This window comes from Acidobacteriota bacterium (assembly GCA_016196035.1).
In the GTDB taxonomy this organism is placed as follows: Bacteria; Acidobacteriota; Blastocatellia; order RBC074; family RBC074; genus JACPYM01.
Genome location: JACPYM010000051.1, coordinates 1 through 57,012, shown reverse-complemented (window position 1 = coordinate 57,012; position 57,012 = coordinate 1). Strand labels below are relative to the sequence as shown.

The following is a 57,012-nucleotide window of genomic DNA, read 5'->3' as shown; positions in this document are numbered from 1 at the left end:
AGAGTGTTGACGAATTTAGCCACCAACGGGCTATTGTATACTGGGTCAGGCAAAATCTCGCGTTTAGGAACTTCTCTTCTTCTCGGCATAGTTGCTTCAACCTAGTTTCTGCTCTGGGTTATTTCTTCTTCGCTCCGCCTTTGGCTGGCACAGCAACTCCTTCTTTCGGACGTTTCGCGCCATATTTTGAACGTCCCTGCTTGCGATTGGCAACACCGGCAGAATCAAGTGTGCCACGCACAATGTGATATCGTACACCCGGCAAATCTTTCACACGTCCGCCACGCACCAACACAATCGAGTGTTCCTGCAAGTTGTGCCCAATACCAGGGATATACGAAGTCACTTCGATCCCGTTGGTTAAACGCACGCGTGCAATTTTGCGCAAAGCCGAATTCGGCTTTTTTGGCGTTTGCGTTTTCACCTGGACGCAAACCCCACGACGTTGCGGACATGACTGCAACGCGGGGCTGGAAGTTTTATAACGTACTGCCTTACGGCCTTTGCGTACTAACTGGCTAATAGTTGGCATAGTACTCTATCCGAACGCTTAATCCTCTCAGCGTGCCACCACTGTGGCTGAAAATAAGAGGCTCATCCGCGCTCAAACTTGCATTCGTGTCAGTGAAAACAAATACTGGACTTACCCAATAACTTGATCACTGCCCTATTGATGAAACTGTTTAGGAATGTGGGATATTCGTCTAATTAAACATGTGCAGATTTGGCGTCCCAACGTCGCCGAGTTTCTCTGTGGCGTATTCTCCTGACCAGGATAGCCAAAATTGCTGCCCGCAATTTTGGCTATCCTATTTGGAACGATGAATGCGCTAGAAACGCAACGCCACAATACTTTCTCATCTGGTTGTCAAAGTGTAATCCCAAATTCAACCAGCAAGCAGCGCCTCTGCACTTAACGACCTTCAAAACGCTGCTTAATTTGTTTGCCGAGTAGAATGTACCCGACAAAGCCCGTGACTATACGAATCAGTCCCTGGTCTGTCAAGCCGGTTTCGCATTGTTTGCATGATTTTTCGGCAAATAGTTATTGGAGAGGCGCGGCTTTCTCGTGGGGCGTTTCAGTAACGGTTGGCAAGTCAGACACCACCCGCAAAGCGGGTGGCTTGATGAGCGTGAGCGTCGCAAAGACGCTCGACCTATTGAATGGGTAGGGTGACCTTGAGCAAGTCAAAATCTCCAAACCCGTTTAGAAACGTCCGCTGCCGTCCGAACCTTCTTGCTCGCGAATGTATTTGCAGATTTGCTCGACGTTGAAACCGACCGTCGAAACCGCATAGCCGCGCGCCCAAAAGTATTCGCCATTGAAGTCGCGTTCTTTGCCTTGCAAAAGCGCAATCGCAATCGCGCTTTTGTCCTTGATAAACCCGATCACCGAGGCCACTGAGTGCTTGGGCGGGATCTCAATGCACATATGCACATGATCCGCCACGAGGTGGCCTTCTAGCATGCGGCACTCTTTTTGCCGCGCCAGTTCGTGGAAGGTCGCCCCCAACTGCTGCCGCAACTCACGGTACAACACCTTGCGCCGATATTTGGGGACAAACACCACGTGATATTTGCAATCCCACTTGGTGTGGGACAAGCTCTGATAACTTTGTTCCAGAAATAAAGTTCTCCTCTGGTTAAGGCTCATCAAGCCTCCAGAGGAAAAGTTTACTCCTAGAACGCTCAAAGCTGTGCGAGTCGCACTGCTCAAACCAGTGGCTTACCCTTTGTTATTCAGTTAGTTGCTAGAGCCAAAATTTCTTCTTGTTTTCAGCCAAACCTTGCGGCTCTTCCTGGCCTGTGTCTTCGCTAACGCTAAAAACGTTGCGTGAAGGAAGTTCAATTGCTGAGAGAACTCCTGTCAAATAAGCACCCGTATCTATTCCGATCAAATGGTCTCGTAACCAAACCTTTTCCCGCTCTCCGAAAAGCATACCTGTAATCGTGTGACCGAAAACTACGGTCTTGCCTCCGTATTCGGCAAAAAAGTGACGATTACGCGCCCAGATTAGCGCTGGATGGTCAGGGGTTTCCTTGGGATGAAAAAAGCCACCACTCCCATCTTCTACCAATGAGGCATGAACATAAATGGCGTGTTCGTCCTCATCCCAAGTAGGCAAATCGGCAATAAAGTTACAATGTTCTTCCGGAATTGTGAGGTTGCCTTCCTCGTCAAGATAACTTTGCAGCGTCTCAATCCCGCCATTGATGTACCATAGCTCAACTTCTTCGCTGCCAGGTTGCGCCAAGGCTGAAAGCATCATGACTTCGTGATTGCCCCGAATAACCGTGACCGTCTGGGGAGCCTGTTTTTTCAACTCAATTGCACGCTCAACCACGCCACGCGAGTCCTCTCCTCGGTCTACGAGATCACCAATTAATACCAGCCGATCCTTGCCAGGCTGGTATTTCATTTGTTCCAGCAGCCGCTCAAATAATATGCGTTTACCATGGATATCACCTACAACCAGAGTCCTCATAGCCGTGCATTATTGCTCAAGTTGCCTTGAAATGAAAAACTAAAAAGTTATGATACACAGGCATTAGTACCATTCACGCATCAATTAGATTTGAAACAACCCAATGTCATCTGCCCTTACTTTGGCAAACCTGCTGACCATCTTACGCCTGTTGATAGTGCCAATCTTTGTGATTGCCATTTATTACCAGGAGTTCACCTGGGCGCTCGCGCTATTCTTTAGCGCGGCCGTGACTGACGGACTAGATGGTTTTTTCGCCCGCGCTTTTAACCAAAAAACCCAATTGGGATCAATTCTTGATCCGATGGCAGACAAACTGTTATTGGTAACAGCCTTCATCGTCCTTTCAAGCCACGGACTGACGAAAACACTGCCCATTCCATTTTGGGTAACTGTGGCGGCCATCAGTCGTGATGTTTTTATCGTGCTTGGAGCGTTAGCGATCAACATCTCAACTGGCTTTAGTCAGTTTCGTCCTTCGGCTCTGGGTAAGCTTAATACCTTAGTACAAATCGTCACCATTGCCGTCTTCCTCGCAGCAAATGCCTTCGCTCTGGATACTCGTTTAATTACCGTGACTTGCCTTGCTACATTTCTAATGGCGTTGTTATCAGGGATTCACTATATCTTTCATGCGAACCGACTCTTGAACGAGAAGTCGCACGAATCTCCGAAGTAGCCACCTCTATGAGAGAGCCTCCTAAAAGCACTGGCTCGACTTTCGGCAACCCGCTTGAATGGTTGCGCTGGGTGCCTGCTATGGCAGTTGCGCTCTTAGCCCTACTGCTTTTGGCAATCTGCGGCGGCGTTATCTTTCTACCCATGTTATGCGCCATCGCCTTGGCATATCTTTTAGCCCCTTATGTGAAACGGTTTGAACAGCGCGGCTGGTCCCGCGCAAACGCCTCTGTGCTGTGTTTGATCCTAACGGGATTATTATTCGCCCTGGCACTGATCTTCATTTTGCCAAACATCTGGGAGCAGCTAGGCAATGCGTATCAGCGCGCCTTGATGCTTTTTACCAATCGTGAAAAGGCCGCTCCATTACTCAGCAAGTTAAAACAAACGCTCCCTCCGTTATACAGCAGCTACATTGATGCCTTAGGGGAACGTCTCTTGGCTTCGCTCAACCAGTATAAATTTAGCGAACTTGCGTTAGGCTGGTTTCAAAGCGGCATTTTCCAACTCTTCACGTTGACCGCCTCGATTTTCGACCTCTTGCTGATTCCTTTTTTTACCTATTACTTGCTGGCGGATGCGCCTGCTATCAAAAGCCGGTTTGAGTTGCTAATTCCGCCGCGTTTTCGGCCACAAGCGTTGGCCCTGATGAATCGGATTAGTCTGGTTATTTCTTCCTACATACGTGGGCAGTTGGCAATAGCAGCGATTATGGGATCAATGTACATTCTTGGCTTCGCGCTATTGCGCGTTCCTATTGCTATTACGCTTGGAGTGATTTCAGGACTACTCAACTTTATCCCTTACATTGGAACCTTGACAGGTCTCTCATTATCGCTGATTTTCCTCGTTTTGGACGGTGCGGGTCTGCCCCGCCTACTTGGGATACTGCTGCTTTTCGCAATCGTCCAAAGCATCGAAGGTTATTATTTGACGCCCAAGATACTTGGCCATCGCCTTGATCTTTCCCCTTTATGGGTCCTGGTAGGATTGCTGATTGGGGGAAATCTCTTTGGCTTGCTCGGAATTGTGTTGGCATTACCTGTCCTGGCAGTGGCAAAAGTACTGTTGGAATTTTTGGAGGAGATTTATCAGCAGTCCGCTTTTTATTCACGCACGGTGTCCCCATTGCTGACAGGTGATGGCTTACCGGTTGAACCAGGGTCAAAATTCCAAGCGTCCTACCTCCACCCCACGTCCTCAGACCAGGAATCCTCTCCGCGCATAATCATAACGTCTAGCGAACTCGCTTCGCGGCTACGTGATCGGCCTACGGATAGTGAAGAGAAAAATTAGCCTCTCCGCTCAAAAAAGTTGACAGTGATAGACTCAAGCCGTATATTCCGGCTCGCATACGAAACTTGATATATCGTTATGCAACGTCAGTAAATTTGTGGCAACTCGGTTGGCAGGGACTGGAATTCGGGTTGCTATACGTTTGCGACGAATCTGTTCGTGAGTTGATGGAGGCAGAATGAGTAAAGTTATCGGTATTGATTTAGGTACCACTAATTCAGTCGTGGCGATTATGGAAGGCAGTGAGCCGGTCGTGATCACCAATTCTGAAGGTGGACGCACCACCCCGTCGGTGGTCGGTTTCACTAAGGACGGCAACCGCTTGGTCGGACAAGTGGCAAAACGCCAAGCCGTTACGAATCCTGAAAATACGGTTTATTCAATTAAACGCTTTATGGGACGGCGCTACAACGAAGTCTCCAGCGAATTGAAGCAAGTTCCCTATATCGTCACCCAGGCAGGCAATGATGTGCGTGTGAAAGCTGGGGATAAAGACTGGTCGCCGCCCGAAATTTCGGCAATGGTGCTGCAAAAATTGAAGCAGTCCGCTGAAGACTACTTAGGCCAAAAAGTTTCGCAGGCTGTCATCACCGTGCCAGCCTATTTTAATGACGCGCAACGCCAAGCCACTAAGGACGCAGGCAGAATTGCTGGCCTGGAAGTGTTGCGCATCGTCAACGAGCCGACGGCTGCCGCGCTCGCTTATGGTCTGGACAAAAAGAAAGATGAGACGATTGCCGTGTTCGATTTCGGCGGCGGCACCTTCGACATCTCGATCCTGGAGGTGGGCGAAGGCGTAGTCGAAGTGAAATCCACCAATGGCGACACGCATCTGGGCGGCGACGACGTGGATGAACGTTTGATCCAGTGGATCACGGAAGAGTTCAAGAAGGATCAAGGCATTGATCTCTCCAAAGACAAGATGGCTTTGCAGCGCCTGAAGGAAGCCGCAGAGAAAGCCAAGATCGAGTTGTCGTCGGCAATGGAAACTGAGATCAACCTGCCGTTTATCACGGCGGACGCCTCAGGGCCAAAGCACTTGCAGATGAAGCTGACCCGCGCGAAATTTGAAGCGCTGATTGACGACATTCTGCAACGCACGCTCGAACCGTGTCGGAGTGCTTTGAAGGATTCCGGACTGACGGCCAACCAGATTGACGAAGTCGTGTTGGTCGGGGGTTCGACGCGCATCCCGAAGATTCAACAACTGGTCAAAGAGTTCTTTGGCAAGGAACCCAACAAGAGCGTCAACCCGGACGAAGTCGTCGCCATCGGCGCGGCGGTGCAGGCTGGCGTGTTGTCGGGCGATGTGAAAGACCTGCTGCTGCTCGACGTAACGCCGCTGAGCCTCGGCATTGAAACGCTGGGTGGCGTGTTCACCAAACTGATCGAACGCAACACGACGATTCCGACGCGCAAGTCGGAAATCTTTTCGACCGCGACAGACAACCAGACTTCGGTCGAAGTCCACGTGTTGCAGGGCGAACGTTCGATGGCGGGCGACAACCGCACGCTGGGCAAGTTCCATCTGGTTGGCTTGCCGCCCGCGCCGCGCGGTGTGCCGCAAATCGAAGTCACCTTCGACATTGACGCCAATGGCATCGCCAACGTCTCGGCGCGCGATTTGGGCACGGGCCGCGAGCAAAAGATCACGATCACCGCTTCGTCGGGTCTCTCCAAAGAGGAAATTGACAAGATGCAGCGCGATGCCGATTCGCACGCCGAAGATGACAAGCGCTTGCGTGAGGTGATCGAGACCAAGAACCGCCTCGATGCGCTGATCTATTCGAGCGAAAAGACGATTGCCGAAAACCGCGAAAAGATTCCGGTCGGCACGCTTTCCGAGGTCGAAGCCGCGATTGTCGAGGCCAAGGCGGCGGTCGAATCGAATGATCCGGGGCAAATCAGCGTTCAATTGGACAAGCTGACGCGCGCCACGCACAAGATCGCTGAGGCGCTCTATGCGCAACAATCCGCCCCAGGCGCAGACGCGGCGGCAAGTGCGGCTGCGGGCGCGGAGGGCGCGGCAGGTGGCGCACCAGGGAAAGGCCCCGACGACGTCATTGACGCCGAATACATTGACGTAGATGAGAACAAGTAGTCGGTAGTCAGTTGTCGGTTCTTACAAGCAAAGGCTTGAACCGGCGACCGACTACCGACTACTGGCTACCGACTACCGGTTATGCGGCAACATCGGCTTATCAGCGATCTAGCGGCGATTGAGCAGCAGTTAAAGCAACTGGCGCAAGGCCCGAGTCTGTTCACAGCGGAACAGGCGAGCGGCACCTGGGCGCCGGCGGTGGACATTTACGAAACGGCGGAAAGCTTTGTGCTCACGGCGGAAGTGCCGGGCGTTAAAAGCTCGGAAGTAGACGTCAAGGTCGTAGACGGAACGCTGGTCTTGCGTGGTGAACGCCGCTGGGAACACGAAGACAGAGGCGAGCATTTCCACCGTTTGGAAAGCGCCTACGGCAAATTCGAGCGGACATTCAGTCTGTCAGAGCGCATTGATGTTGAGGGCATTACCGCCGAGTTAGCCCGCGGCGTGCTGAAGCTGGTACTGCCCAAGAAGGCCAGTCAAAGCACGGCCAAAGAAATCAAAGTTGAGGCGGAGTGAAAACGAGTGCTGAGTGTCGCGGGCGCTGAGTGCTGAGCAAGCCACGGCTGACTCAGTAGGCAGCGCCCGACGCTCAGCACTAAAGTTTATATGGCTCAAAAGGAAGACTTCTACAAAACATTAGGGGTCAAACGCGCCGCCACGCAGGATGATATTCGCAAGGCGTACCGGCGGCTCGCGCGTAAGTATCACCCCGACGTAAACCCCGGCGACAAGTCGGCGGAGGATAAATTCAAGGGGCTTTCGGAAGCCTACGAAGTCCTCTCTGACCCGAAGAAGCGCGAGGTTTACGATAAGTTCGGGTCGTACAGCGACAACATCCGCGACGCTTCGGCGCGCGGCGCTGGCGGGCCGGGCTTCGATTTTGATTGGAGCGTCTTTTCAGGCGCTCCGGGCGCAGCCGGTGCGGGCGCAGCCGGGCAAGGCCCTGGCGCAGGACCAAGTTTCAAAGACATTTTCAGCGACTTGTTTGGCGGGGCGACGCGCACCGCCACGCAATCCCGCACCCAATCCAAGCGCGGCGCGGACATCGAAGTTCCACTGGCCATCAGTTTCGAAGACGCCATCAACGGCCTGACCACCAGTTTGAGCGTGCGCCGCACCGATCCGTGTGTGCGTTGCGGCGGCAGCGGCGAAGCCAATAACGGACAAGTCACCTGTGCGACCTGCCAGGGCAGCGGGAAGGTTTCAGGCGGCGGCGGCTTTTTGCGTTTCGATCAGACCTGCGGCGATTGCAACGGCACAGGCAAACGGCGTCAGCCCTGCCCGGTTTGCAGCGGCAGAGGCGCTGTCCCGAAGACGGAAACCGTTAAAGTGCGCATCCCGGCGGGCGTGGACACTGGCTCGCGTGTGCGCGTCGCGGGCAAAGGCGAAGCCGGTTTGCGCGGCTTGCCGCCGGGCGATCTTTTCATCGTCACGAATGTTGCCTCTCATGCGATCTTTACACGCAAGGGCGACAACATACATTGCACGATCCCCATCACGCTGCCCGAAGCGGCGTTGGGCGCGAAAATCGAAGTCCCGACCGTGAGCGGTAAAGCCCAACTGCGCATTCCGCCCGGCACACAATCGGGCCAGGTTTTTCGTTTGCGCGAAAAAGGCGCGCCGAGTTTGCGCGGCGCGACGCACGGCGATCAGTACGTGGAAGTGAAGATCGTCCTGCCCAAATTGATTGACGAGGATTCGAAGCACCTGCTGCGCGAGTTTGCCAAACGCAATCCCGAAAACCCGCGCGTGGCTTTAGGGCTGGAATAAGGAGCACTTATGACGCCAAAAGGGATTGGCAGTAAGCGTAAAACCAAAGGCTACACGATCAGCGCCATCGCCGATCATTACGGAGTGCACCAGCAAACGCTGCGGCTTTACGAACGCGAAGGGCTGCTCAAACCCTCGCGCTCGGATGGCAACGTCCGCCTTTATAGCGACGAAGATGTCGAGCGCCTGGAAGTCATTTTGAAGCTGACGCGCGATCTGGGCGTCAATCTGGCTGGGGTCGAGATCATCCTGAACATGCGCGAGAAAATGGATCAGATGCAGCGCGAGTTCAATCGCTTTTTGGAGTCGCTGCGCAATTACGCCGAACAGAGCATGGCCGAGTCACAAGACCCGCATAACTTACAAGCCCTGGTGCCGACGCGCCGCACCATCGTGCTCAAATCAACCAAGCGTGTTGCCACGATCCGCGAAGCAGCCGGCAGAGAAGACTGAGCCTGCTCACAAGACATCGGCAAAGGCTTTCTTCGTCCGTTCAAACCACCAATAGCCAACGCCGAAACAGACCAGCGCAAACGCCATCGTAATAGCCAACCCGCGCCAATCGGGCAATCGCCCTTCCAATAAAATGCGCCGATAGCTGCTGATCAACGCTGCCAGCGGATTCAACTCCACTAGCCAGCGATATTGGGCCGGGATCACCTTTTCGGGATAAAGGATCGGGGTCAAATACATCCAGGCCATCAGCACCAATTGCGTAAATTGCGCGGTGTCGCGGATAAAAACGCCGAAGCTGGCGGCCAGCCAACCCAACCCCACGGTTACCAGTAACTGCGGCACCAACAGCAAGGGCAACAACAGCATGGTGGGCGACAAGGTGTGTTCAAACATTGCCGCCACCACGATCAGCACCAAGGTGCCGAACAGTTGTTGCGCAATCGCTGAAAGCGCCAGATTGACCGGTAGCGCTTCAATGGGAAAGACCACACGTTTGACCAAATTGACATTCTCGGTCAAAGCCGTGGCCGAACGCTGCACACCCTCGCTAAACGCAATCCACGGCAGCATTCCGCAAAACATGTAAATCGCGTAGCCGAACTGGCTGGTCTCATTGCCGAAGCGCGCATTGAAAATCCCCGCAAAGATCACGGTAAAAATCAGGATTTGGATGGCCGGGGTGATGATCGTCCACGCCAGGCCCATCACCGAGCCTTTATAGCGGTTGGTCAGGTCGCGTTTGACCAGCGAACTGATCAAACCACGATGTTCGCGCAATAAGGCGAACGCGGGCGACCAGAGCGGGACATTGGCGCTTGATTGATAACTCATTGGCAGGTCAGTGCAGCGTCGTGGCCGTGCGCCGGGTTTCAGCAGGTTGCTCTTCGGCAAACGGCGCGCGCGGATAGGTGAATTCGTTGCGGCTGGGAGCCGCTGACGGAACTCGTTCCGAAACAAGCTCGATACCCGCCAGTTTTGACAGCAGGGTTTCGTATTCGTCAGTGATCTGCTCCCAGTTGTAAAGCTCCAAAACGCGGGACATGGCGCGGCGGCGATATTCGGTAATCAGCGCGGGGTCGGCCAAGATGCGTTGCAGTTGCCGCGTCAAATCAGCTACCGAATCATAGAGAATGCCCGCCGCGCCGAGCACTTCGACATTCTCCGGCGTGTTCAACGTCAGCGCACAATTCCCTGCCCCCATCGCTTCAATCAGCGCCGGATGCGTGCCGCCCACTTCGGTCGCGTGCACATAACAATAGGCGTTCTGCTGTAGCGCACGATAATCCTCGCCAAACACGAAGCCAAAAAATTTCACGCGCGGATCGCGGGTGCTTTTGAGTTGTGCGATGTATTCCTGTGCGTAAGGCGCGCCGCCGACGATCACCAGCGGCCAGTCGGTCTTGAGGTTTTGATAAGCCTCGATCACCAAGTGCGCGTTATTCTCCGGTTCCAAACGGCTGACATAAAGCACGTAGCGATTCGGCTCCAGGTCATACTTGGTAAGCAAATCAGGCATCGCGCGGCGGGCGACTTCAGCTCCATAGGCAATCATGGCCGACTCTTTGCCGTAGCGCGTGGCGTAATAGTCCTGGATGACTTGCGCATCGGTTACGATGGCGGTCGGCAAAAAGGTCGAGAGCCATTCCGAAACCAGATAATAACCGCGGCCCACCCAATTCCATTTTTTGCGCTTCCGCTCCAGCCCATCCACGTTGACCAGCGTCGGCGTCCCCAGCAACCTGGGGATGAACGAGAAAAGGCTATTCGCCGCGTTGCAAAGCAAAATCACGTCATACTTGCGGAAGGTGGCGTGCAACACGGACAGGAGCGTGTGGATTACCGTGTCGAAATACTTGTGGCGAATTGTCGGCAGGACAACCAGTTTAACGCCGTTGTAACGCGTGGTCGTGCGGCTATTCGAATAGTGCTTCCGGCAATAGACCGTAACGTCATGCCCGCGCGCCGCCATGCGCGTTCCCAATTGTTCGGCAAATGTCTCAAAACCGCCGTAGTTCGCGGGAATGCCGCGCGTCCCCAAAATGGCAATTTTCATAAGAAGAAATGCGCCCTCAACTGAAGTCCATCACCGGGGGTAACTCGAAGAGTCACGTTGTTTGGGCTTAGTAATTCAAGAAGATTGAAACCGGTCTGCGCTAAACGCCATTGCAGTATAGCCTCGCCTAGTTCAATTCGCTATCCCCGGCAACTGTTTCCCGCAGACTTTTCCCACCTCCTCAAATGACCGGGAAATGACCGGGCAACAGTGGACAATTCGGCCAAGCTCCGGCTAGAATGCCCGCACTTTCGAGCGGTCCTCGCAATTTTCGAGCGGTACAAAGATCAGAGAGCACCACCTTGGATCAAACGATCTGCTCATTTGATCAATACAAGGAGAAAATCGAACGTATGCGACAATTTCAAGTGCCCCTTTGCCTTGCCGTGCTTATTTGTGTGCTCATTTGCGCCCCACGCGCTACGCAAGCACAACAAGCAAAAGATAAAGCCGAGGCAAAGCCCCCCACAATCACGGCGCCCCTGGTTGGGGAAATCCCTATTCCACCGGTGCTGACCCATGCCAAAGATCTGACCAAACTCGTCTTGCCCAGCCTCAGCAACAGATTACTCAATCCGCCCATGCCCTTTGGCGGCGACCCGGCGGCGAGCTTACGCTCGGCAATCTTGAATAAGCTGGGCATTCGTTATCGCTTCTATGGCACGAATGATAATGGCTATGATTGTTCAGGCTTCGTCTGGCGCGTTTTCCAGGATGCGGGCGTGGATTTTCAGCGCGTGGCGGCGCGCTCGCTGTGGAGCCAGTTGCCAGAACCGACCCCAGAGGAAATCAAACAGTTCGGCACGCTGGTCTTTTTCAACGACCTAAAACACGTGGGCATCGTGCGCGACGCCACGACGTTCTATCACGCCTCAAGTTCAAAAGGCGTGACCGTTTCTGAATTTGCCGGTTACTGGGAAAAGCGCATCACAGGCTATCGCCGCGCGCCGCTGGCACTCATCCCGCAATTGATGAGGGCCGCCGAGTAAAGCTCCGGCGAACTTAAACCAAACGCGGCTGCCGGCGTTGAAAGCGCCCGGGCAGCCGCGTTTGGTTGTTACAGCGTTTTTGGCAAAAACCCAGCCGATTTGGTTTTCTTTTCCGACTTATCCCAAAAAGCGACGATCCGGGCGATGTCCACATACCCCTGCCGATCTTCTTTTTCCAACACGAGAATGCTGCCCTCCACTCTGATAATTTTGCCGCTGACAGCGCCTCCTTCGCACACCACGTCAACTTCTTTGCCGATGCGGGCCTCCAACAGATTTCTCACGATACATTGCTCCTTTTTTTAGACGAATTGTTTGCCTTGCAAAAACGGCGGCATTCTACTGCATCGGTCATAATTCTGAAAAAGGTTGGTCAGGGGCTGACGAATGAGCCAGTTTCGGCGATAATCACGGCGGACTATTCGGATTATGCAAAACCATACCACACGAGAAATCATGACGGCCCTGCAATACCTGCTGATCGGCTTTGTAGCGCTAGTCATCCTGCAGCAATGGTTCAGCCAACGCCCGCAAATTTGGCAGTTGGGCGGTTGGATCATCCTCGCCGGAGGCCTGAGCATCCTGCGCATCTTCATCCTGGTCTTGATCGAATGGGTGCGTGGCAATCGCTGGCAATCCATTCGCCGCCGCAACTGGGATTGAAGATTCCGCCCAGGCGCTCACACCAGCAGCTTCACACCATCAATTGGCCGCCATTGATTTCGATCAGTTCCCCGTGGATATAACTCGCCGCCTCTGACGCCAGAAACGCAATCACCCGCCCGCACTCTTCCGCCATGCCCGTGCGCCCCAACGGAATGCCCGCCGCAAATTGCCGCATCATCTCTGGCGTAGACATACGTTCGTGAAAGGGCGTTTCGATCACGCCCGGCGCGACCGCATTGACGCGAATGCCGAACGGCGCAAGCTCCTTCGCCATCCCTTTCGTCAAACAATGCACGCCCGCTTTGGCCGTCGCATAAACTGCCGCGCCCGGCCCGCCGCCGTGATGCCCGGCAATCGAACCGACATTGATAATCGTGCCCGCCTGGCGTTCGATCATCTCACCCAGCGCCGCCTGCGAAACCAGCCAGACGCTCTTCAAGTTCAGGTTCATCACCTGATCCCACAACTCTTCAGTGAATTCGCGCAATGCGCAACGCTGCACCAGATCGCCCGCGTTGTTGACCAGAATATCAATGGGGCCAAGTTGCGCCCGCGCCGCCGCCACAACGCTCTCAGCGCCCGACTTGGTCGAAACGTCCGCTTGAATGATGACGCCGCGCCCGCCCGCCGCTTCAATGGCTTGCAAAGTCTCTTCCGCCCCCGCCCGATTTTTGTGGTAGTTGATCGCCACCGCCGCGCCGCACTCGGACATGGCCAGCGCCGCCCAACGACCGATGCCCGTGCTCGCGCCGGTGATTAAGGCCACACGTCCGCTCAAGTCTTGCTTGTTCATACTGATTTTCCTTTGGTGATGAATGTGATTGCTCCGCCAGCGTTTGGATAATGCCCGCCGATGGGGCGTGGCTGGCAGTCTAGCGCAGGCGCGCGGCGTGGCTCAATGCGCGCCATGAATCTTTCCCGCTTGGCCGACTTGGCCGGCTTGGCAGCGTTAAAATTCGTGACTGGCTGGCGTACAAGCTGAAAACAAGCGAGTAGCTGCGACAAAATCCGAATCCCAATCCTCAGCGGCTTCGTCTTAGGCAGTGCGTGTCACCTGATTGACCTTGGCGAATTGCTGAATTATTTGTACTTTCCGGAAAGTCATTGCGGCTTCTGCTAAGGCAAGCTAAACCTGAGGGAGATGAGCAGCATCTCGCGCCTCGCAACCCCTATCCAAGGAGACAAAATGGAACGTAAGCAAGCATCCGATTATCCGCAGGAGTTGTTAGACCTGTTTCACGAGTACCAGCATGGCGACATCACGCGCCGTAGCTTCCTCGACCGCGCGGGCAAGTTCGCCACCGGCGGCCTGACCGCCCTGGCGATTTTCGAGAGCCTGAAGCCGAACTATGCCTGGGCGCAACAAGTGCCGCCCGACGACAAGCGCATCAAAGTCGGCTACGAAGTGGTGCAATCGCCAGCGGGCAACGGCACGATCAAGGGCTATCTGGCCCGTCCGTCTAAAGGCGGGAAACTGCCCGTGGTGCTTGTCATTCACGAGAATCGCGGACTCAGTCCCTATATCGAAGACGTGGCCCGCCGCTTCGCGCTCGCCAACTTCATCGCCTTTGCGCCCGACGGATTGACCTCGGTCGGCGGTTTTCCGGGCACCGATGAAAAAGGCGCCGCCGCCTTTCGCACGGTGGATGGCAAAAAGATGACCGAAGATTTCGTCGCGGCGGCCAAGTGGCTTAAGGCGCGCCCGGATTCAACCAAGAAACTGGGCGCGGTCGGATTCTGCTTTGGCGGCGGCATCGTGAATCAATTGGCCGTGCGGCTGGGCGCTGATCTAAACGCGGGAGCGCCTTTCTATGGCCGCCAGGCGGGCGCTGATGATGTCCCCAAGATCAGCGCGCCGCTGTTGCTGCATTACGCAGGCAATGATCAAGGCATCAACGCGGGCATCGCGGCTTATGAAGCGGCGCTCAAGGCCAACAACAAGGTCTACACCGTGCACATGTACGAGGGCAAACAGCACGGCTTCCACAACGACACGACGCCGCGTTATGACGAAGCGTCGGCGAAACTGGCCTGGACGCGCACGCTCGAATTTTTCAACAAATACCTGCGCTAAATCCAAACAACCGAGCTTGACACATTGATTGAAAAAGTAAGCGTGGCGCGCCAGCGTTTAGAGTTCCGCCTTTAGGCGGTCAGCGCGCCGCAGGCACGTCAATCGCGCGCTGACCGCCTAAAGGCGGAACCCTAAACGCTGGCGCCTGCGGGGTTCGGTAAAACCTGAATGTGTCAATGTCAGTTGCTTCGATTTAACAACCGCAGCAATGGGTAGCAACAAAAAGGCACAATGCATTCGACCTGTTGCATTGTGCCTTTTTGCAGTTTGGCAATCGCCAAATCTCAGTGGCACGCGGCGTCATAGACCAATGCACCACCGCTGATCGTGGCCGCAATGTCCAGTGTCGCGCTTGGCGCATCCCAACGAAACAGGATCAAGTCTGCGCGCCGCCCGGCTTCAAGCATTCCGTATTGCTCGTGCACGCCCAACAACGCCGCCGGATTTGCGCTCGCCATCCGCAAAGCGTCCGTCAACGTCGCCTCGGAATAGCGAACTGTATTCGCCACCGCTTCGTGCATTTCCAATACCGACCCGGCCAGATAGGCCGTGCCCGGCAAGCAGACGCGGCCGGCGGGGGTGACTTCGACTTCGATGTGACCCAGGCGATAGCGGCCCGGCGGACAGCCTGCGGCGGCGATGGCGTCGGTGACGAGGATGCTGCGCGCGACGCCCTTGCAGCGCAGGAAGCATTTGACGACGGCGGGCGGCAGGTGCTGGCCGTCTACGATAAAGCTGGCGCTCAGTTCATCCGCCGCCAGTTGTTCCCAAATGTAATTCGGATGGCGCTCGATCCTGGCGTGCGAACCATTGCCAAGATGCGTGGACAAGCCCGCACCTGCTTTGACCGCATCGGCGATTTGCGCGGGCGTGGCAGCGGTGTGACCGATGGCCACGATCACACCGGCGGCGGCGGCGCGTTCGATAAAGGCATTCGCTTCCGGCCATTCGGGCGACAAAGTCACGAGGCGAATCTGCCCGCGCGCGGCATCCTGCCAGCGCTCGAACTCGTCCCAATCTGGTGGCCGCGCGTGTTCACGCGGATGCGCGCCGCGTGGGCCATCTTCGGTTGAGATGAACGGGCCTTCCAGATGCAAGCCCAGCATACCGCGCGCGACTTCAGGGAATTCATCTGCCGCGCGCAACAGGTTGGCGAAACATTGTGCGATATGCGCGTGCGAACCCGTGATTACCGTCGGCAACAGCGCTGTCGTGCCCGTGCGCCACAGTTGCCGAAAGGCCGCAGCAATTTGTGCAGGGGTGGTGCTGGCGTCGTTGAAATCTACGCCAGCGTAGCCGTTGATTTGCAGGTCAATGAAACCGGGCGCGAGATGATATTCAGCGCCGCCAAGGTCACAGGGCTGCGCCAAATCTGCCAGTTGAACAGAATGGATGCGCCCGGCGGCAATTAACACATCTGTCAGTGTCGCACCTGCGAGGTCATTGAGTTGTCCTCTGACTCGCTTCATGGTGTTGTTTTGGCAATGCATTATGGGAAGCGGCCCGCACTCTAGCACAACTCGTTCAGCCTCGCGCGGCAGCGGTTGCTGCGCAGCATCCGTCATTTTGCGCCCACGCCGGAGCCAGGCGGATGGATGCTGAGTAGTGCAACCCGCCGAGTTGCCCCGTGTCATCAGTCGGGCCGTGGCGTAGCTGTTAGGCCATAGTTGGAGTGGATGACGCCGCGCAACCTCGGCGGGTTGCGCTACGCTCACGCACTTCCCTTGTTGCGGCGTGATGTAGCGCAGGCACATGGCAAATGTGCCTGGTATAATGGCCTACGTAGTTATGCAGAAAGAACCGATGTACAAAATCTGGTTGGCGGCATTGCTCTTGAGCCTGGCGGTCGCTGTCATCGCGCAACAAACCGACGCCCCACGCCCAGCCGCTGGCTTGCCGCAAACATACGCCCAACTCAAGACCGCCACGGAGTCAGACTTGCTGCTCGTGCTGAGCGAACCTACCGTTAATCAGGCCGCACAGAGCCTGACCGGGATGGAATTCACGCTGGCGAATGGCGCGTTGTTACGCATCAAAACCATTACGGCCCGGCTGACGGCGGCGGGCGCGGAAGTGAAATTGGAAGTGCTGGCTTTCTCTTCGGCCACGTCCGCAAAAGCGCTGAACCTGCGGCTGACTGGGATTATGAACAATGCCGAACCGCAGGACGGCGCGTTACGACTGCCCTTCCGCCTGACCGAAGTTGCGTTGGATAACGGCGTGCTCACGCCCTTGTTACGGCTTTGGTTTGGCGAATGGCTATCGCCGGAGCGCTGGAATGCGGCCTTGCCCGCGCTCACCGTGCCGCGCGAGGTGGCCGAAACGCTGGACATCCCGGCGGCGCAATTCGAGGTCGGCGGTTCGTTGCCGATGACGGTGACGACGAAGCCATATCAATTGCCGTTGCCGTTCACCCTTTCAGCGTTATGCATTTTGGAAGGCCGGGCTGTGGTGGGATTGCGTCTGGCTGAACTGACAAATGAAGAGGCGTTGAGTGTGAATTCGCCGGCTGCGGCAGCCTTGCCTGTCGAGCTTGCGCGGTTGAGCGAACAGCTTGGGGTGTCGCGCTCCTTGCGCGCGCGCTTGAGCCGCCGCTTATTGAGCCAGATGCTGCTGCGCCTGGCCGCCGCGCGCACGGATGACATTCAAATGCTGTTGCGGCCCGGGCGCGTGCGCGAAGAAGCCGTGGATGGACTGGTGAAAGTGACCAATTACACCGATCTGGAAAGCGGCAACGCGCAGGCGGATGTGCAACAATTCGTGCTCGACCGGATTGACGCGGGCGGCCTCACCGCGCGCTTACGCCTGCAAGGTGTTTTTGACACGCGGCTACGCGGACGCGAATATGGCATCCCGTATCGCATCGCACCGCATGGCACGTTTGCCATCAATGACCGGCCCGTGCCGTTGCGCGTAACCAGCACGGACGGACGCGCCTTTTTGCAGGCCACGCCCGGCACGCAATTGCTGCTGGATTTGCGCTTTCAGCTTGGTCTGGTGGGGCGCGAGATCGGTTTCAATCGCCAGGCCAATCTGCCAGCCGAGCGGCTGTTAAATCATTTGGAGTTGCCAGCGTTTTATCTGCGTAAGCTGCCGCTGCCTTATAAACTCGCCGTCAATCAACAGGGTAAATTGGACGTGGTCGAACGGCAGGAACGCTGGTTGGAACTGACGGGTCTGCAAATCAGCGCGCAAAGCGAGGCGCTGGAAATCAACGGCGACGTGCTGGTCAAGGCACGTTAATTCTGTACCTGCACACGCACTGCAAACGTCTTCGCATACATCTATGGAATTCTCAGAAACGATCAAACTGGCTTTGGATGCAATTTGGGCCAACAAGCTGCGCTCCACGCTGACGCTGTTGGGCATGATTATCGGCGTCACCGCCGTCGTGCTGGTGGTCTCACTGATTCAGGGTTTCAACCGCTACGTGGACGAAAAGATTGCGGGCATTGGCGCGAAATCGTTCAGCATTCGCCGCTTCGGCTTTGACGATTGGAAGAGCACCGATTCGATTGCCAACGCGCAACGCCGCAACAAAGAAATCACCTTCGACGATTTCGATTACATTCAAACGCGCGCCACGCTGATTGATAAGCTCGGCGCCAAAGCACTCGGCTCGCCCTCGATTCTCAAATATCACAACGAGAGTGCCGAGAACGTCGGCGTAGACGGCGCGACCGCCAATTGCGTGGACATCGAAAACCTGGACATCGCCGACGGACGCTATTTCACCGACACCGAAGACAAAGCCGGGATGCCTGTAATTTTGCTTGGATGGGATGTGGCCGCTAAGCTTTTCCCCAGCGGCAACGCGGTGGGCAATGAAATCTCGGTCAACGGCTTGCCTTACCGCGTGGTTGGCGTGGCGGCAGCCAAGGGCACGATCTTCGGCATGCCGCAAGACGTTTTCGCCACTGTCCCGTTGCGCACTTACATCAAAAACTACGGCCCGGCGGTGCGCCAGCGCAGCTTTTACATGCTCGCCACGGCGAAAGACGACAACCATTTCGCCGACGCGGTCGAAGAGGCGCGCGCGTTGATGCGCGTGCGGCGCGAATTGAAATTCAACGAGAAAGACAATTTCGGCATCAACACACCGGATGCGGTGATGGGCATCCGCGACAGATTGCTGGGGCCCATTTTCATCGCGGCGACCGCCGTGCCCGCCATCGCGCTGGTCGTCGGCGGCATTGTCATCATGAACATCATGCTGGTCAGTGTGACCGAACGCACTCGCGAAATCGGCATCCGCAAAAGCCTGGGCGCGCGCCAAACCGACATCCTCAAACAGTTCCTGATCGAAGCCGTGATGCTCTCGGCTATCGGCGGCACCGTCGGCGTGTTGATCGCCTGGGCCATTGGCCGGATTCTGACCGCCTTTGTTTTCCAGACCTATCTTTCGATTGCCGCCGTGATCGTGGCCGTTGTCGTCTCCGGCGTGATTGGCATCCTGTCCGGCATATTGCCCGCGCGCAAAGCGGCGTTGCTCGATCCGATTGTGGCGTTACGGGCAGAATAGATCATCAACAGTAAAGTCGTAGCCGGGGTGCCAAGCCATTGACGGGTGGGCGTCAAACTTTTGCGGACAGTTTGCGCGACGCGCGCTGCGCGGTTCTTTTTCTTGGCGGGCAAAAGCTTGCCCGCCATTGACAGGTTATTGAGCTTTCGTTAGGGTGCGAATGGAAATTGCGCGGCTTTCATTTCCATCTTGCTAAGCAAGTCAGACTAGCAAGCTTGTTTTTATCATTTCCGTTCTCAATGCACTACAGACTCTGGGCTGCTTAGGCAGCCCATTCGTCCAAAGCGTTTGGCGCGGTTGACGTTGCATTTTTTCTTGATTGCAATGCATCGCCGACTCACCAGCAACATTAACCAGCAACATCACTATAATGGAGATTGCGAAATGGCTAAAAAAGCTTCAGTGAGTACCCCTATCGTTATTACGCCCACAACACCACTCACAAGGATGGGATTTACAGACCAGGAATTGAAAGTGCTCTCGCCACGAGTCAGGAAACTCACCCGACCTGATTTATTGTCACTGATTGAAAAACCCACGACGGCGCCGGCAACCTTGAACTTGACGTTCCAGGATTTGCAGGGCTTGAACGCAGTGGCTGTTGCCGCGCTCAAGAAGCCGGGGACGACAACCGGGGGCGGAGGCAGTGGAGATGGTGGCATTCGCTGCTGCTGCTGTATTGCCTGCTGCTGCTGCTGCTGTGCGGTCTCTGTGGCTCAGCCGAAACCTGCTGATCTAGCTTGATTCAAAACTTTTGCTTCTGGCTTACCCCGGATGCGGGGCTACACAGGATGCGGGGCTGCAAGCCCGCGCCTATCGTTGCCGAGCGGCTTTGCTGGCTGTGCAATTGGTGCAGCCAGCTATTGCTTTGTCTAACAGCTTAAAAAGACCGGGCCTGGATCACATTCTTCGCGGGGCCTTGCTTTCATTGATGCTGCGCGTCGTGTTCCCGGTTTGGAATAATACGCCTATGGTCAATGCTGATCTGCCGACCATTATTTACCTCCCAGTGGCGTGGATGGGGGTTGCGGGGACTTCGCTTTCCTATGCGTTACTGGCTCGGACACGGATTGACCTCACGCGAGTTTTCGCGGCACTGAACATCCAGCGCCAGTTCACGGCTGCACTCTGCCTCTACAATATCTGGACGTTTGTGGCGGCTCTGATCTTTTCCTTCCTCTTCGCACGCCGAGGGGTTGGCGGCGTCACCGTGGGATGGGGAGGAAATCTTTCCTTCGCGGGTGCAACGCTGGCGATAATCGGGGCCGGGATAGGAATCCTGCTCTGGCCGATCTTGGAGTGGGGCATTGGGTATTTTGGCTTCAAAATGTTTTACGCGCAGCGGGTCGAGCACGCGCAATCGGATAGACTCTCCCGCTTGGAACTCAGCTTATTAACCATACTAGGCGCGCTGACAGTGCCGGCGCTTGAGGAGCTGATCTTTCGCGGATATGTTTTCAACGCGCTGCTGGCGTATACCGGGAACACGGCCCGTGCAATCTTTTTCACGGCGCTGATGTTTGCCAGTATCCATGTGGTTTTTGGAATAGGCATGGTGATTTATGCATTGATCTTGTCGTTCATGCTATCGGCGCTGGCCCTGTTTGCGAACAACCTTTATCCGGCAATTCTGATGCATTCGCTGGTCAATTTCTGGGGGATAGTAGCGATGCCAATTCTCTCTCAAAGGAAGCGCGGGAGCCAAAGAGATTGAGCGGAATGCTGTAGACACCGGAATGAGGAGCATTTGCCGGCATTTTATCCGGCTTCTTCATACCGTCTTTTATGGAGCATCTATGAGCAATGATAACCTCCCTCACGGGCTGAATGGACTGACCGCCGGTGACCAGACGGCTGCGGTTGAGGATGCGCGGCGCTTCATCGCGCTGCCCGTTCAACTGATTGAATCCGCCGAGGGGGCGATCCTCAGACGCGGCTCCACACAGGTCATGATTCGCGGCGAGCGCGCGATGCCGGCCATTCAGATACTGCTCGCTGCAATGACGGGGGAAGGGATAACGATCAGGGAAGCCTGTGACCACTTTGCGGCTCCGGATCACCCCGCTGTCAGGCAACTCATTGAGCAACTGCTGGCCCGCCGCTTTGTGATCCCGGCGGGCCAAGACGCTGGCCCAGCCGACCCTGAAGGCCCGCTCGATGTTTTCTATTGGAATTTTGGGACATCAACCGGCGCAGTCATTGAACAACTGAGCCAGGTCCGTGTTGCGATTCTCGGCGTCAACCACATTTCACGCCAACTGACCAACGCGCTAGTCACCTCCGGCGTGACAAATGTCGCGCTGATTGATTATCCGTTTCTCCGCAATCTTTCTTTCTTTGACGGGACGCAGTTCCGGGCGCCGTTGTGGAAGGTGGCCGTTGAACCCCTTGCCTATGAGGACTGGCTGGCAAAGCTTCAAGCGGATTCGTTTGATTGCCTTGTGGCGACTTCCGATTTCGGCGGCTTGCGCTTGATGCGAGAGTGGAACGCTTTCTGCCTGGAACGTGACCGCCACTTCCTTCCCGTGGTGTTGCAGGATATGGTCGGCTATATCGGCCCTTCCGTGATTCCTGGCGAGACAGCCTGCTTCGAATGCTTTATTGCGCGGTTGGAATCCACGCGCACCGGCCACGCGCTGGAGTCTGCGCTGGAGGCGCAGGCCTTCGCCGGCCAGCAGGTGGCGGGCTTCCATCCTTCGATGGCTTCGGTACTCGGCGATATCGCCGCCCTCGAGCTGATGAAATTTTATAGTCGTGCGCTCCCGCTCTGGAAAGTCGGCTCCGTGATGGAGGTGAACCTGTTGGCCGGTCGCATTGATTCAAGAAAAGTCCTGCGCGTGCCGCGCTGCCGCGCCTGTAGCCCGCTTATCCGCCGTTCCTCCACATCCATCATCAACAGCTCGCTCGCGAGCAAGGTGGTTGAAGAATGAGTGCGAAACAGAAATCCTTGCGGCGCCTATTTGATGCGTTGGAATACATCGTAGACGAGCATCTGGGGATTGTTCAGTTTGTGACGGAATCGCCCCGCCAGCCGGGCAGTCCTGATTTTTTTCATTTTTTCGCGCAAGCGTGCAATACCGATTCTTTCAGCGAGCAAGCGAACTTTAACAAGACTGGCGGCGCGTCTGCCCAGCGCGGCATCGCCATGGCGAAGGCGATTGGCGAGTCAGTCGAACGCTATTGCGGAGCGCTTTACCAGTTGGCGGAGTTGCCGCTCCATCCCTATGCGAACGCGCCTTTCCGCTGTGTGCATCCGGCGGAGTTCGCGCTGCTCAGCCCGGCGCAGTATCAGAACCCCAAAGTGATGTTTGTGCCTTTCGATGAGCACACGCCGGTGCGATGGGCGCCGGCGGTTGACCCGCTGCGCGGCGAGAGCTGGCACGTCCCGGCGGCCATGGTCTATGTCCCCTACATCTACCATCGCGGGCAAGGGGACAGCCCCATCGCGCAGTCCATTTCGACTGGACTGGCCTGTCATTGCAGCTATTTTGAAGCGGCGATTTCCGCGCTTTGCGAAGTGATCGAGCGCGACGCATTTACCATCACCTGGCAAGCCAGGCTGGCCCCTCCGCAGATTCGCGCGGAATCGCTGAGCGCGCGCAATCGCGACCTTGTCGCGCGCTTCGAGAACGCCGGTTATGAGGTGACGCTGTTCGATATGACGCTGGATGCCGGTGTCCCCACAGTCCTCTCTGTTTCGCGCAACACCATGCCTGAGGCGCCGCCGCTGGTTCCCGCCGGATCGGCATCCCTTGATCCTGAAGAGGCTGTCCGCAAGAGTTTGGAAGAGTTGGCGCATACGCTGGAATATTGCCAGAAGATTATGATCCATATGCCGCGTCTGGCGAACAACCCCCATTACGACAATGTGGAGGATCAAACCGGCCATCTGAATTTTTGGTGCGATCATGCGAAGGCCCCGCTCGCGAATTTTCTTTTCGCCTCACCGGCACGGATAGATTTCGGCAGTCTCGCGAACCTATCCACAGGTGAGCCTGGGAAAGACTTGCAAACGCTGTTGCAAAAGCTGCGCGCCGTAAACCACATGGCGTTACTTTGCGATCTGACGACGCCGGATGTTCAGGAAGTGGGTCTGTCGGTGGTACGCGCCATCATCCCCGGCTTTCATCCGCTTGCCGTCGGCCATAGTATCCGTGCGCAGGGCGGCAACCGGCTCTGGACGATCCCCCAGCAACTCGGTTACGCAGGCATCACGCGCGAAAAAGGCGACAACTCTGTCCCGCATCCCTATCCATAGGCATTGAATAGACAACCATCCAACACGGAAAAATCATGCTCAACAGTAATCGCTTCACCGATCCGCCAATTTCAGAAGGCGATGGCGATCTCATTTGGGAAACCTTCCACGAGAACTCGAAACTGTCGGCGTTCGATGTGCCGCCTGCTGACCATGAGGTCTTGGCGCGAATGGAGCAGCTTGCCGAATCGTTTTCCTTTCACGGCTATCCGGTTCTGGAACTGCCCGCAACGTTGGCGCCGCTGACCATCCCGCTCGGCGAAGCGCTCCTCAAACGGTCTACGGCAAAGCAGATGCTTCCCCTGCCAGTCAATTTGCAGACCGTGGCGACGCTGCTGCATTGCGCTGCTGGCATCACCCGCGATCAACGTTCGCTGGGGTATCCGCGCGCGTTCCGCGCCGCGCCGTCGGCGGGGGCGCTTTATCCGCTGGAAATCTATTTCCACAGCGCGCATGCCGAGGGCTTTCCAACGGGCCTTTATCATTACAATCCGGTAGAAAATCATCTGCGCCGGCTCCGCGATGGCGACCAATCAGAGACGCTGGCGCGCGCGCTGGCGCAGCAAACCAACGTGCACGATGCGTCATTGCTTATTTTCATTACGGCTGTTTTCGACCGTTCGACGTTCAAGTATGGCGACCGCGGCTATCGTTTCGCCTTACTTGAAGCTGGGCACGTGGCCCAAAATTTCAACCTTGTGGCGCTCGGCCTGGGCCTGGGGAGCATCAACCTGGGCGGCTATTACGATCGTCGGATTGATGACTTCCTTGACTTGGATGGGCTGACGCACTCCACCATCTATCTGATCGCCATCGGACAGGAAGCCGAGGCATCCGAGCTGAATCGCGCCGAGGGCTAGCACGTGGAGAAACGCGCCACAATTGATTTCACCAGAGACCCCGGCACCCTATCCCTGCCGGGGTTTCGCGCCCGAAGCCAGGAAACGCTGAGGCAGCAAATTGAGAACGCCGGTCTGCCAGGAACTTGGGTGGCGGCGGATTTGAGCCTTGGTGCCTGGAGAGGCCAGCAAGTGGCGCGGGAATTCTTTGCGCAACTTGCGCTGGAGCTTCCGAGTTCTGAATTCGCGGTGGCGGACTGGCATCGCGCAGCGCCACCCAGAGAAATTTCCTATGCCGATATTATCGGCGAGTTTATTGACGCTGAAGCGCTCGGCGACCGGGCCACCGTTGAATCACTAAACTTCGCGCAGCGAATCAGAGAAAGAGTACAGGGAGTTGCACCCTATCTCTTCCTGGTGATCGCGCCGCGCGCTGCGCTTCCCTGGGAAAACGAGAATCTCCTTTTTATCCGGTTTTTGGCGCAAGCGTTACGCGCCACGCCGAGTAAGATCGCGCTGGTCGCGGCAGATGCAGACGACCCGGCAGTGCCGGCGGATTGGGAAATAGACTGGCAAGGGAGCCGGGAACCGCCGCCCGTGACCGTGGCAGGAGATATTCTTGGCCTGGTTCCTGGGGTCAGCTCCCCTGAAATGCGGCTTGCGCTGGCGGCGGCTGATTTGCCGCCAGCCGCCGCGCTCATCCCGCTCGCCAATGGTTATTGTCTCGTTCCGCCTGAGCGGCGGCGGCGTCCGCAGGATGTGGCCCGCCTGGAATTTGATCGGTTGGGCGCGCTGGCGCGCCCTTTTGGCTGGCTGGATGCTTATGCGCAGTTCCACGGGAACAATATGTATGTGGAGCCCTGGTTTCTTTACACCGAAGGACAACGGCGCCTGGCGGAAGGTGGGCTGGGGATTACGTTGCGGCTGCTTGAAAGAGCACTCACGAAGCTTCGGATCGGATTGGATTGGGGAATCTTTCAGTCTTATGCCCAGGGCCTGCGCGTGGCTTCCCAACGGTTTGCTGAGGCGGCCAACATCCCTGATCCCCCGGCGGTTCTGCCCCCCGAAATGCGGAGCTTTCTGTTGCAATCCAAAGGCTGGGGATATGTGATGACGGGCAACCTCGCGTGCGCCGAAGCATGTTTTCAGCAGGCGTGTTCATTCGCCGACCCGGCCGGACAGGAGCGCCGCGAATACCTTTACCTGTTAAATATCTTTGCGCTCTGCCGCCTGAAAGCAGGCGACATCACACAGGCTTTAGCGCTGGAAAAGGAGATCGAAGAACGAACCGCGCGCTTGCCTTTCCCAGACCGCCGTCTCCAATATGTAAATTCGATCAACCTGGCCCGGCTGTACCGTCGTCGTCAGGAATTCGAGCAGGCAGAGCAGTATTTCAACGCCGCCTTTTCCACGACGCTGGGGGCGCGTTCAGAAAGCGATGCGTTGTATGCCAACCTAATCCTGGCTAGGCTGGCTGCTGAGCGCGGGAACCATAGAGAGGCATTCAGCGCCTGGATGCGGGCAGGGCTTCACTGGGCCGCCAGCAACGCGCCGGAAGCCGTGGGAGCGCGCGTCGTAAGCTCCCTGCTGGGCAAGAGCGCAAAATTCGAGGGCAGCATGCCAGAGGCAGTTTCCGCCTCAATCGCGGCCTCGCTGCTGGCCGCAGCCGCCCTTTCGGGCAGCGCGGAAATTGCCCGCGCATTGCAAAACGCCAAACCGGCAACGCTGCCCGCACCGGTTTTTGCCCGTACCGAACAGCTTCGCCAGGTATTGCCGGCGGCGGGCTTCCATTGCGCCTTGCTGGGCCCGGGCTTTGCTGTCCTCGGCATGCACAATCCGCTGACGCCGCAAATCGCCGATCGAACTTCCGGCAACTCCGGGCGCTACTCTTCACCGTGCTAGCGACCCTCGCGCCGGCGGGCTTTTTTGCCGCGACGCAAACCATTGGTGTTGAGGATTTGTTTGGCCAGGAGATCCCGGCCACGCCGGAAGAATTGCTGGCAGTTTGTGTGCGCCTCAATGTACCGCACTTCGCAATCAAGGGGGCGGCAGGCACACTCAGCGCCCAAACGCGCGCGCAGTTCGAACAACAGTTGCAAGTCAGCCTCGGGTGCGCCGTAGAAAGCCTTGCCTTTCAGAACGAACAGGCTGTTATTCTCTTCAAGCGCTATCTTGCTCCACTGAGGCTCGCGCCTGAAGAGAGCCGTCTCCTCTTCGCGCTGCTCGAAGAGGATGATCCTACCGTCGGTTACTTATTGCGCCGGTATGCAGGAACCGAGTCAGGCGAAAATGTCTTGCGGCTTCTGCGTAGGCTGGAGCAGAAACGTGTGGTGAATCTCGATTTTCCGCGCACCTTCGAATTCAACCCGATTCCGCTCCGCTAAATTGTCACGGCGGGGGGACACCCAGATCAGCCTTGACAGTGATCGGCGTGGTGATCGGCGTCTGGGTCGTGATGGTGATCGCCTCGTTCATCAGACGCCGCCGCCATTGCTCAATTGCCGGCGATTACGGCAGCGTCGCCCGTGCTGGACATCACGATGGATTTTTACTGACTACTGACTACTGACTACTATGAGAACTGACATAACCGAAAATTTCTGGATGGCGATTGACACGTTGCGCGCGAATAAGCTGCGCTCGTTCCTGACCGTGATTGGCGTCGTGATTGGCGTGATGACGGTGATGGCGATTGCTTCGATCATCAGTGGCATTGATTACGCCGTCACCCAACAGATCGAATCGTTCGGCACCAACTCTCTGTTCATCAACAAATTCGACCGGGGCATACGTTTCGGCCCGCCCACCCGCGAAGAACGTATGCGCAAGCCGCTGACCTATGACGACGCGGTGGCGCTGGCGCAATTGCCTTCGGTCAGCATCTCGGTGCCACTGCTCAACATCACCAACGACTATTTCGGGCGCAAGATCGAGGTCAAAGGCGGCGGCACGCAATCCGCCGCCGTGTTGTTGCAAGGCACCTTGCCCGATTACGAAAAAGCCGGAATTTGGGTAATCTCCGCCGGACGTTTTTTCACCCAAGGCGAGAACGACAACACCGATGAAGTCTGCGTCATTGGTGCTTCGGTCGCCGATCAGTTCTTCCCCTTCGGTTCGCCGCTCGACAAAACCATCACCATCGGCGGGCGCGAATTCCGCGTCATCGGCGTGCTGGAAAAACGCGAACAACTTTTCGGCGGCGGCCAGGGCAACAACGATCAGAACAACATCATTTTCATGCCTTACAGTTTGGCGCTGCGTCTGAAACCGCGCGCCGACGATGTCTTCATCCTCGCCGTCGCCAAACCCGGCATGCTCAAAACCGCGCAGGACCAAGTCGCCGATTTGCTGCGCATTCGCCGCCAAGTATCTTTCGGCCAGCCGAACAACTTCGGCATTCAGACAGCGGATTCGATCATTGACACCTTCCGTTCGATCACTTTCGGCGTCGCGCTGGCGATGATCGCGATCTCTTCGGTCGGTCTGATGGTCGGCGGCATCGGCGTAATGAACATCATGCTGGTCAGCGTCACCGAACGCACCAAAGAGATCGGCATCCGCAAAGCCATCGGCGGCAAACGCCGCGACATCCTCTGGCAATTCCTGATCGAAGCCATGACGCTGACCGGCCTGGGTGGCCTGATCGGTTTGTTTTTTGGCTGGCTGATCACGCTGCTGATCAAACTGATCGTGCCGTCGTATGTGCCGCTCTGGGCGCCCATCGCAGGCTTTGTGTCGAGCGTAGGCATCGGGCTGATTTTCGGTTTGTGGCCGGCGTGGAAGGCGGCGCGGATGGATCCGATTGAGGCATTACGGTATGAGTGAGGCATTGCAATCAAAGAAGGAATGATCCGTGAGGTTTGATTGGGACGAAGCCAAAAACCGCATTAACATCCGCAAGCACGGTTTTGATTTTGCCGATGCTTGGCAAATCTTTGAAGGCCCTGTGTTGACTGTGCCAGAGACAAGGGAAGATTATGGCGAAGACCGTTGGATCGGAATCGGTTTTTTACAAGCGCGTGTGGTCGTAGTTGTGTATGTCGAGCGCGGGTTCGACATGCTACGCATTATCTCGTTGCGAAAGGCTCAAAAACATGAACGCCAACAATTTGAAGACGCCCTCAGAAACGGATTGGGCACGTATTGATGCGTTGACGGATGAGGAGATTGATACGTCCGACATTCCGCCGCTGACCGATCAATTCTTTGCGCAGGCAACTTGGCGGCTACCGCGCAAAAAAGAGGAAGTGACCCTTAAAGTAGACGCCACTGTACTTGAATGGTATCGCGCGCAAGGCGAAGAATTTCAGCAACTCATCGAAGCCGCGCTTCGCATTTATGCCGATGCACACCGAGTGACCAATTAACCCTGTGCGTTTTCAGTCCCGACGATTAACATTTACGGTTTCGGCAACCCGCCATCTTTTGGATACCGCTGCAACATCCCTTCCTCTTTCATCAGCTTTTCAATTGCATCTATCTCCATCGGCACGAAATCGGAAACGATCTCTTTGCCGGTCGCGGTGATGATGATCAGGTCTTCCAGGCGGATATAAATCTGCTCTTCGGGCACGGTCAGCGCGGGTTCAATCGTGAAGACCATCCCGGCGCGCAACGGCCCTTCGTGCGGGCCGTCGTCGTGCGTTGCCATACCGACCCAATGACCCAGCGAAGCATTTGGATTTTTCGCCGAGGCTTGATAGCGCGCGACAAAGGCCTTCGCCGCATTCTCATATGCAGGCTTGGAAAATTTGGACGAAGCCAGCAACTGCTCCATCTCTTTGACGGCTTCCTGAATAACCACTTGCGCGGTGACGTTGGGGTTGATCGCCTTCAGCACTGCCTGATAGCAGCCGAGATAAAAGCCGTATAGCTCGCGCTGCCAGGCGTTGAACACGCCGTTGACCGGCATCATCCGCGTCACATCGCTCATGTAGTAGCCCACGTCCGGCGCGAAATCCATCAGCAGAAAATCGCCGTCGCGCATCTGCCGCTTGCCCGCGTTGTAGTGCGGATACCAGGCGTTGCGCCCGCTGGCGATCAGCGAGTAATAGGCCTCGCCCTGCGCGCCGTTGCGGTAATAAACGTACTTCGCCATCCCATCCAATTCGTGTTCATAAATGCCCGGCTCGGTCGAACGCATCGCCTCCATCAACGCCAAACCGCCGAGCCGCGTAGCCTTTTTGATCAACGCCAACTCGCGCGGACTCTTGATCAGCCGCAAGCGGTCGAGCGCCGGCGTCAGGTCTTTGATCTCGAATTGCGGGAAGCGCCCGCGCAACGTTTGAATCAGTGCGCCTTCGCGCGAAGGCCGCCCGTCAAAGGGATCAGCCGCGTAATCGCCAATCACGCGCACCGCCAGATCGCGGCTCATCGCAAAGCCTTCCGCCGGGCTGAAGGGCGTAAACAGCGCGCGCCCGCTGGTGCGCGTCGCCCGCGCCAGATGCTCATTCAACAAGTCGCTGCCATACACCGTCTCAACGCCGCTCAGCTTGACGACCTCCGCTGCGTCTTCCGCCGACAACATTTTCCCCTCGCCGCGTTCGCGCCCTTCGTTGCGATGCGGCAAGTAGAGCGAGGCCCGCCGCGTCGCGCCATCCAACAGCAAATAGGCGTGCGGGACTTCGATGCCGCAGAGGTAGTAAAACTCGTTCGACTGGCGGAAGCGCGTGTAGCCAGCGGGACTCGGCGCGCCTTGCACTAGGGCAAGGCCGTTCTCGCCGATGGCCTTGTAAACTTCGGTGCGGCGGGCGGCGAATTCTTCGGGCGGGAAATCGGTGGTGAAGGGCGAAAAGCCTTCCTGCGCGGGGACGACAGTGGTCAGGAGCAAAAACGCAATGAATACAGAGCGGGTTGGTTTGAGCATAACGAACTCCTTTTCTGTTGAGCGGGTTCAAGGTCAGTGCTTCAAGTGATCTTTGCCTTTGTGATCAATCCAGAGTTCAACTTCACCGTTTTTGTTGATACGCGCGATAAAAGGCTTTGGTCTGGTTTGAAGAAAACGGGCAATTTTTGGGAGGGATTTGCTCAGGGCATTGGCGTTGTCCAACCCAGAGCTATTCGCGGAAATAAGAATGAAAGATGCAACTCCAGAATTCATCAAGGCAATGCGTTCCAAATCATTCCGACGAATTTCTCTATCTTTGGTCAGCACCACCCAATCGCGTTTCCCACATTCAATTAGCCAGTGCGTATCCGGCGCATCGTCTTGAAAATGGTCGGAGTGTACCTCGACTCTCAGGCCAGCTTGGCGAAGGGTTTCTGGAACAGTATTTTTGCCGAGGCAGCGGTCAACGAAGAAAACAACATTTTCAAGCTGCTTTTCTAGCGGGAGCTTCGTACCTGACCGCTTCTTCGATCTCTTCTCTTTCGACGCCATAGTCCCTACCTAATTCGTCCGTCGAATCCCCGGCGTAAAAACGTTCGGCCACGATCGCAGTCGGCACCCCGGTCTTCGCAAGCACGGGACGGCCAAATGAAACCAATGGATCAATCATTACTCGTTTCGGTTCTTCGGCTTGATGAGGCGAGCGCAGAAATGGGTAGAGGCGCACCGGCAAAAGTTTCGTCGGGTCACGGTCAATGCGGCGCAGATATTCTTCGACGACGTTTCTGATGGCAAGTTGTCCGCCACGCGAGACATTGACCAGTTGCCCCAAATCCTCAATGAATAAATCCACGCCATTGGTCAGAAACAGCTTGTCGGCCAGCGGATGTTTCGAAGGAGATTTGTCTTCAAGGTACTTGATCGCGTTTCGGACCTTGTAAAAAGGGACGTTTTCGACCCGCCGGATTCCATTCAACACGTAAGCTTCGACGAGGTTCATGAAAGACAAGCGCGCAACGTCAGGGTCAGACAATAAAATAACTGGGCCTGAGAACTTCTTGCCTTGCTCATTTCCGCTTGGATAGTCACGGCCTCTTACCCATGAACGCAATGTCCCAAACGGAATTTTCAGGTAGCGCGAAGCTTGCAAGAGGCTATAGAGGGGCACCTCCCGCGGCTCAATGCCGTAGAGATTACTGCCTTCAATCAGTTGTTTGCGCGCTTTGCTCATTTGTAGGGTTGCTGCTGACTGCCGTTACGTTTTGCTTGGAGGGGAAACGGGAGTATAGCCAAACCTGTTCATTAACAACAATCGAATTTCGCCTTACCGATGAGAAGCGCGGGCAGCCAGGACAACCCGGCTGCCCGCACCATCAAATCCGGCTGCCGCTACTTCGCGCCGTTATTGCCCGCGTCGTTCCCCTTCATCTGCCCGCGAAACAGATTCAGCAACAACAACGTCCCCAACCCGCCCGCGCCATCGCCATTCCCGCCCGACGCCAGCACATCAGGAGTGATGCGCACGCCTTTCTCGCCGATGACTTTGAGCGTCTCGACCAGCGCGACGCCTTGCGCGCCGAGCGCGTTGACCTGTTCACGGTAGGCCACGCCTTGCGCTTCGCCCATCAGGCGCATCTTTTCGGCTTCGGCCTTGCCGGTTTGCGAAATGTAGTGCGCCTCGCCTTCGCCTTCCGCCTTGCGCTGTTCGGCGCGGCGGCTGGCGATTTCGACGCCGACGGTGGCCTCCATCAACGACTTCTGGTTGTCGGCGCGGGATTTGGTCTTTTCTAGTTCAATGCGATTGACCTCGGCTTCCTGTTGCGCACGGAACATCGTCTGGCGCTGTTCGGCCAGAATCTTTTCGGTCTGCGTCTTCATCAGTTCTTCGGGCAGGCGGATGTGGCAGATCAGCACGTTGACGACGTCCGCGTGGTACTTGAGCAAGTGGCCGCGCACGCGGGCTTCGGCGCGCTCCTGCTCTTCGTGGCGGTTTTGCAGGTAGGCCATCGCCGGCGATTCGCTGGCCTGGTTGCGGAAGATCGAATCAATCAGCGGATGCATCACGTTTTGAATCAAGCGTTCCAGCCCGCCGATCTTGGCGACCATAAAGGGCGCGTCTTCGGGTTTGACGCGGAAGACGACGCGCACTTCGAGTTGCATCGTGAAGCCGTCTTTCGAGATCACTTCGAAGGGATCGAAGGAAGCTTTCAAATCTTCCGCCGTCCATTCGACCGTCTGGTTGGTCGTCGGGATGATGACCGGTGTGACGGCCAGCGTGTTGACGTAATAGCGGCCCGGCCCGACGACCGTTTCCTGAATGCCGCGAAAGCCTTCGGGCACGACGTAAGCTTCGTGCGCGCCTTGATCGAGGCGGCCATCGGCGGGGTCGCTGATTTTCAACTCCTGCTCCAGCGCTTGCAGATCGTCGCCCGTTTTGCCATCCAGCTTGTCCAAATGCGCGGCAGCCAGCGCGAGTTGCTCTTTCTCTTCGCGTTCGAGTTTCTCGCGCACCTTGGCTGCCATCGCTTTGCGAATCTCTTCGGTCGGGTCTTTGCCAACGTTGGAGACGATCACGGCGACTTCACCGGGGCGCACTTCGCCGGCCTTTTCGGGGATGACTTTGAAGAGCAGCGGGTTGATGTAATAGGTGCCGGGCAACAGCAAATCCTTCTGCGGGCCGCGCTGGCCGCCGCGTTTGATAAAGGCGTCGCCGGTTTGGAAATTGCTGTGGCCTTCGACCTGGGTGGCGACGTAATCGCGCGGATCGAGTTGCGCGCCGTCCAGCGCTTCGACCAGGCCGACCTGGTTTTCATTGACCAGCGTCGCGTCGAAAAGCTGCACCCAGAAGAGACCGGCCTTGATCTCATTCTGCTCTTCGAGCGAGACCGAGTTGGTCAGGATGCGATAGGTGCCGGGCGTCAGGATTTCGACCTGCGGCCCTTTTTGTCCGGCGGCGTGGATGAATTGTTCGGCGTCCTGAAAGTTGCGATGCCCCGGCACCGCCATCGCCAGCAAGCGGCCCGCATCCAGCGGCGCGCCGTCGGCGGCGGTGACGATGCCGACCTTGCCCTGCGGCACGATGGTGGCTTTGGCAATCGAGACGCGAAACAGATAGGGATGAATCGGCCACAAACCCGGCGGCAACGTGCGCATCTGAATGCCCTTGACGCCGCCCTGTTTGATGAAGGCGATGGGGTCTTGAAAGTTGTTGTGCGCGTTTTGCGCGCGGTCGGGCGCGAAGATGCGGCCCGGCGGCAACGGCTCGCCATCCACGGCTTCGATCACGCCGAGTTCATCCGCGCCGATTTCGATCAACGGGACTTTTTTGAAGACGCGCTCAAACGGCCATTTGACGATGTGCAAGCCGGGTTTCAACACATCGGCCTGAATGCCGACTTCGCCTTCGGTGGCGACGACGCGGCCTGGCGGCATCTTGGCCCCGAAATAGCGCCGCTCCTTGATGGCGATCTCGGTCGCGCTGACGTTGACCAAAATCTTGCGCAAGATCATGAGCACGCCAACGCACACGACGAGCGCCGCGAATAACACGAATGGAGTAAAACCTTGCATAGTTTCCTTTGCTGCTAGCGACGAGACTGAGTCAGAACAGCGTTACTGAAGCGAGCCAAAAGGAAAAATCGGCCACAGAGTCACAGAGTCACAGAGGGGGAAAAGAGTTGTTGAAAGCTCCTGTTTTTCTCTGTGTCTCTGTGCCTCTGTGGCAAATGGCTTTCCGTTTGATTGCTCGAATCACGTAAACACGCTACGAGGACGATGCTGGTGGCGTTGCCGCCGCTAGCTCACGGCGCACAGTCACCAGCATCCGCTTCAAAACAAAGCCTTCACCCGACTGCCGCGCAGCCGGGGCCAAAATCCAGTACTCGCTCTCGATCAGCGCGTGCAGGTTGTGCGCTGACGCCCAACCGAGACAACCTGCACGCCAAGCCGCCAACGCCGCTTCCGCCGTTTGCTGAAATACCGCCGCATCGTCGCTGAGCGCCGCAATATGCAGCAGTTCGCCCAACGCGAACCGCTCCGGCGCACTTTGCCAACGCGCCAGCACCGCTGCGGCCAACGCCGCATTCGCGCGCCAATGGTCGTCTTGCGTGATGTGGTTGACCAGCCTTTGCAAGGCTTCGTCATCGCGCCTCACGCAGCGCACCAATTCGCCCAATGCCTGTTGGTACAGTTCATCGCCACCTTGTGCGCAAGCTTCGGCCAGCACGCTCAAGTCGCCTGTTGCGGCACACTTCAATAAAGCGGCACGCGCTTCGGCGGCAGTGCGTTCGGCTTCGGCCAGCGCCAACGCAGCATGTTGTTCGGGGTTATCGAACAATCCGCGCGGGCCAGGCCAGTCGGCAGGTAGTGCGACAAAAACTGCGGTTGGCGCGCTAGAAAGTTTGGCCAGTTTGGCTTGCTTGCGGTTGCGCAGAGAGTAGGCTGCGGTCAGCAGCACGAGTAAGAAAATTGAGATGATTAGAAATGCTTCCATCGTCGAAACGCTCCGCGCGGCTCTGCGGGTGTGAACCGGGGCCGCTTTGACTGCGGGCGTCTTCCGTAGCGAACTTACGAAAGGCGTTTGAGGAAGTTCAGAAATTCAGAAATGCAGGCGGAATATTAAGCGGATTTGAGGTGACGCGGCAATGTTTTCCTGGGTACGCACTGAAGGATGACCTTACTGGCGAATGCGCCAAGTGGTCCGACAAGCTGCCAGCTTGTCGGACGCTTGATAGTAAAACCCATTGTTCGCCAGCCGAGACCCCGACAAGCTGGCAGCTTGTCGAACAACCGGATGCGTGCTTAGCCAAGCTAACGCGCAACACGCGCAGGCTGACGCTGTGTCCAAGCAGGCAAGTATTTATTCAACACGCGATAGCCCAACAGCACCGCCAGCACCGCGCCAAACGCCAGCGGCTTGGTGATGTCGGCCTTGACCAGCAGATAGTAATGCAACACGCCCGCCGCCGCCGCGACGTAGGCCAGTTTGTGCAACCGGTTCCAACGCTTGCCGCCCAAGCGTTTGAGCATCGCATTTGTCGAAGTCACCGCCAGCGGCAGCATCACCAGCCAGCCCAGCATGCCAATGGCGATGAAGGGGCGCTGCACCACGTCTTTCAAAATCACAGCGAAGGCAAAGAACTTGTCGAACCAGGTATACGCCAGCAAATGCAGCGAGCCGTAGAAAAACGCATACAAGCCCAGCGTGCGCCGCAACAGCCCCAGCCACGGCAAGCCCAACGCCTTGCGCAACGGCGTGACCGCCAGCGACAGGCACAGAAAGGTCAGCGTCAGCGTGCCCGTCGTGTGCGTGATGTATTCCAGCGGATTCGCGCCCAATTGCGCGTGCCACCAATCCCACAGCAGCAACGCGAGCGGCACGGCACTGTTGATAAAGATGGCCTGCTTGATGAATTGCGAGTCCTGCTTGGTCATAATAGCCTTAGAGCGGTTTTCAGTTGCGTGTATGGCTGCGGCTGGTAGGACAGGTTGGTAACCTGTCCTACCAGCCGCGCCCAACGGCTTCAGCAAACCGTACACTCAATAATCTAAAAATTCTTCTGCAAATCCAGCCCCGCATACATCTGCGCGACCTGTTCGCCGTAGCCGTTAAACAGCGTCGTCTGGCGGCGATTCCATTCGCCGATGCGGCGTTCGGTGGCCTGACTCCAGCGTGGATGATCCACCTGTGGATTGACGTTGGAATAGAAGCCGTATTCATCCGGCGCAGCGATGTTCCAGGCGGTGCGCGGCTGGTCGGCCATCAGGATGATTTGCACGATGGATTTGATGCCCTTGAAACCGTACTTCCACGGCACGACCAGGCGCAGCGGCGCGCCGTTTTGCGGCGGCAGCGCTTTGCCATACAGGCCCGTCGCCAGCAACGTCAGCGGATGCATGGCCTCGTCCAGCCGCAAGCCTTCCTGATACGGCCATTGCAACACGTCGTCGCGCTGGCCCGGCATGCGTTTGGGATCGTAAAGCGTGATGAACTTGACGTACTTGGCATTACCTTGCGGCTCGACGGCTTCGAGCAATTTGGCGAGCGGGAAGCCGAGCCAAGGGATGACCATTGACCAGGCTTCGACGCAACGATGGCGGTAGACACGGTCTTCCGCCGACGCGAGTTTGGCGAGCTCGTCCAGATCAAAGGTCTTCGGCTTATTGACCAGGCCATCCACCGTCACCGTCCACGGGCGCGTGACGAAGTTTTTGGCGCGCGGCGCGACGCCGCCTTTGCTGGTGTCGAATTCGTAGAAGTTGTTGTAGGTCGTGATGTCTTCGAATTTATTGGCGGCTTCGCCTTCGGGCGTTTTGTAACCGGCAAGCGGGGTGTTAGCAGTCGAACCAGCAGTTTGATTGGCCACGCCCTCAGCAGGCGCGACCGCCCCGGTCTGCCCCGACGGATTGAGCGCCCGATAGAGCAACCCTGTCGCTGCGACCGAACCGGCAAGGCCTGCCGCCTGCAAAAATTTGCGACGGTTCAGATAGAGGCTCTCGCCGGTAATCTCGCTGCTTTTGATGTCGTCAGGTTTCTTAATTAGCATTCAGATAACTCCGCGCCAAAGCGCACTGCGGTCAATCCATTTGCATCCGCTCAAATCTCTGGTTGAATCGTTCATTGCCGCGATTTTATTCCCAATGGATGTTCGTTCAAACTCAGCCCGCAGACTATAATCCCTCAGCTTCAGTTTACGGCTACAAAAGCCAAATAGATTTTCCGCATTGGGTTTGTTGATGAATTCATTGGACGAATGGCTGGCCCTGCCGCTGGCCGTGTTACAAGCACGGGTACGCGCCGCTGCCGCGCCCAGCGGCTTGCTCGAAGCATTGGAACAAGACACGCGCAACGGCGCGCGCGCCCTGGCGCAACGCTTGCGCGCGCAAGCCAGCGCTCAGCAATCCGCCAATCGCGTCGAAGGACAACGGTTGCGCCGCTTGCTGAAATACGAAAGCGAGTTGTGGGCGCAAGGTTTCGCGCAAATTGCCGGCGTGGATGAGGCTGGCGTCGGGCCATTGGCTGGCCCTGTGGTGGCGGGCGCAGTGATTCTGCCGCGCGATTACAAGCTGCGCGCACTGAACGATTCAAAGAAGCTGGACGAAACCACGCGCGAACAACTGGCTGCGCAAATCAAAACCGATGCCGTCGCCTGGGCGCTGGGCAGCGCCGAAGTCGCCGAGATTGATCGGTTGAACATTTATCACGCCAGCCTGCTCGCGATGCGGCGTGCGGTCGAAGGGCTGGCGCTGCAACCGGATTATGTGCTGGTGGACGCCCGCACGATCCCCGCCATCTCGATGCGGCAGCGCGGCATCATCAAAGGCGACAGCCTCTCGGCCAGCATCGCAGCGGCTTCGATTCTGGCGAAAACGGCGCGCGATGCGTTGTTGCATGAATACGAACGGCAGTACCCCGGCTATGGGTTTGCCACGCACAAAGGCTATCCGACACCGGAGCATTTCAAGGCCTTGCGCGAACGCGGCGCGCTGCCGATTCATCGGCGCAGCTTCCGCCCGGTGCGTGAGGCGTTGAGCTTGGAGCCGCAGCAGGTTTCTTTATTCGAGTTCGGATCAAATGATTGAACCGGGCGCACTGGCAAACAGGCGTTCAGAGTTCAAGCTTTAGCTTGTCCGGCGTGCGTAACGCGCGAAAACAAGCTAAAGCTTGAACTCTGAACGCTCGCGCCCACGGTGCACAGTTGTCCGTGCGCGTTTCAGTCCCGGAAGCAAGTTGTCCGTGCGCGTTTCAGTCCCGGAAGCAAAGTGAAACAGTCCGCTATGAACCAACTCACCGCAAGACTCGAATTGCACGATGAAGTCAGCTTCGTCTTGCGGCTGGCGCGCGCCCTCCACAGCTACGGCGTGCCCGCCCACCGTTTGGAAGACGTGTTGGAAAGCGCCGCGCGGAAGCTTGGCTTGGAAGGGCAATTCTTTTCGACGCCGACTTCGATCTTTGCGGCGTTTGGCAAACAGGATGAACAACACACCTTTCTGATGCGCGTCACGCCGGGCGAAGTGAATTTGGGCAAGCTGGCCGATCTGGACGCCGTGGCTGTGCGCGTGCTGCGCGCAGGCTTGGCCCCGCTTGAAGGCTCGGCGCAGATCGATGAAATCATCGCCGCCAGGCCGCCCTATGGCAGCGTGTTGCGGACACTGGCCTTTGGCTTAGCCTCGGCGGCGGCTTCGCGTTTTTTGGGCGGCGGCAGCCAAGAGATTGCGCTTTCGGCTACGTTGGGGCTGATGATCGGGCTGTTGCAATTGCTGGCGGGCCGCTGGCAAGGGTTAAGCCGCGTCTTCGAACCGCTGGCGGCGTTCACTGTGACAGTGCTGGCGGTAGTTTTCAGCCTGGTGTTTGGCGCGTATGCCGTGTCGAACGCCACGCTGGCCGGACTGATCGTGTTGATGCCGGGACTGACGTTGACCGTTGCGATGATCGAACTGTCAACGCAACATCTGGCGTCGGGCACGGCGCGTTTGAGCGCGGCCTTTGTCGTCTTTCTGGGCATGGGTTTTGGCGTCGCCATTGGCAATACGATCACCGATAAATTGCTGGGCGCGGCACGCATCGCCCGCGCCGTCGCCTTGCCCGAATGGACGATATGGGCCGCGTTGGTGGCGATGTCGCTGGCGCTCACGGTGCTCTTGCGCGCGAAACCGCGCGATGCCATTTGGATCGTGCTTGCCGGAGCCATTGCCTTTACCGGCGCACGCGCAGGCGCGCAATGGTTCGGCGGCGATCTGGGTGTCTTTGTCGGCGCGTTGCTCGTCAGCGTCGCCAGCCGCCTTTATGCGCGCTGGCTGGATCGGCCCGCCACGATCACGCAAGTGCCGGGCATCCTGCTGTTGGTGCCCGGCAGTGTGGGCTTTCGCGGGCTGGCGGCGCTGTTGGACAAACAAGTCATTTCCGGCGTAGACACGACCTTCAAAATGATCCTAACCGCCGCCGCGCTCGTCGCCGGCGTGCTGATCGCCAACATCCTCGCGCCATTACGGCGTGAGATTTAGCGTGCTGCGCAAGGTACAGCAGGCTGCCAGCCTGCTGCCGGGCGGCTGGTCGAACGACTGGCGGCCAGTGCGCGCGTAAGTAAAGACCGCAGCAAGCTGGCAGCTTGCTGTACAGTTTTGAGGAACAGCAATGTCTCAACGAATCAATCACCAATGGCGGCTGATTTCGCGCCCGGTCGGCAATTTGACCGAGGCCAATTTTCAATGGACGGAAGAAACTGTACCTGAGCTGCAAGACGGCCAGGTGCTGGTGCGCGCGCTGTATCTGTCGCTCGATCCGGCCAATCGCGGCTGGGTGCGCGAAGGCGGTTCGTACCGCGACGAAATCCCGTTGGGCGCGGTGATGGAAGGCGGCGGAGTCGGCGTCATCGAGGAATCGAAGAATCCCAATTTCAACGTTGGCGAAACCGTGCAAGGCATGTTCGGCTGGCAGGAATACGTGGTCAGCGATGGCCGGGGGGTGAGCAAACTGCCGGACAGGCCGGGCCTGCCGTTGACGGCCTATCTGGGCCTGTTCGGCCACATCGGGCTGACGGCCTATTTCGGCTTGCTGGATATTTGCAATCCGCAGCCGGGCGAAACGCTGGTCGTGTCGGCAGCAGCAGGCGCGGTCGGTTCGCTGGTCGGGCAGATCGGCAAAATCAAAGGCTGCCGCGTCGTCGGCATCGCGGGCAGCGACGACAAATGCAAATGGATCGTGGAGGAACTCGGCTTTGACGCGGCGATCAATTACAAGACGGAGAAAGTGTCCGCAGCCTTGCGCCGCGCCTGTCCGAACGGGATTGATATTGATTTCGAGAACGTCGGCGGCGAAATCTTCGATGCCATCCTGGGCCAGATCAATCTGGGCGCGCGCATTTCAGTTTGTGGCTTGATCTCGCAATACAACGCGACCGCGCCCGTGCCCGGCCCCTACAACCTCGTCAACATCCTCGCCAAACGCGCCAAGGTGCAAGGCTTCATCGTGACCGATTACATGCCGCGCGCGCAGGAGGCGATGAAGGATTTGGGCGAATGGTTCATGCAAGGCAAGCTCAAATACCGCGTCGAAGTCGTCGAAGGGTTGCAGAGCGCGCCGACGGCGTTGAACAAGCTGTTTGAAGGTTCGAACCAAGGTAAGCTGATTATCAAGCTGTGAACAACCGGCGTGACATAGCACAGCCGCTTTTGCTGGGCGGCTGTGCTACGATGCGTGACATAAGGAGGTCTTGCGATGGAAAAAATGATCACGCTGGAAATCCCGCAAAGCGAGTGGGAGAAATTCAAGGAAGAGTTGATCCGCATGACTGCGATTTTGCAAGAGCGCCAACGTGAGAGCGATGAGCGTTGGGAACGCATCGCCTTACTTGATGCTGAAAATGACCGGCTGATGGCTGAATTGAAAAGGAGGCGGGCAGATGTGGAAATTCTTTTGGGACCTTCTGAAGCCGCTCTTCACCTTTGAGGAGCGCCTGGCCCGGCTGGAAAAGCAGAGTGAAAAGCAGGAACAGCGGCATAAAGAAATCATGGCTGAATTGACCACTGTCCTTATCGAACTGGGGCGGCGGGCGGAGCGCGACAAATGGCTGGCTGAAGTCGAACGCGCGAAGCGTGAAACTGACCATTGGAAGAGCGAGGCTGAGCACCGCGCACAGGCGCTTGAACGCTCAGAACACGAGCGAAACCGCTTAAGCTCCGAACTCGCACGCCGTCAATTACCCCCAGCGCCATCAACCGACGACAACCAAGCCTGACTCTACCCTCTCAATCTACTGGAGGCCCCACTTGTTAAAACTTGTCTGCATCATGCTTTTGACCGCCACCACCGTGAACGCACAAAAATACGGCCCCTTCCACCAAACGCTCACCAGCACCGCGCGCAACATCCGCCTCGAAACCTGGCAAGTGACTGACCGCGACATGCCGTTCCCCTCAAGCGGGCCGTGGTCAATCCAGAAATACACCTTGCACGGCGGCAAGCAGGAAGGCGTCGAAGTCATCGCTGTTGATAACGGCAAGCTGCGGTTCATCGTCATCCCCACGCGCGGCATGAACGTCTTGCGCGTCGAGTCGGGCGACCTGCGATTGGGTTGGGATTCGCCCGTGAAAGAGGTCGTGCATCCGTCGTTGATCAATCTGCAAAGCCGGGGCGGCCTGGGCTGGCTCGAAGGCTTCAACGAATGGCTGGTGCGATGCGGCCTGGAATGGGCGGGCCATCCCGGCAAAGACAAATTCATCAACAACACCGGCGACGAAGCCGAGATGGATTTGACGCTGCACGGCAAGCTCGGCAATACGCCTGCTTCGGAAGTCGAGATCATCGTTGATCCGCAACCGCCCAACGCGCTGCACATCCGTGGCCGCGTGGACGAGCGGATGTTTTACGGCCCGAAGCTCGAAATCTGGACGGAGATTTCGACTGCGCCCGGTGCAACCAGCTTCCGCCTTCAGGATAGCCTGACGAACTACAGTGCGTATGAGCAGGAGTTCGAATTGATCTATCACGCCAACTACGGCCCGCCGCTGCTGGAAAAAGGCGCGCGCTTTGTCGGCGCGGTCAAACGCATTACGCCCTTCAACGCGCACGCGGCCAAAAGCACCGCCAGCTTTGCCGAATATGTCGCGCCAACCAAAGGCTTCGTCGAACAGGTTTATCTGATCGAGCCGTTCGCCGATGCCACCAACCTGACGAGCGTGCTGTTGCACAACGCGGCGGGCGACCGGGCTGTGACGATGCGTTATGACATTTCGCAACTGCCTTACTTCACGCTCTGGAAAAATACGACAGCGCTGGAGGAAGGCTACGTCACCGGGCTGGAACCGGGCACGAGTTCGCCTGCCAATCGCAGTATCGAACGCAAAGCCGGGCGCGTGCCCAAGCTGAAACCGAACGAGACGCGAATGTTTGCCATCCAGGTCGGGTTGCACGCGGGCAAAGACGAAGTGGCGCACAACGTGGCAGCCATTCAGTCGCTGCAGGCTGGGCGGCAAATGCAAATCGTCACCCAACCGATCAAGGTTGAATAACAGGCAGCGGCGCGCATGGGAAGATTCGACCTGAAAGGAGCCAACGATGTTTCTCGCCCAGACAGAAATTGAGCCTGTCTTAAACCAAGTGAAAGCGGCCTTCCCAAACCTATCTGAATGGGAATATAGCAACGAAAAGGATGGCGACCATTACGGCTTCACGGTCTGGGGGTGTCTGATTGTTCAAACCGGCGCTGAGAGTTGGGAGCAGCGGCGTTTTTACGTCACCTTTGACATCTTTGTAGAGCCAGGGGCTAAACCAGCGCAATGGCACGGGACGCTGACGGTTGGGCAGCATTCTTACATGTGGACGAGCGCGGATTTTGGCGATGCGCATTTGGTCAACACCGCGCCTTGTGCGACGCTGGCCGAGGCGATCAGCGCTTTGAAAACGGGCATCGCGGATTTAGCCAGCGCTTTTTCCGCGCTCTAGCCTGAAGTTGAAACGACTATGGCGCATTGACCATAAATCCGTCCGCGCAGGTTGCCCGTATCTTCGCGTGCAACCTGTTTTCATGATTCGGAGGAACTATGCAAAGCAAAATCACAACCTTGATGCATCTGGTATTGTCGCTATTTGTGCTGTTGCTGGCTACCCCACCGGCCAACGCGCAAACCAACCGCGCCGGCAAAGAAGTTTACCGGGGCAACATCACCTACATCGGCGGCCCGCGCGGCGCCGTCACCGATTTCTTCACACTGACGATCAACAACATCACGCCGGAAGCCGAAGTCACCCGTCTGCTGGATTTGTTGAAACGCGACGGGCAGGACAAATTCTGGGACGCCGTGTCGAAAGAAAAGCACGGCACCATCCAAATCGGCAGCGGACTGAGCCGTGACCTCAACGCTGTTTGGGTGACGCAAACCGAAGACGGGCGCAAGATTTCCGCCGTCGCCGAACGCTGGCTGGGCTTTGGCGAATTGCGGCGCGGCGCGCGTTCGGTGGATTACCCGTTCACGTACATTGAGCTTTTCGTGCAGGAAGACGGCGATGTCGAAGGCACGCTGTTCCCCGCCGCCCGCGTGCGTGCTAAGAGCGGGAACACCATCGAGGTCGAAAATTTCGGCATCTATCCGGCGCGACTGGTCAATATCAAGCGGAAGAAGAAATAGCCAGACCTGGGTACGCAGCGCTGCCAGCGTGCCGACTTGGCGATTGCTATAGTCGGAGCCACAGTGTCTATGAATCACTCCTGCACGCTGGCAGCGGTGCGTACCCAGGTTCAGATTCATTCATCCAGCAGGCTGACTTGAAACACCTTCTGCCCACCCAGCGAGGTGTAAAACGCAACCGAAGCCAGCGCCAGCAGAGCAATCAATGGAATCAGGCCTGCTGCTGCATACCATCGTGAAAAGTCGAGTGTGTAGGGGAAGTTGTTAAGCGCATAGCTGGTGAGTAGGAAGCTGGCAAATGCCACCAACCCATAACGCCACATCAAAAGGGCCCCAATCAACCAAAGCAACATCCCAGTGGCCAAATCTACCCAACTGCCATCATACCCCGCCAGGCCAGCGATGAGTGCGAAGAGCGCTATAGCCAGCCAATCACGGCGCACCAGGATACGCAGCAGAAAAAAGAAGAAGAGGAACCACAATGCAATGAACATTGCCCAGTGGGGAAGGATCACCAGACTGCTGATGGTTAGGCGCAAGCTACTCAGGATTTTCAGTGGTGTCACCGCAGCCCCAGGGAAGGGTGCTAAATCAAAAAGATGTATCCTCAGCAGAAAAATCAATCTAAAGAGAAGACTGAGCAGGATTATGGCCAAAATGCCGAACAACATATCTCTGCCCACTAAAGGATCGCGCACCTTCCCCGCCAAGACCCGGTTCCAGGAAATTAGCATGTCGGGCCAACGCCGCCTGACATAAGGTTCAAGCGACATGTATAAAATCCAAGTGAAGCATGCGAGATAAAAGCACATGAGCTCGTTCACTGCTGTCATCTGTGAACCAAGGTATATGGCGACTTGATGGCTTAGGAATATATAGGCCATTAACCTAAATGCACCCTTACGGTCACTCCGCCCCTGACGTAGGTTACGCAACGCCAGCCACCCGCCAAACAGCAAGATAGCCCAGTAGGTAACGGTCAAAAACCAAACGAGCATTTTACTGGGAAGTTGAACCGCCACTCCTCGATTAGGCGTCGTCCACGGACCAATCACTTCAAAGTAAACTGGCTTGCCGTGCCAGGCGGCGGCTTCCACGCGCAGCGGCAAATCAGGCTGTTCCGGGAATGCCCCGCTCCACGCCGCGCGCGTGTCAAAGGCCGAGGGTGGCGTCCATTTCGGTTCAGTTGCGGTCAGACGTGCGACATCAATCTCGGCGGCTGAAAAGAGTCTAGCCCAATTATCCTGCGTAGGTTGTGACGAATGGCTTGGCCCTTCATCAAGCGCCGGTGGTTCGGCGGAAAAGCGCAGCAGCCGTCCTTGCATATCCAACCTGATGCACACCATGCCTGGCGTCTGTGGCGGATCGTTTTCCCGCACCCGCGACATATCAGGAGGCTGGCCCCATAGCGTAGGATCAGGGTCATCTTTTGGCAGAAGTTGTTGAGGACTTTTCCGATACCAAAAGAAGATAGGAGCAGGCCGACTTCGGCTGAAACGCTGCCACCATTCGCGGGCGGGAATTTGTCGCCGGACGTAGTTTAGATAAGCGCCATCATACTCAAAGCCATGCGCGCTGTCGGTCGGACGTTCCGGGTAACCGAGTTGCGCGCTGATTTCGCGCGCCTTTTGCGACAGGATTTCAGGCGAATGTTCAAACGGGGTTACGTCAAACATCCTCCTGCGGCTTTGGTCATACACCAGCGCGAGCAGGCCGACGATGATGGCAATCAAGCACACGACCGCAACCGGCGGACGCAGCCCGGTCTTTTGCCCTGAAGCCGCGACCATCTCCGGCGAAGGCATCTCGCCCATCGCCAACGCCGCTGCCAGCGGATCACCGCCCGGCAACGCCAGCGCCACTTGTACTGCCGAGGCCGGTCTGGCCTTTGGGTCTTTTGCCAAACAGCGCAGAATCACGCGCTCGGCCAGCGGGTCAATGTCTTTCACGTGACTCGAGGGCGTCGGCGGTGTGGACTTCTCGTGCAAAGAGATCAGTTCTTGAATACTTTTTGCTTCGAAGACTCGCTTGCCGGTAAACAGTTCGTAGAGCACCAAACCCAAGGCATAGATGTCGCTGCGCTGAGTGGCTTCCTTACCCGTCAACTGCTCAGGAGCCATGTACGCCGGCGTGCCTGCCATGACTTCTTCGCCGCGCAACTCTTCACTCACCACCGCCAAGCCAAAGTCGGTGATGCGCGCTTTGCCGCGCCCGTCAATCATCACGTTGGCCGGTTTCAAGTCACGATGCAGCACGCCCGCTTCGTGCGCCGCCGCCAGCCCCGCGCACATCTGCCGCGCCAACTCCACTGCCTTATCGCCCGGCAATCGTCCGATGCGCCGCAGCAGGCTGCTCAAGTCCTCACCATCAATAAACTCCATCGAGAGAAAATGCAGTCCCTCGACTTCGCCAATGTCGTAGACGCGGCAAACATTCGGATGGGCGACCTGTCGCGCGATGCGCACTTCGTTGTGAAAGCGGGCCAGCATCCCACCGTCGAGCGCAATGCTTTCGGGCAGAAACTTGAGCGCGACGGTCTGGTTGAGTTTCAAATCCTCGGCTTTGTAGACCTCGCCCATCCCGCCTTTGCCCAGCAAGCCGACGAGGCGGTAACGCTCGGCTAGCATTGCGCCCGTGACGAAGCGGCCTTCGCGCACGCTGTCGCCTGATGAATATAAAACGGGCTTATGGGCGGGCTGTGGTGCTGGCGGCAAATTCCTAGTCGGCGCGGAGGTGCTGTCGAACTCGGCCCCAGCGTGGCGCTGATCGAGCAGGCTCCAGGATTGATCGTGTGCTGCCAGTAAAGCCTCGACCGCCTCCAGCAAGCGCTGATCCCCCGCGCAGGCATGTGAGAGAAAGGCGGCGCGCGCTGCCGGTTGCTGTTCCAGCGTTCCATGAAAGAGGGCTTCGACTCGGGCTTGGTTGGGAAGCGGTTTCATTTGGTAATTGTCTCCGAATGTTTAGGCAGCGATTGGCCATCCAGCTAAGCCGGTCGCTTGGATGTCCGACAAGCTGCCAGCTTGTCGAAGTCCGGCTGCTAGCCCATTAGATCAGTTTGCAGATCAATGTACGGGTTTGTAGTCCCAGCTTATGGCTTTTGAAAAATTGATTTAACAGAAGTCGGTAAGGCAGGTTAATAACCTGCCTTACCCTTGGCAGCGAACACTCAGCGCGGCCAGAATAGCGTTCAGGAGTAAGGCAGGTTATTAACCTGCCTTACCCTTGGCAGTACGTTTTGTTAAACCTATTTTTCAAAGACCATTAGCCGGAAAGCTTGCCAATCTTCCGGCTAAAGCCGGGACGACAAACCGTACACGCAATTGCAAACCGATCTATAGGGGAAACACACCAAGATGTCGGGTAGGAAAGCCAGCGGTACGGAACCGGGAGCGATAGCGACCGGGTACTCCGCAGAGGTTTCACGCCGCGTTACCCAGTCGCTATCGCTCCCGGTTCTGTACCGGCGCATTCCGGGCATCTTGGTGTAGCGCTTCTATAGTTCAACGGCCACGCCGCGACAAGCTGGCAGCTTGTCGAACAATTAGGTCGCAACCGCTCTCCGTACCGTACCTGAAATCATCTGCTCAATTCATTGCGCAGCCAGGCGCGGGCAAAAGTCCAATTGCGTTCGACCGTGGCGTGTGAAAGGCCCATGACTTCTGCCGTTTCGGGAATCGTCAGTCCGCCGAAGAAACGCAATTCCACCAACCGGCTGTGTTGTGGGCTGTACGCGGCCAAACGTTCCAACGCGGCATCCAGCGCTAGCAATTCCACTTCCGGCTCTTGCGCAACGCGGCCCAGTTGATCAACGGCGCTGAGCGAAACCTGCAACGCCCCGCCGCCGCGTTTGTCAGCCTGCCGTGCGCGGACATGATCCACCAGAATGTTGCGCATGAGCTTGGCGGCCAGCCCAAAGAACTGCGCGCGATTTTCCCAACTGACTTGCGGTTGATCGGCCAACCGCAGGTAGGCTTCGTGCACGAGCATGGTCGGTTGCAGGCTGTGCTGGTGCAATTCGTGCCGTAAATGGCGGCGGGCCAAACGGCGCAATTCGTCATAGACCAGTGGCATTAACTGATCCAACGCGCGCTGATCACCCGCGCCCCAATCCCGTAGCAATTGCGTGATATTGTCTGCCATGCGCACCTCCTAGTCGTTTGCTGTCGGTGCCGGTATTTCTGGAAGCCTCGGCCTTGAAAGGTACTGCTGGTTGGGCCAAACGCGGCGCAGTCTAGCACTCGCGCCCAAGCACAACAATTTTTTTCACGAATCGTGAGGGGATGCGCACGGCTTTTCCGCTCTCTCAATTGCCGACAGAAAAACGCAGGCGCAACGTGGCGGATGCCGGGACTTGCCGCCTGCTCGCGAAATCAGCAACGACCTTTCCCAGAGGAGGTTCACCATGCCAGTTGAAATGATTGAGAGCTTACAAGCCACGCAGATGTGGCTGATGGGTGCGCTGGAATTCCTCTCCTTACTGCTCAGTGGTCTGGCCTGCGCCGGGCTGCTCATTTGGTTCGGTGGGGTGCTCTGGCTCTGTTACTGCGAGCTACGCCGCCCGCAAAACAAGCCGCCAGTAATGCAACAGCAAAGGGGCGTTTTTGCGACCGGCACAAACCACCGGGACCTCTTCATCACCAATCACGTTTCAGAAAGGAGCAACTCACTATGACATTAAATAGACTTCGCCACCCTTGGATCAGTCCGGTCAGCGCGGTTGCACTGGCCTTGTTCGCAGGGCTGGGCTGGATCGCGCAGAGCGCCGCCAGCACCAAACCGCCCGTTACGCCTGTGACGTTTAACAAAGACATCGCCCCGATCCTTTTCAAAAGCTGCACCGAGTGCCATCGCCCCGGTGAGGCCGCGCCCTTCTCGCTGATGAGTTACAAAGACGCGCGCCCCTGGGCCAAGTCCATCCGCGAGCAGGTCGTCAGCCGCCAGATGCCGCCCTGGCACGCCGACCCGCACGTGGGCGCGTGGGCCAACGACCGGCGTTTGAGCCAGACCGAGATTGAGAAGATTGCGGCTTGGGCGGACAGCGGCGCGCCCGAAGGCAAGGCCAAAGATTTGCCGCCCGCACCGCAATTTGTCGAGGGCTGGCGTATCGGCAAGCCTGATCTGGTGCTGACCATGCCAAATGAATTCACGCTCGATGCCAGCGGTCCTGACGAATATCAAAACTTCGAGATTCCGCTGAATTTCACCGAAGACCGGTATGTGCTCAAGGCCGAGGCGCGGCCCGGCAATCGCAAGATCGTGCATCACATCATTGCTTACATCGTGCCACCGCCGCCCAAGAGCGACCGTCCCAAACCGAGCCCGGAAGAACTCGCCAAGTTGCGGGCTGAGGCCGAAAAGGAGGCGATCTTTTATCAGGAAGGGTTTTTGCAACGGGTTAAGACGGACGCGCCCATTTACGACGATGGCTGCGTGACCAAGAGTGGCGGCATCGGCTTTAAGCGCGATGGCAGCGGCCAGGAAGCAGTGTTGACGGCGTTGGCTGGCTTCGCGCCGGGTTCGAGTGGCGACCTGTTTGAAACCGGCATCGGCATCAAGGTTCCCGCCGGTTCAAAAATTCGGCTTGAAGTCCATTACTCAAAGGTTGCGGGCGCCGTGGAAAAAGACCGTTCGAGCGTGGGCGTCATCTTCGCTAAAGAATTGCCCAAGCAACTCGCTGTCACGCGCGGCATCGGCAACACCTACTTCCAGATTCCGCCCGGCGCAGCGCATCACCGCGTGACTGGCTGCTGGACGGCGCAGGAAGATATTCACCTGCATTCACTGACGCCGCATATGCACTATCGCGGGGCGGCGATGGAATACAAAGTCTTTTACCCGGATGGCCGCACAGAAGTTTTGCTGAACGTGCCCAACTATAGCTTCGCCTGGCAAACGACCTACGTCCCGCAACGGCCGCTGGCGATTCCGAAGGGCACGAAGTTTCTGGTGACGGGTGATTTCGACAACTCGGCGAAGAATAGGTTCAACCCTGACCCGACCAAAGCAGTGCGCTTCGGCCAGCCGACCTATGACGAGATGATGATCGGCTTTATCAACTACACGGTGGATGGGCAGCCGGTGAAACCCGTCACCACTGCTGTTTCCTCAATTGGTCACTAAGCATTGGTACCCACGCAAATTTTTCCGCTAGCCCAGCCGGAATGGCTGGGCTAGCGGAAAAGCGCGCGTTTACTGACGTGGTTTATCTTTGCGAATTAGGGTGGTTGGCAAAACGGTATCGTTGGTTGGGATTAGGGGTGGCTCAAGTACAAGCATAGCGCCCATTGTTGCCTCACCTACCCTCATCGTTGCGTCTAAAGTGATCGTTTCATCATCCGTCAGTTTCAATTCCGTCATAGAGAGTTTGATAAATCCTTGCGACTCGACAGTAATTTCATACTCACCGGCAGGTAAATCAACGAAGCGGAAGCGGCCAGCTTCGTTTGTGTTTGTGTGAGTCACCTTTTTGGTCTGTTGCTGGGTTGCCATCACTCTTGCACCCGCAATCACCGCACGCGACTGATCATAGACTGTCCCTTGAATTGATGGCTGATCATAGCGCCGCAGACTGCGTTGAATATCAGCTTTCGTCTCGCTCTGAATTTGCTGCGCGAATCCCGCGCCAGTAAATAACCCAACGACAGCAGAAAATGCAGTGGCTGCCAAACGCGAGACACGCTGCCTGACAGCCCGCAACCCAACCGGGCAATCCTGCGTCAGCATCGTACCGTCAGCACGCCGATAAAACCGGCCACAGACGCGGCCCTCTGCTTTCAACAGAAAGCTTTCCGCCTCGGCCTTTGTCATTGCCGAAAAGTTGTAAACGTTAAGCTGACAGTGCGAACAGAAACGCACACGCTCATCGCCCGCCATTTCTTCCCATTTCTTTGGGCACGGACTGGCAACGCGCACATTGCCGAGATTGATTTTGGTTTGGCTCATTGGAAACTCCCATCACTGAAATTCTATAGCCGAAGAACGCCAGAAGATTCTCGGCTTGCCGCAAAAGCTCTCTTGGGTTCTTTTCAATCCAGCGCCTGCATCAAATCCGCCAGCAAATCATCCGCATGTTCCAAACCAATCGAAAGCCGCAACAAATTGTCGGGCGTCGTCGAGTCCGGCCCTTCGACGGTGGCACGATGTTCGAGCAGGCTTTCGACACCGCCGAGGCTGGTGGCGCGTTTGAAAATTTGTACGCGGCCCGCAACCGCCAATGCCGCCTCGCGTCCACCCGCTACCTCAATCGAAAGCATCCCGCCAAAATTTTTCATCTGCCGCGCCGCAATCGCGTGGCCAGGATGCGTGGGCAAGCCAGGGTAATGCACAGTCGTCAGCCGCGCATTGCGGTTCAAGGCTTCGGCCAACTTCGCCGCATTTTGGGATTGAATCTGGACGCGGGCGGGCATCGTCGGCAGGCTGCGCAACAGTAGCCAGCAATCAAAGGGCGAGGCGACCGCGCCACCTTGAATCTGAAAGGTACGGATGCGTTCAAAGTATTCGTTCTGTTCGCGCGCGACGATGCAACCGCTAAGCACATCGCTGTGCCCGCCGAAATACTTGGTCGTCGAATGCATCACGAGATCGGCGCCGAACTCGAACGGCCGCGTCAGCAGCGGCGTCGCCCAGGTGTTGTCACAGGCGAGCACCGCGCCGTGGTGATGCGCGATGTCAGCGACGGCGGCAATGTCGGTGATGTGCAAACGCGGATTCGAAGGCGTTTCGATCCAGATGAGTTTGGTGTTGGGGCGCAAGGCGGCTTTGATTTGATCGAGGTCAGTCGTGTCTACAAAAGTGGCTTGCAAGCCCCAGCGCGCATAGAGCAAATCAGCCTGAGCGCGCGTGCCATAATAAATATCGGTCGGCGCAATGACGTGATCGCCGGTTGAAAGCGCGTGCATCACGCTCATCGTGGCGGCTTGGCCTGAAGCGAAAGCCGCCGAAGCCGCGCCGCCTTCCATTGCAGTAAAAGCTTCTTCTAGCGCGAGGCGATTGGGATTTTCGCTGCGCGAATAGACGTAAGCGCCGAGCGGGTTGTTTTGCGCATCGCGCTCGAATGTGGTCGAGAGGACGAGCGGTGGGGCGACGGCTCCGGTTGTCGGATCGGTGGTGTGGCCAGCCTGGACGGCGAGAGTCTCGATTTTCATAAGAATTTTGCCCACGAAGCCACACAAAGGAAACACGAAGAAGACATTTCATCTGTCCGTTCCTTCGTGAACCTTCGTGTGGCTGCGTGGGCAGGAAAAGTTACTTGGTTGCGAGCAGCGCCTTGTTCTGCGCATCCAGCCAGGTTTTGAGCGGCGCGAAATAATCAATGATCGCGGTCGCGTCCATCTTGTCTTCGCCGGTCATGGCTTTGAGCGCTTCGGGCCAGGGTTTGCTCTTGCCCAGCGCGAGCATGGATTTCAGCTTCGCGCCCGCAGCCTTGTTGCCATAGATCGAACAGCGATTGAGTGGCCCGGTGTTGCCCGCTTCTTTGCAAAGTGCGCGGTGAAATTGGAATTGCAACAAGGCGGCCAGGAAGTAACGTGCATACGGCGTATTGCTGGCGACGTGATATTTTGCGCCCGCGTCAAAATCCTGTTCGCTGCGCGGGGCGGGCGCGCCAACGTTCTGATAGCGCTCACGCAAATCCCACCAGAGTTTGTTGTAATCGCCCGCGCCCGTCTCGCCCGCAAAGACTTTCCAGCGCCATTGATCCACCAAATAACCGAACGGCAGGAACGCGACTTTGTCCAGCGCCAGCTTTAACAACAGCGGAATGTCGGCGCTGGTGTCGGGCGCTTTATCAATCAGGCCAAGCTGTTTCAGATACTCCGGCGTAACCGACAGAGCAATCGTGTCGCCAATGGCTTCGTGAAAACCGTCGTTTGCGCTGTCCTGGTAAAGCGGCGCTTGCGGCGCATAAGCCATTTGATAAAAGTTGTGACCGAGTTCGTGGTGAATCGTGGTGAAGTCTTCTTCGTTGATGTTGATGCACATCTTGATGCGCACGTCGTGCTGGTTATCAATATCCCAGGCGCTGGCGTGGCAAACGACATCGCGGTCTTGCGGCTTGGTAAACAGCGAGCGTTCCCAGAACGTTGACGGCAAAGTTTCAAAGCCCAGCGAGGTGAAAAAGCCTTCGCCGTATTTGACCATCTGTTTGGCGTCTGTCTTGCGCGCTTGCAAGATTTTGCTCAGGTCGTAGGTCTGACCTCCTGCCCCAGCAGATGCGGTAGCGGGTTTCACCACGTCGTAAATGTTGCCCCATTGTTGTGCCCACATATTGCCGAGCAGGTGCGCTGGGATAGGGCCGTTGGCAGGCACCACCGCGTCGCCGTATTTCTGCCGCAGCTTGGCGCGCACATAGGTGTGCAGCGATTCATAAAGCGGTTTGACCTGCGTCCACAACCGTTCCATCTCGGCGGCAAAGGCGTCCGGCTCCATGTCGTAATTCGTCCGCCACATCGCGCCGACATCTTTGAAGCCCATCTCCTTCGCGCCCTTATTCGCCAATTCGACAAAGCGCACATAACGCGGGCGATACTTGGGCGAGATGGCGTGCCAACCAAGCCAGGCTTTCTTTAACTCTTCGGGGTTGCGGCTTTCGGCCAGGATTTTTTCGAGATCGCCGAGGCTCAGGCATTTCTTATCCGGGCCGTCCGGGCAGTACTTGCCTTTGCCGTAATCGCCTTCCATCGAGGCCGCGACTTCGGTCAGTTCCTTGCGCTCTTTGGCGTCTTTTGGCGCAGGCAGCGTGAGCGCCAGCTTCATCAATTTCAATTTGCGGGCGGCATCGGGCGAAAGGTTCACGCCGTCGAACTTGCGCGCGGTTTCGGCCAAGTCCGTCCCCAGCGCGATGAATGCCTCATTCTGGTTGGCTTCGATGGCTTCGGTGTCATCGGTGATGAAATTGCTTTTGACCCAACTGGCGCGGCTCAATTTGATCGTCGCGTCGGAAAAGCGTTTCTCAGCGTCAGCGATGAATTTTTCAGCGCCCTCGGCAGTCACGGCAACGTCGTTGCCAGTATTACCGTTCGGCGCAGTGCCCGGTTGCGTAGCGCACGCGGCGAGCATCAGCAGCGCCGTCAAAATCAAACTCAGAACGAAACGACCGCATTTCATAAAGCGACCTCCGGCTTGGAAAAAGATGGATTGAAATTACAGTTTGTGTGCGATTCAAACAAGCAACGTTAGCCTAGGGGAAGGCTGCGGGGGTGTCAATCAAGCCTTGGAACCTGCTTTGACAGCGGAGATTGTCCATTCTCAAAAGAGTTCGCCACATAGGCACGGAGGCACAGAAAAAAACGGAGAGATTGCTCAACCCAAATAGGTCGCGACTGCAACATCTCCCTGTCAGACCTGGCTCTACGCTCTGTGCCTCCGTGCCTCTGTGGCAAAGATTTGGGCAGCCCCGACTTTGGCGGTTCAACGGTTCCGCAATTCCCCGCCCCGCGTGTATACTGCGCGCTTCGTTCACATCACCTTTTCAAAGCGGAGCAAGCAATGACGCAAACTTTCAAGAAAGTCGGGCTGGCCTATTCGGGCGGCCTCGATACTTCGATCATCATCCCGTGGCTCAAAGAAAATTACGGTTGCGAAGTCGTCGCCATCGCCGGTGACGTGGGCCAGGCCGAAGAGCTAACCGGCCTCAACGAGAAAGCCCTCAAGACCGGCGCGTGCGAAAGCTATGTCGAAGACCTGCGCCACGAATTCATCACCGAATACATTTGGCCGACGCTGAAGGCCGGGGCCGTTTACGAACACAAATACCTGCTGGGCACTTCGTTCGCGCGTCCGGTCATCGCCAAAAAGCAGGTCGAAATCGCCAAGCAAACCGGCTGCGATGCACTCTCGCACGGCTGCACAGGCAAGGGCAACGATCAGGTGCGTTTTGAATTGACCTTCAAGGCGCTCGCGCCAGAATTGCCGGTCATCGCCCCCTGGCGCGAATGGGACATCGTCTCGCGCGAAGATGCGATTGATTACGCCAACGAACGCCAGATTCCGATCACGGCCAGCCGTGAGAAAATCTATTCGCACGACCGTAACATCTGGCACCTCTCGCACGAGGGCGGCATTCTCGAAGACCCCGCCAACGAACCCGACGAAGCGATGTTTGAATTGAGCGTCTCGCCCGAAAACGCGCCCGACACGCCCGAATACGTCGAAATCGGCTTCGAGCAAGGCACGCCCGTTTCGGTCAACGGCGAACACCTCGATCCGATTCCGCTGCTCGAAAAGCTCAACGAAATCGGTGGCCGTCACGGCGTAGGCCGCATTGATCTGGTCGAAAACCGTTTGGTCGGCATGAAATCGCGCGGCGTGTATGAGACGCCCGGCGGCACGCAATTGCTGGTCGCCTTGCGCGAACTGGAATCGCTCTGTCTCGACCGCGAGTCGGCGCATTACAAAGAGATCGTCGCGCACAAATACGCCGAGATGGTCTACTTCGGTCAATGGTTCACGCCGCTGCGCGAGGCGCTGGATGCCTTCGTGAATACGCTGATGAAACCGGTCAGCGGTTCGTGCAAGCTGAAGCTGTACAAAGGCAACATCATCGTCGCCGGACGCACCTCGCCGAACACGCTCTATCGCCCCGATCTGGCCTCGTTCACGATGGGCGCGAGTTACGATCAGAAGGACGCGGCGGGCTTCATCAATATCTTTGGGTTGCCGATGCGGGTGCAGGCTTTGGCGCAGAAGAAGTAGCCATTCATCAGAATGAGGTAAAGCGATGGCTTGGTATGCCGCACACGCGATTATGTACTTTAAGCTGAAGAGCGGTACGCAAGATGGCTTTACCGTGTGGGAGAATGTCTATTTGATCGAAGCTTCAGACGGTCAAGAAGCGTGGGAGAAAGCTGAGGCTTGGGCCAACGAAGAAGCCGGCTACAAAGATGAGAGCCTAACTATGAACGGCCAGCCTGCTGAAATGCTTTTCGCTGGCATTCGCAAGGTCATTTCAGTTTCGCATTGGGATCAAACCAATCAATTACGCAATAAAGATGAGCTTACCTATTCAGAGTTTCAGGTTGCCGATGAAGAAAGTGTGTTGAAACTAGCCAGAGGTGAGGAAGTGACGATTGATTACATCGAATAGGTGCTTTGCAAAAGCTTGTATTCGGAGACACGGTTGACATGGCAAGGAAGTGGAACTTAGTCGCGGCGCAGCCTATTGGTTGTGCTGCGACATTATGGCAAACTTCTCTCGGTAAAAGCCTATGCAAACAATCGAAGTCACAATCGAAGATGCAATGCTGGCGCAGATTGATCGCTTAACTCGCGAACTCGCGCTAACACGATCAGACTTTATCCAGCAGTCACTCAAGGCCGCCTTGCAACAGCAAGAAGAACTCGCGCAAGAGCGCCGCCATGCCGCAGGATATGCTCGTTACCCGGTGGAACCTGGCGAGTTTGATGGCATAGACGCCATACGTGCGTGGGGAGAGCCGTATGAACCAAGGTGAGGTGTATTGGTGTTCTCTGCCGCCACCAGATAAGCGACGCCCCATGCTGATTCTGACGCGCAATGCAGCCAGCTCGTTTTTAACTAACCTCACGGTTGCACCACTCACGACGCGCATTCGCCAGATTCCTACCGAAGTGATGCTAACGCCTTACGAAGATGGCGTGCTTACTGAGTGCGCCATCAACTTGGATAACATCAACCATCCACAAAGACTCGCTTGATGAATTTGTAACCGCGCTCTCGACCACGCGCATGCGCGAGGTTATGGCAGCCATCGAATTCGCGCTTGGGTTTAAGGCGCTTAGACAACGATGAGCAGCTTACTTGCGCAATTCACAACCATTCCTCAATTCGACACACAATGAACTTCGCCTTCACCCTTCCCACCGACCGCCCTTTTGATGTCGCCGGCTTCGGCCTCAACGCCGTAGACCATCTGGTCGGCATTCCGCGTTTCCCGCACTTCAACACCAAAGTCCGGCTGACCGGCCATCAACAAATGGCGGGCGGCCAGGTTTCGTCGGCGATGGTCGGCACGCAGCGGCTGGGCTTGCGCGCCAGCTACATCGGCAAAGTCGGCTATGACAACGAAGGCCGGATGCTGATCGAATCGCTGCAAAAAGAGGGCGTGGATTGTTCCAACGTGCTGATCGCCGTCGGCGCCAAGACCCAGGGCGCGGTCATCATCATCGAACAGTTTTCGGGCGAACGCACGATCCTCTGGTATCACGACGACCGCACGCGCATCGCGCCCGAAGAGGTGCGCCGCGAATGGATCACCAATGCGCGCGTGCTGCACCTGGACGGCTTCGACACCGGGGCGGCGTTGCAAGCCGCGCAATGGGCGCATGAAGCCGGGATGATCGTCACCATTGATCTCGACACCGCCTACCCCGGCATTGACGAATTGCTGCCGCAGGTAGATTGCCTGATCACTTCGCAAGGGCTGGCGAATGAACTAGGCGGCACGATGGATGAGCAAGCGGCGCTGCGCAAATTGCACGAACGCTACGGCTGTTATCTGGTGGCGATGACGCAAGGCTCGCGCGGCGCACTGGCCTTCGTCGAAAACCAGTTCATCGCCTCATCGGCCTTTCGTCCGCCGGTGATCAAAGACACGACGGGCGCGGGCGACGCCTTCCGCGCCGGCTTCATTTACGGCTTGTGCAAAGGCATGAACATCGAAGAGACGATGCGCGCGGCGAATGCGGTGGCGGCGTTGCAATGCCGCGAATTCGGCGCGCGCGACGGCTTGCCGACAGCGGCGGAGTTGCAGGCTTTTTTGACTTAGCTCAGTTTTCACTACGATGTACGGGAAAACCGCGCAGCGGGACAGTACCGCGCGCGTGAGCAAGCGGCGCTTTGGCAGTTCAGCTAAGGGGGCAAGCTTGACGCGCCGCTTGCTCACGCGCGCGGTACTG

At 57.0% G+C, this 57,012-nt stretch carries 57 protein-coding genes (1 of these 57 only partly in view); 36 read left to right on the top strand and 21 right to left on the bottom strand.

Going from position 1 to position 57,012, the window contains the following annotated elements:
- The 4 genes from rpsG to HY011_15425 all read right to left on the bottom strand — a co-directional run.
- Positions 1–89, bottom strand: partial view of a 30S ribosomal protein S7 gene (rpsG, locus tag HY011_15440; protein ID MBI3424325.1) — the 5' end (the start) only. It extends 382 nt beyond the left edge of the window; the window shows 89 of its 471 coding nt (coding positions 1–89); the start codon lies at positions 87–89; its stop codon lies beyond the left edge, outside the window.
- A gap of 29 nt (positions 90–118) precedes the next feature.
- Entirely contained in the window at positions 119–532 is a 414-nt protein-coding gene (locus HY011_15435; GenBank protein ID MBI3424324.1) for a 30S ribosomal protein S12, read from the bottom strand.
- 675 nt (positions 533–1,207) lie between these two features.
- Positions 1,208–1,654, bottom strand: coding sequence for an IS200/IS605 family transposase (gene tnpA, locus HY011_15430; protein MBI3424323.1), 447 nt, complete (start codon positions 1,652–1,654; stop codon positions 1,208–1,210).
- Positions 1,655–1,751: 97 nt separating this feature from the next.
- Positions 1,752–2,486, bottom strand: a complete 735-nt coding sequence (locus tag HY011_15425) for a serine/threonine protein phosphatase (GenBank protein ID MBI3424322.1) — start codon at positions 2,484–2,486, stop codon at positions 1,752–1,754.
- A gap of 103 nt (positions 2,487–2,589) precedes the next feature.
- Here HY011_15425 and HY011_15420 point away from each other — a divergent pair, with 103 nt between their 5' ends.
- The 6 genes from HY011_15420 to HY011_15395 all read left to right on the top strand — a co-directional run bounded on the left by HY011_15420 (position 2,590) and on the right by HY011_15395 (position 8,784).
- Positions 2,590–3,165, top strand: coding sequence for a CDP-alcohol phosphatidyltransferase family protein (locus HY011_15420; protein ID MBI3424321.1), 576 nt, complete (start codon positions 2,590–2,592; stop codon positions 3,163–3,165).
- An 8-nt stretch (positions 3,166–3,173) separates the two neighbouring features.
- Positions 3,174–4,460 carry an AI-2E family transporter gene (locus HY011_15415; GenBank protein ID MBI3424320.1) on the top strand — a complete coding sequence of 429 codons (1,287 nt, stop codon included), beginning with the start codon at positions 3,174–3,176 and terminating at the stop codon, positions 4,458–4,460.
- 178 nt (positions 4,461–4,638) lie between these two features.
- Complete coding sequence (dnaK, locus tag HY011_15410) at positions 4,639–6,561, top strand: molecular chaperone DnaK (protein ID MBI3424319.1); 1,923 nt, start codon at positions 4,639–4,641, stop codon at positions 6,559–6,561.
- An 81-nt stretch (positions 6,562–6,642) separates the two neighbouring features.
- Positions 6,643–7,077 (top strand): Hsp20/alpha crystallin family protein, encoded by a 435-nt coding sequence (locus tag HY011_15405; protein MBI3424318.1) that lies wholly within the window; start codon positions 6,643–6,645, stop codon positions 7,075–7,077.
- Positions 7,078–7,167: 90 nt separating this feature from the next.
- Entirely contained in the window at positions 7,168–8,331 is a 1,164-nt protein-coding gene (dnaJ, locus tag HY011_15400) for a molecular chaperone DnaJ (protein ID MBI3424317.1), read from the top strand.
- 9 nt (positions 8,332–8,340) lie between these two features.
- Complete coding sequence (locus HY011_15395) at positions 8,341–8,784, top strand: helix-turn-helix transcriptional regulator (GenBank protein MBI3424316.1); 444 nt, start codon at positions 8,341–8,343, stop codon at positions 8,782–8,784.
- A 6-nt stretch (positions 8,785–8,790) separates the two neighbouring features.
- Here the strand turns inward: HY011_15395 and HY011_15390 are convergent, their stop codons facing one another.
- Entirely contained in the window at positions 8,791–9,618 is an 828-nt protein-coding gene (locus HY011_15390; protein ID MBI3424315.1) for an ABC transporter permease, read from the bottom strand.
- Positions 9,619–9,625: 7 nt separating this feature from the next.
- The gene (locus tag HY011_15385; GenBank protein MBI3424314.1) at positions 9,626–10,840 is read right to left on the bottom strand and encodes a DUF1972 domain-containing protein; all 1,215 of its coding nucleotides are present in this window, start codon (positions 10,838–10,840) and stop codon (positions 9,626–9,628) included.
- 239 nt (positions 10,841–11,079) lie between these two features.
- Between HY011_15385 and HY011_15380 the strand changes: the two genes are divergently transcribed.
- On the top strand, positions 11,080–11,829 hold the full coding sequence (locus HY011_15380) for a C40 family peptidase (protein MBI3424313.1): 750 nt from the start codon (positions 11,080–11,082) through the stop codon (positions 11,827–11,829).
- A 68-nt stretch (positions 11,830–11,897) separates the two neighbouring features.
- Here HY011_15380 and HY011_15375 read toward each other — a convergent pair whose 3' ends face one another.
- Positions 11,898–12,113, bottom strand: coding sequence for a hypothetical protein (locus tag HY011_15375; GenBank protein ID MBI3424312.1), 216 nt, complete (start codon positions 12,111–12,113; stop codon positions 11,898–11,900).
- Between the two features lie 145 nt (positions 12,114–12,258).
- On the opposite strand from HY011_15375, the gene HY011_15370 reads away from it, so the two are divergent.
- Complete coding sequence (locus HY011_15370; protein MBI3424311.1) at positions 12,259–12,492, top strand: hypothetical protein; 234 nt, start codon at positions 12,259–12,261, stop codon at positions 12,490–12,492.
- 31 nt (positions 12,493–12,523) lie between these two features.
- Here the strand turns inward: HY011_15370 and HY011_15365 are convergent, their stop codons facing one another.
- A complete protein-coding gene (locus HY011_15365) occupies positions 12,524–13,288 on the bottom strand; it encodes a glucose 1-dehydrogenase (GenBank protein MBI3424310.1) in 765 nt (254 codons plus the stop codon).
- 393 nt (positions 13,289–13,681) lie between these two features.
- Here HY011_15365 and HY011_15360 point away from each other — a divergent pair, with 393 nt between their 5' ends.
- Positions 13,682–14,569, top strand: a complete 888-nt coding sequence (locus HY011_15360) for a dienelactone hydrolase family protein (protein MBI3424309.1) — start codon at positions 13,682–13,684, stop codon at positions 14,567–14,569.
- 284 nt (positions 14,570–14,853) lie between these two features.
- On the opposite strand, the gene nagA is transcribed toward HY011_15360, so the two are convergent.
- Positions 14,854–16,038 (bottom strand): N-acetylglucosamine-6-phosphate deacetylase, encoded by a 1,185-nt coding sequence (gene nagA / locus HY011_15355; GenBank protein MBI3424308.1) that lies wholly within the window; start codon positions 16,036–16,038, stop codon positions 14,854–14,856.
- A 304-nt stretch (positions 16,039–16,342) separates the two neighbouring features.
- Between nagA and HY011_15350 the strand changes: the two genes are divergently transcribed.
- From HY011_15350 to HY011_15295, 12 genes are all read left to right on the top strand, one after another.
- The gene (locus HY011_15350) at positions 16,343–17,812 is read left to right on the top strand and encodes a hypothetical protein (GenBank protein MBI3424307.1); all 1,470 of its coding nucleotides are present in this window, start codon (positions 16,343–16,345) and stop codon (positions 17,810–17,812) included.
- 43 nt (positions 17,813–17,855) lie between these two features.
- Complete coding sequence (locus tag HY011_15345; GenBank protein MBI3424306.1) at positions 17,856–19,091, top strand: ABC transporter permease; 1,236 nt, start codon at positions 17,856–17,858, stop codon at positions 19,089–19,091.
- An 832-nt stretch (positions 19,092–19,923) separates the two neighbouring features.
- The gene (locus HY011_15340) at positions 19,924–20,805 is read left to right on the top strand and encodes a CPBP family intramembrane metalloprotease (protein MBI3424305.1); all 882 of its coding nucleotides are present in this window, start codon (positions 19,924–19,926) and stop codon (positions 20,803–20,805) included.
- A gap of 82 nt (positions 20,806–20,887) precedes the next feature.
- Complete coding sequence (locus HY011_15335) at positions 20,888–22,021, top strand: TOMM precursor leader peptide-binding protein (protein ID MBI3424304.1); 1,134 nt, start codon at positions 20,888–20,890, stop codon at positions 22,019–22,021.
- Positions 22,018–23,349 (top strand): YcaO-like family protein, encoded by a 1,332-nt coding sequence (locus HY011_15330; GenBank protein MBI3424303.1) that lies wholly within the window; start codon positions 22,018–22,020, stop codon positions 23,347–23,349. The genes HY011_15335 and HY011_15330 overlap by 4 nt, the downstream gene beginning before the upstream one ends.
- Positions 23,350–23,384: 35 nt before the next feature.
- The gene (locus HY011_15325; GenBank protein ID MBI3424302.1) at positions 23,385–24,209 is read left to right on the top strand and encodes a SagB family peptide dehydrogenase; all 825 of its coding nucleotides are present in this window, start codon (positions 23,385–23,387) and stop codon (positions 24,207–24,209) included.
- Positions 24,210–24,212: 3 nt separating this feature from the next.
- Positions 24,213–26,090, top strand: a complete 1,878-nt coding sequence (locus tag HY011_15320) for a tetratricopeptide repeat protein (protein MBI3424301.1) — start codon at positions 24,213–24,215, stop codon at positions 26,088–26,090.
- Positions 26,084–26,572 carry a hypothetical protein gene (locus tag HY011_15315; protein MBI3424300.1) on the top strand — a complete coding sequence of 163 codons (489 nt, stop codon included), beginning with the start codon at positions 26,084–26,086 and terminating at the stop codon, positions 26,570–26,572. Before HY011_15320 ends, HY011_15315 begins: the two co-directional genes overlap by 7 nt.
- 32 nt (positions 26,573–26,604) lie before the next feature.
- Positions 26,605–26,757: a hypothetical protein gene (locus HY011_15310; protein MBI3424299.1), complete on the top strand. Its 153-nt coding sequence runs from the start codon at positions 26,605–26,607 to the stop codon at positions 26,755–26,757.
- A 5-nt stretch (positions 26,758–26,762) separates the two neighbouring features.
- Positions 26,763–28,013, top strand: a complete 1,251-nt coding sequence (locus tag HY011_15305) for an ABC transporter permease (protein ID MBI3424298.1) — start codon at positions 26,763–26,765, stop codon at positions 28,011–28,013.
- Between the two features lie 28 nt (positions 28,014–28,041).
- Entirely contained in the window at positions 28,042–28,335 is a 294-nt protein-coding gene (locus HY011_15300) for a BrnT family toxin (protein ID MBI3424297.1), read from the top strand.
- Complete coding sequence (locus tag HY011_15295) at positions 28,283–28,555, top strand: BrnA antitoxin family protein (GenBank protein MBI3424296.1); 273 nt, start codon at positions 28,283–28,285, stop codon at positions 28,553–28,555. Before HY011_15300 ends, HY011_15295 begins: the two co-directional genes overlap by 53 nt.
- A 32-nt stretch (positions 28,556–28,587) precedes the next feature.
- Here HY011_15295 and HY011_15290 read toward each other — a convergent pair whose 3' ends face one another.
- The 7 genes from HY011_15290 to msrP all read right to left on the bottom strand — a co-directional run bounded on the left by HY011_15290 (position 28,588) and on the right by msrP (position 36,560).
- The gene (locus tag HY011_15290; protein MBI3424295.1) at positions 28,588–30,054 is read right to left on the bottom strand and encodes an aminopeptidase P family protein; all 1,467 of its coding nucleotides are present in this window, start codon (positions 30,052–30,054) and stop codon (positions 28,588–28,590) included.
- 33 nt (positions 30,055–30,087) lie between these two features.
- Positions 30,088–30,567, bottom strand: a complete 480-nt coding sequence (locus HY011_15285) for a hypothetical protein (protein MBI3424294.1) — start codon at positions 30,565–30,567, stop codon at positions 30,088–30,090.
- Positions 30,500–31,246: a DUF433 domain-containing protein gene (locus tag HY011_15280; protein ID MBI3424293.1), complete on the bottom strand. Its 747-nt coding sequence runs from the start codon at positions 31,244–31,246 to the stop codon at positions 30,500–30,502. Before HY011_15280 ends, HY011_15285 begins: the two co-directional genes overlap by 68 nt.
- Positions 31,247–31,404: 158 nt before the next feature.
- Positions 31,405–33,585, bottom strand: coding sequence for a hypothetical protein (locus HY011_15275; GenBank protein ID MBI3424292.1), 2,181 nt, complete (start codon positions 33,583–33,585; stop codon positions 31,405–31,407).
- A gap of 193 nt (positions 33,586–33,778) precedes the next feature.
- A complete protein-coding gene (locus HY011_15270; protein MBI3424291.1) occupies positions 33,779–34,507 on the bottom strand; it encodes a hypothetical protein in 729 nt (242 codons plus the stop codon).
- Between the two features lie 317 nt (positions 34,508–34,824).
- Positions 34,825–35,448: a sulfoxide reductase heme-binding subunit YedZ gene (locus HY011_15265; protein MBI3424290.1), complete on the bottom strand. Its 624-nt coding sequence runs from the start codon at positions 35,446–35,448 to the stop codon at positions 34,825–34,827.
- A gap of 113 nt (positions 35,449–35,561) precedes the next feature.
- Positions 35,562–36,560, bottom strand: coding sequence for a protein-methionine-sulfoxide reductase catalytic subunit MsrP (gene msrP, locus HY011_15260; GenBank protein ID MBI3424289.1), 999 nt, complete (start codon positions 36,558–36,560; stop codon positions 35,562–35,564).
- A gap of 184 nt (positions 36,561–36,744) precedes the next feature.
- On the opposite strand from msrP, the gene HY011_15255 reads away from it, so the two are divergent.
- The 8 genes from HY011_15255 to HY011_15220 all read left to right on the top strand — a co-directional run bounded on the left by HY011_15255 (position 36,745) and on the right by HY011_15220 (position 43,140).
- A complete protein-coding gene (locus HY011_15255; protein ID MBI3424288.1) occupies positions 36,745–37,596 on the top strand; it encodes a ribonuclease HII in 852 nt (283 codons plus the stop codon).
- A gap of 195 nt (positions 37,597–37,791) precedes the next feature.
- Entirely contained in the window at positions 37,792–39,018 is a 1,227-nt protein-coding gene (locus tag HY011_15250; GenBank protein ID MBI3424287.1) for a threonine/serine exporter family protein, read from the top strand.
- 130 nt (positions 39,019–39,148) lie between these two features.
- A complete protein-coding gene (locus tag HY011_15245) occupies positions 39,149–40,156 on the top strand; it encodes an NADP-dependent oxidoreductase (GenBank protein ID MBI3424286.1) in 1,008 nt (335 codons plus the stop codon).
- A gap of 75 nt (positions 40,157–40,231) precedes the next feature.
- Positions 40,232–40,462 (top strand): hypothetical protein, encoded by a 231-nt coding sequence (locus HY011_15240; protein ID MBI3424285.1) that lies wholly within the window; start codon positions 40,232–40,234, stop codon positions 40,460–40,462.
- Entirely contained in the window at positions 40,416–40,751 is a 336-nt protein-coding gene (locus HY011_15235; GenBank protein ID MBI3424284.1) for a hypothetical protein, read from the top strand. The genes HY011_15240 and HY011_15235 overlap by 47 nt, the downstream gene beginning before the upstream one ends.
- A gap of 52 nt (positions 40,752–40,803) precedes the next feature.
- On the top strand, positions 40,804–42,024 hold the full coding sequence (locus tag HY011_15230; protein MBI3424283.1) for an aldose 1-epimerase family protein: 1,221 nt from the start codon (positions 40,804–40,806) through the stop codon (positions 42,022–42,024).
- Between the two features lie 46 nt (positions 42,025–42,070).
- Positions 42,071–42,457, top strand: a complete 387-nt coding sequence (locus HY011_15225; GenBank protein MBI3424282.1) for a hypothetical protein — start codon at positions 42,071–42,073, stop codon at positions 42,455–42,457.
- 98 nt (positions 42,458–42,555) lie between these two features.
- Positions 42,556–43,140, top strand: a complete 585-nt coding sequence (locus HY011_15220; GenBank protein ID MBI3424281.1) for a hypothetical protein — start codon at positions 42,556–42,558, stop codon at positions 43,138–43,140.
- 116 nt (positions 43,141–43,256) lie between these two features.
- Here the strand turns inward: HY011_15220 and HY011_15215 are convergent, their stop codons facing one another.
- Complete coding sequence (locus HY011_15215; protein MBI3424280.1) at positions 43,257–45,719, bottom strand: serine/threonine protein kinase; 2,463 nt, start codon at positions 45,717–45,719, stop codon at positions 43,257–43,259.
- Between the two features lie 997 nt (positions 45,720–46,716).
- A complete protein-coding gene (locus HY011_15210) occupies positions 46,717–47,280 on the bottom strand; it encodes a sigma-70 family RNA polymerase sigma factor (GenBank protein ID MBI3424279.1) in 564 nt (187 codons plus the stop codon).
- 262 nt (positions 47,281–47,542) lie between these two features.
- Between HY011_15210 and HY011_15205 the strand changes: the two genes are divergently transcribed.
- A complete protein-coding gene (locus tag HY011_15205) occupies positions 47,543–47,812 on the top strand; it encodes a hypothetical protein (protein MBI3424278.1) in 270 nt (89 codons plus the stop codon).
- Positions 47,809–49,260 carry a cytochrome c gene (locus tag HY011_15200; protein MBI3424277.1) on the top strand — a complete coding sequence of 484 codons (1,452 nt, stop codon included), beginning with the start codon at positions 47,809–47,811 and terminating at the stop codon, positions 49,258–49,260. The genes HY011_15205 and HY011_15200 overlap by 4 nt, the downstream gene beginning before the upstream one ends.
- 69 nt (positions 49,261–49,329) lie before the next feature.
- Here the strand turns inward: HY011_15200 and HY011_15195 are convergent, their stop codons facing one another.
- The 3 genes from HY011_15195 to HY011_15185 form a co-directional block, all read right to left on the bottom strand.
- Positions 49,330–50,082, bottom strand: a complete 753-nt coding sequence (locus HY011_15195) for a carboxypeptidase regulatory-like domain-containing protein (GenBank protein MBI3424276.1) — start codon at positions 50,080–50,082, stop codon at positions 49,330–49,332.
- 83 nt (positions 50,083–50,165) lie between these two features.
- Positions 50,166–51,284: an aminotransferase class V-fold PLP-dependent enzyme gene (locus HY011_15190; GenBank protein ID MBI3424275.1), complete on the bottom strand. Its 1,119-nt coding sequence runs from the start codon at positions 51,282–51,284 to the stop codon at positions 50,166–50,168.
- Positions 51,285–51,384: 100 nt separating this feature from the next.
- Positions 51,385–53,244 (bottom strand): M2 family metallopeptidase, encoded by a 1,860-nt coding sequence (locus HY011_15185; protein MBI3424274.1) that lies wholly within the window; start codon positions 53,242–53,244, stop codon positions 51,385–51,387.
- Between the two features lie 381 nt (positions 53,245–53,625).
- Here HY011_15185 and HY011_15180 point away from each other — a divergent pair, with 381 nt between their 5' ends.
- The 5 genes from HY011_15180 to HY011_15160 all read left to right on the top strand — a co-directional run bounded on the left by HY011_15180 (position 53,626) and on the right by HY011_15160 (position 56,882).
- Complete coding sequence (locus tag HY011_15180) at positions 53,626–54,831, top strand: argininosuccinate synthase (protein ID MBI3424273.1); 1,206 nt, start codon at positions 53,626–53,628, stop codon at positions 54,829–54,831.
- Between the two features lie 25 nt (positions 54,832–54,856).
- The gene (locus tag HY011_15175; protein MBI3424272.1) at positions 54,857–55,222 is read left to right on the top strand and encodes a DUF4288 domain-containing protein; all 366 of its coding nucleotides are present in this window, start codon (positions 54,857–54,859) and stop codon (positions 55,220–55,222) included.
- Between the two features lie 121 nt (positions 55,223–55,343).
- On the top strand, positions 55,344–55,589 hold the full coding sequence (locus HY011_15170; protein ID MBI3424271.1) for a ribbon-helix-helix protein, CopG family: 246 nt from the start codon (positions 55,344–55,346) through the stop codon (positions 55,587–55,589).
- A complete protein-coding gene (locus HY011_15165; protein MBI3424270.1) occupies positions 55,576–55,812 on the top strand; it encodes a type II toxin-antitoxin system PemK/MazF family toxin in 237 nt (78 codons plus the stop codon). Before HY011_15170 ends, HY011_15165 begins: the two co-directional genes overlap by 14 nt.
- Before the next feature lie 140 nt (positions 55,813–55,952).
- On the top strand, positions 55,953–56,882 hold the full coding sequence (locus HY011_15160) for a carbohydrate kinase family protein (protein MBI3424269.1): 930 nt from the start codon (positions 55,953–55,955) through the stop codon (positions 56,880–56,882).
- Positions 56,883–57,012: the final 130 nt, after the last annotated feature.

Coding starts and splice junctions, on each gene's coding strand:
- HY011_15280 (MBI3424293.1), bottom strand. CDS start 31,246: ATGAGCAAAGCGCGCAAACAACTGATTGAAGGCAGTAATCTCTACGGC.
- HY011_15170 (MBI3424271.1), top strand. CDS start 55,344: ATGCAAACAATCGAAGTCACAATCGAAGATGCAATGCTGGCGCAGATT.
- HY011_15325 (MBI3424302.1), top strand. CDS start 23,385: ATGCTCAACAGTAATCGCTTCACCGATCCGCCAATTTCAGAAGGCGAT.
- HY011_15215 (MBI3424280.1), bottom strand. CDS start 45,719: ATGGGCGAGGTCTACAAAGCCGAGGATTTGAAACTCAACCAGACCGTC.
- HY011_15185 (MBI3424274.1), bottom strand. CDS start 53,244: ATGAAATGCGGTCGTTTCGTTCTGAGTTTGATTTTGACGGCGCTGCTG.
- HY011_15205 (MBI3424278.1), top strand. CDS start 47,543: ATGCCAGTTGAAATGATTGAGAGCTTACAAGCCACGCAGATGTGGCTG.
- dnaK (MBI3424319.1), top strand. CDS start 4,639: ATGAGTAAAGTTATCGGTATTGATTTAGGTACCACTAATTCAGTCGTG.
- HY011_15180 (MBI3424273.1), top strand. CDS start 53,626: ATGACGCAAACTTTCAAGAAAGTCGGGCTGGCCTATTCGGGCGGCCTC.
- HY011_15365 (MBI3424310.1), bottom strand. CDS start 13,288: ATGAACAAGCAAGACTTGAGCGGACGTGTGGCCTTAATCACCGGCGCG.
- HY011_15265 (MBI3424290.1), bottom strand. CDS start 35,448: ATGACCAAGCAGGACTCGCAATTCATCAAGCAGGCCATCTTTATCAAC.
- tnpA (MBI3424323.1), bottom strand. CDS start 1,654: ATGAGCCTTAACCAGAGGAGAACTTTATTTCTGGAACAAAGTTATCAG.
- HY011_15240 (MBI3424285.1), top strand. CDS start 40,232: ATGGAAAAAATGATCACGCTGGAAATCCCGCAAAGCGAGTGGGAGAAA.
- nagA (MBI3424308.1), bottom strand. CDS start 16,038: ATGAAGCGAGTCAGAGGACAACTCAATGACCTCGCAGGTGCGACACTG.
- HY011_15285 (MBI3424294.1), bottom strand. CDS start 30,567: ATGGCGTCGAAAGAGAAGAGATCGAAGAAGCGGTCAGGTACGAAGCTC.
- HY011_15235 (MBI3424284.1), top strand. CDS start 40,416: ATGTGGAAATTCTTTTGGGACCTTCTGAAGCCGCTCTTCACCTTTGAG.
- HY011_15225 (MBI3424282.1), top strand. CDS start 42,071: ATGTTTCTCGCCCAGACAGAAATTGAGCCTGTCTTAAACCAAGTGAAA.
- HY011_15380 (MBI3424313.1), top strand. CDS start 11,080: ATGCCCGCACTTTCGAGCGGTCCTCGCAATTTTCGAGCGGTACAAAGA.
- HY011_15330 (MBI3424303.1), top strand. CDS start 22,018: ATGAGTGCGAAACAGAAATCCTTGCGGCGCCTATTTGATGCGTTGGAA.
- HY011_15360 (MBI3424309.1), top strand. CDS start 13,682: ATGGAACGTAAGCAAGCATCCGATTATCCGCAGGAGTTGTTAGACCTG.
- HY011_15290 (MBI3424295.1), bottom strand. CDS start 30,054: ATGCTCAAACCAACCCGCTCTGTATTCATTGCGTTTTTGCTCCTGACC.
- HY011_15420 (MBI3424321.1), top strand. CDS start 2,590: ATGTCATCTGCCCTTACTTTGGCAAACCTGCTGACCATCTTACGCCTG.
- msrP (MBI3424289.1), bottom strand. CDS start 36,560: ATGCTAATTAAGAAACCTGACGACATCAAAAGCAGCGAGATTACCGGC.
- HY011_15195 (MBI3424276.1), bottom strand. CDS start 50,082: ATGAGCCAAACCAAAATCAATCTCGGCAATGTGCGCGTTGCCAGTCCG.
- HY011_15210 (MBI3424279.1), bottom strand. CDS start 47,280: ATGGCAGACAATATCACGCAATTGCTACGGGATTGGGGCGCGGGTGAT.
- HY011_15395 (MBI3424316.1), top strand. CDS start 8,341: ATGACGCCAAAAGGGATTGGCAGTAAGCGTAAAACCAAAGGCTACACG.
- HY011_15270 (MBI3424291.1), bottom strand. CDS start 34,507: ATGGAAGCATTTCTAATCATCTCAATTTTCTTACTCGTGCTGCTGACC.
- HY011_15220 (MBI3424281.1), top strand. CDS start 42,556: ATGCAAAGCAAAATCACAACCTTGATGCATCTGGTATTGTCGCTATTT.
- HY011_15370 (MBI3424311.1), top strand. CDS start 12,259: ATGCAAAACCATACCACACGAGAAATCATGACGGCCCTGCAATACCTG.
- HY011_15275 (MBI3424292.1), bottom strand. CDS start 33,585: ATGCAAGGTTTTACTCCATTCGTGTTATTCGCGGCGCTCGTCGTGTGC.
- HY011_15335 (MBI3424304.1), top strand. CDS start 20,888: ATGAGCAATGATAACCTCCCTCACGGGCTGAATGGACTGACCGCCGGT.
- HY011_15190 (MBI3424275.1), bottom strand. CDS start 51,284: ATGAAAATCGAGACTCTCGCCGTCCAGGCTGGCCACACCACCGATCCG.
- HY011_15385 (MBI3424314.1), bottom strand. CDS start 10,840: ATGAAAATTGCCATTTTGGGGACGCGCGGCATTCCCGCGAACTACGGC.
- HY011_15435 (MBI3424324.1), bottom strand. CDS start 532: ATGCCAACTATTAGCCAGTTAGTACGCAAAGGCCGTAAGGCAGTACGT.
- HY011_15390 (MBI3424315.1), bottom strand. CDS start 9,618: ATGAGTTATCAATCAAGCGCCAATGTCCCGCTCTGGTCGCCCGCGTTC.
- HY011_15175 (MBI3424272.1), top strand. CDS start 54,857: ATGGCTTGGTATGCCGCACACGCGATTATGTACTTTAAGCTGAAGAGC.
- HY011_15250 (MBI3424287.1), top strand. CDS start 37,792: ATGAACCAACTCACCGCAAGACTCGAATTGCACGATGAAGTCAGCTTC.
- dnaJ (MBI3424317.1), top strand. CDS start 7,168: ATGGCTCAAAAGGAAGACTTCTACAAAACATTAGGGGTCAAACGCGCC.
- HY011_15295 (MBI3424296.1), top strand. CDS start 28,283: ATGAACGCCAACAATTTGAAGACGCCCTCAGAAACGGATTGGGCACGT.
- HY011_15245 (MBI3424286.1), top strand. CDS start 39,149: ATGTCTCAACGAATCAATCACCAATGGCGGCTGATTTCGCGCCCGGTC.
- HY011_15200 (MBI3424277.1), top strand. CDS start 47,809: ATGACATTAAATAGACTTCGCCACCCTTGGATCAGTCCGGTCAGCGCG.
- HY011_15415 (MBI3424320.1), top strand. CDS start 3,174: ATGAGAGAGCCTCCTAAAAGCACTGGCTCGACTTTCGGCAACCCGCTT.
- HY011_15350 (MBI3424307.1), top strand. CDS start 16,343: ATGGCCTACGTAGTTATGCAGAAAGAACCGATGTACAAAATCTGGTTG.
- HY011_15160 (MBI3424269.1), top strand. CDS start 55,953: ATGAACTTCGCCTTCACCCTTCCCACCGACCGCCCTTTTGATGTCGCC.
- HY011_15230 (MBI3424283.1), top strand. CDS start 40,804: ATGCTTTTGACCGCCACCACCGTGAACGCACAAAAATACGGCCCCTTC.
- HY011_15425 (MBI3424322.1), bottom strand. CDS start 2,486: ATGAGGACTCTGGTTGTAGGTGATATCCATGGTAAACGCATATTATTT.
- HY011_15165 (MBI3424270.1), top strand. CDS start 55,576: ATGAACCAAGGTGAGGTGTATTGGTGTTCTCTGCCGCCACCAGATAAG.
- HY011_15305 (MBI3424298.1), top strand. CDS start 26,763: ATGAGAACTGACATAACCGAAAATTTCTGGATGGCGATTGACACGTTG.
- HY011_15345 (MBI3424306.1), top strand. CDS start 17,856: ATGGAATTCTCAGAAACGATCAAACTGGCTTTGGATGCAATTTGGGCC.
- HY011_15405 (MBI3424318.1), top strand. CDS start 6,643: ATGCGGCAACATCGGCTTATCAGCGATCTAGCGGCGATTGAGCAGCAG.